The organism is Xanthobacter sp. YC-JY1, from assembly GCF_021730305.1.
Classification (GTDB): Bacteria; Pseudomonadota; Alphaproteobacteria; order Rhizobiales; family Xanthobacteraceae; genus Xanthobacter; species Xanthobacter flavus.
On record NZ_CP032674.1, the window covers coordinates 2,641,176 to 2,697,510 of the forward strand.

Consider the following 56,335-nt stretch of genomic DNA (forward strand, 5'->3'; position numbering starts at 1 on the left):
TCCCACCGGAAAAGACGGCGAAAGCCACGCGAAGAGCGGAAGCAGATCGGGCAGAGCAGGCGTGGCGCCCTCGCCCTGCGATGTGCCGGGCTGGTCAGCCATGCTTGTGGTCATGTCCGCAGCCCGGGCCGTGGACATGATCTTCGGCGGCATGGTCGTGGTCGTGCTTATGGCCGTGCTCATGGTCGTGATGGGCGTGGCCATGATGGGAATGATCGTGCGCATGGTCGTGGCCGCATCCGCAGACGTCACCGTGGGCATGGCCATGGTCGTGATGTTCGTGACCATGATGTTCATGGCCATGGTGCTCGTGCTCATGAGGCTCGTGCCCATGGTGTTCATGCGCGTGGCCGTGCCCGCCATGGGCCTCCGCCGCCTCGTAGGCGCCCTTCTCCGGACGGAAGGGGCGGCTCACCTTCGCCACGCCGGCGCCGAGGCCGCGCACCATCTCGGTGAGCACGTGGTCGTCCACGAAGTAGACGGCGGTCTCGGTGATCTCCGCCGGCACGTGCCGGTTCCCGAGGTGCCAAGCCACTTTCATCAGCCGCAGCGGATTGGCGGTGGTGACCTCCACCAGTTCCTCGGCGGCCGCCTTGATGCGGACGAGGCGCCCGTCCTCCAGCTTCACCGCGTCGCCGTCGTCCAGAACCGTCGCCTTGTCGAGGTCGAGCAGAAACGAAAGGCCGCCGTCCGCCGTGAAGGCGAAGCGGCGGCGGTGGCGGGCATGGTGATCGAGGGTTATCTCGTCCGCCACCTTTTCCGGGCGGACGGCGGGACGGCGGACGACGGTGGTGGCGCGGATCATCGGGTTACTCCGTACAGCCACCCGAGCACCCTGCCCCACCGCCTTCGCGGGTTCCGGCTGCGCTCAGGTGGCGCTGTCCTGCCGATTCTGGTTGGTCTCGAACAGGAACCACAGGCGCTTCTCGGCCTCGTCCACATATTCTTCCAGCAGGCTGGCGGTGGCAATGTCCTCCGCCTCGTCGCAGATCTCGTGGGCCTCGCGCATGGTCTTGATGGCCGCCTTGTTGTCGGCGATCAGCTCCGCGAACATGGCCTCGGGCGAAACGTAGGGCTCGTCATTCTCCTTGAGCCCGGTGAGCTTCAGGATCTCGCCGAAGGAATGCACCGTCCGGCAGCCGATCTTGCGCACGCGCTCGGCCAGCGGGTCGATGGTGGCCTGGATGGTATCGGCCTGCTCGTCCAGCAGCAGGTGGTAGTCGCGGAAATGCTTGCCGCTGACGTGCCAGTGGAAGTTCTTGGTCTTGAGGTACAGCACGAAGCTGTCGGCCAGCACGCGGTTGATGGCGTCCGCCACCTTCTGTGCCTTGGCGCTGTCGAGATCGGTGGGCGTGGCGAGGGCGGAGGTCTTCGCCGGCTTCTTGGACAATGAACGAACGACGGCCATGGGTGTGGCTCCTCAAACGAAGCGGGTTGCAACACCCGCTGCAACGAGGAGCCACGGCGAAGGTTCCGCCGTGCACGCCGATATTCGCTCAGAACAGGAAGTAACGCTGCGCCATGGGCAGAACGTCCGCTGGCTCGCACACCAGCAGCTCGCCGTCCGCGCGCACGTCATAAGTCTCGGGATCGACCTCGATGTGGGGCGTGGCATCGTTGTTGATCATGCTCTTCTTGGAGATACCGGAGCGGGTGTTCTCCACCGCCACCAGCTCCTTGGCGATGCCGAGCCGCCCGGCGAGCCCATCCTCGATGGCCACCTTCGAGACGAAGGTGAGCGAGGTATGGGTGCGCGCCCGGCCAAAGGCGCCGAACATGGGGCGGTAGTGCACCGGCTGGGGCGTCGGGATGGAGGCATTGGGATCGCCCATCTGCGCCATGGCGATGGCGCCGCCCTTGATGACGAGATCGGGCTTCACGCCGAAGAAGGCCGGCGTCCACAGCACGAGGTCGGCGAGCTTGCCCGCTTCCACCGATCCGATGTGCCGGGACATGCCGTGGGCGATGGCCGGGTTGATCGTATATTTCGCGATGTAGCGGCGGGCGCGGATGTTGTCGCTGTCAGTCTCGCCCGGCAGCGATCCGCGCTGGCGCTTCATCTTGTCCGCCGTCTGCCAGGTGCGGATGATGACCTCGCCCACCCGGCCCATGGCCTGCGAATCCGAGCTCATCATGGAGAGCGCGCCGATGTCGTGGAGGATGTCCTCCGCGGCGATGGTCTCCTTGCGGATGCGGCTTTCCGCGAAGGCGAGATCCTCGGCGATGTCGGGATCGAGGTGGTGGCACACCATGAGCATGTCGAGATGCTCGTCGATGGTGTTGCGGGTGAAGGGGCGTGTCGGGTTGGTGGAGGAGGGCAGCACGTTCGGCAGGCCCGCCACCTTGATGATATCCGGCGCGTGTCCCCCGCCCGCGCCTTCCGTGTGGAAGGCATGGATGGTGCGGCCCTTGAAGGCGGCGATGGTGTCTTCCACGAAGCCCGACTCGTTCAGCGTGTCGGTGTGGATCATCACCTGAACGTCGAGCGCATCCGCGACCGACAGGCAGCAATCGATGGCGGAGGGCGTCGTGCCCCAGTCCTCGTGCAGCTTGAGGGCGCAAGCGCCGGCCAGCACCATCTCCTCCAGCGCTCCGGGCAGGGAGGCGTTGCCCTTGCCGGCGAAGGCGAGGTTCATGGGGAAGGCATCCGCCGCCTCGATCATCCGGGCGATGTGCCACGGGCCGGGCGTGCAGGTGGTGGCGAAGGTGCCCGTGGCCGGCCCCGTGCCGCCGCCCAGCATGGTGGTAACGCCGGAGGCCAGCGCCTCCTCGATCTGCTGCGGGCAGATGAAATGGATGTGGCTGTCGAACCCGCCGGCGGTGAGGATCTTCCCCTCCCCGGCGATGATCTCCGTGCCGGGGCCGATGATGATGTCCACGCCCGCCTGCACATCCGGATTGCCGGCCTTGCCGATCCGGGCGATGCGGCCGTTCTTCAGGCCCACGTCGGCCTTCACCACCCCCCAGTGGTCGAGGATGACGGCATTGGTGATAACCGTATCCATCGCCCCGTCGGCATTCGTGACCTGCGACTGGCCCATGCCGTCGCGGATCACCTTGCCGCCGCCGAACTTCACCTCCTCGCCATAGACGGTGAAATCCTTCTCGATCTCGATCACCAGCGAGGTGTCGGCGAGCCGCACCCGGTCGCCCGTGGTGGGGCCGAACATGTGGGCATAGGCGGCGCGGGGCATGCGGGACGAGGACATGAGGCGGGCCTTCCGGCAGAAACGTTCAAGCTGAAACAAAAAATGGGTCGGGACGCTGCGCTTACAGCTTCCCCGCCACCGCCGCGCGGAAGCCGTAGACCTCGCGCTTGCCGCCGAACGGCACCAGCGTCACGTCCCGCGTCGCGCCCGGCTCGAAGCGCACGGCCGTGCCGGGGGCGATGTCGAGGCGCATGCCGCGCGCCTTGTCCCGGTCGAAGTCGAGCGCCGGGTTGGTCTCGAAGAAGTGGTAGTGGCTGCCCACCTGGATCGGCCGGTCGCCCGTATTGGCGACGGTGAGGTGAACCCGTTCGGCCCCCTCGTTGAAATGGATGTCGCCTTCCTGCGGCAGCAATTCGCCGGGCACCGTCTCGGAAGGCGTGCCGCGGATGGGGTGGTGGACGGTGACGAGCTTGGTGCCGTCCGGAAAGGTCGCCTCCACCTGGATGTCGTGGATCATCTCGGCGATGCCCTCCATCACCTGATCTGAGGTGAGCACCTTGGCGCCGGCCTCCATCAGCTCGGCAACGGTGCGCCCATCGCGGGCGCCCTCCACCACGAAGTCGGTGATGAGCGCGACCGCCTCAGGGTGATTCAGCTTCACACCGCGGGCGAGGCGCTTGCGCGCCACCTCGGCGGCCATGGCGACCAGGAGCTTGTCCTTCTCGCGCGGCGTCAGCAGCACGGCATCTCTCCTCGAACGAGCATCAGGTGGCCCACACGCGCGGTAGCGGGGCCTTTCGGAAAGCCATCAGAAACGAGGTTGCGGCGCGGCGCAACGTCCCTATGTCCGGGGCGAGCCAGCGCACGGCGAGAATGCCGTTCCAGGCGCTGGCGCCGGCCTCGCAGGGCACGCTCTCCGTGAGGGCGCGCGCCTCCTCGAGCCGCGCCTCTGCGTCGGGGGCGATGTAGAGAAGTGTCGCTAGCGCACGGGCACCGGCCGCGACCGCCGGACGCTCCAGCAGCGCGCCGATGGGGCCTTCAAGCCGGAAGGCATCGGCATAGACCAGCGCGCCGCCGCGCCGGATGCGCCAGTGGTCCTCAAGATGCCCCTCCCCCATCGCGTCGCCATGCGCGAGGCGGCCGAGCATGAGGCCCTCGAACGAGAGAAAGGTGGCATCGGGCGCGATGTCCACCTCGTAGCGGCGCTTCAGCCGGGCGCGGTCGAACAGGATAGTTTCCTGTGGCAACCATTCCAGCCGCGCGCCCTCCTGCGCCGCGAGCGACACGGAGATCTCCGCCAAGGGCCCATCGGAGCGATAGACCTTCTCGGCGGCCGGCGTCGCGACGGTGAGGTGTGCGCCCGGACCGGCCGTCGCCTCGATCGTGAAGCGGTCGCCGCAGCAGACCCCGCCGGCGGTATTGACGATGACGGCTTCCAGCCCCGGCCCGCCGCGCGGCATCCGCACGCGCATGGCCCCGCCTTCCGCGAGGTCGGCCACGCGGGTCACCGCGCCGAACTGCGCGGCGGCGATGCGGACGCGGCCTTCGCTGCGCTGGCGCTGGGGTGGGAGGGGGGCCGACGTTTCGTCAGATCGCCATGAGGCGGCGAACATCGTCGCCATCCAGCCCACTCCTGTCACCGCTTGCCACCACCTCGCCCCGGTCCATCAGGATGAAGCTGTCGGCGAGATCGCGGGCGAACTCGAAATACTGCTCCACCAGCACGATGGCCATGTCGCCCTTGTCCCGCAGGTAGGAAATCGCGCGGCCGATGTCCTTGATGATGGAGGGCTGGATGCCCTCGGTCGGCTCGTCCAGCACCAGCAGGCGCGGGCGGGTGACGAGGGCGCGGCCGATGGCAAGCTGCTGCTGCTGCCCGCCGGAGAGATCGCCGCCGCGGCGCCGGAGCATGGATTTCAGCACCGGAAAGAGGTCGAACACCTCCTGCGGCACATACTTCTCCTTGCCGGACAGCCGGGCATAACCCGTCTCCAGATTTTCCTTCACCGAGAGCAGCGGGAACACCTCCCGCCCCTGCGGCACGAAGCCGATGCCCATCGCCGCGCGGTCGGGCGTCGAGAGCTTCGAAATCTCCTTGCCGTCCAGCGTGATCGAGCCGCCGGCGATGGGCCGCTGGCCGACGATGGCGCGCAGGAGCGAGGTCTTGCCCACGCCATTGCGGCCGAGCACGCACGTCACCTTGCCCGCCTCGGCCGAGACCGACACCTTCTTCAGGGTGTGGGCGGCGCCGTAATAGAGGTCGAGGTTCTCCACCTTCAGCATGGCCTCACCTCCCCAGATACACTTCGATGACGCGATCGTCGGCACTCACCTGATCGAGCGGACCTTCGGCCAGCACCGAGCCCTCGTGCAGCACCGTGACCTTCACGTCGAGGTCGCGCACGAACTGCATGTCGTGCTCCACCACCACCACAGAGCGGGTCTTGGCGATTTCCCTGAGGAGCACGGCGGTGTCCGCCGTCTCCTGGTCGGTCATGCCGGCGGCGGGTTCGTCAACGAGCAGCAGGCGCGGCTCCTGCGCCAGCAGCATGCCGATTTCCAGCCATTGCTTCTGTCCGTGGGAGAGGTCGCCGGCGCGGCGATGGCGGCTGTCCTTGAGGCGCACGCGCTCCAGAAGCTCCTCCACCCGCTCGCGCTCGTGGCGGCTCGGATTCCACTCGATGTTGGCGAAGGGGCGACGGTCGGCCTTCACCGCGAGGAGGACGTTGTCCTCCACCGAATGCATGTCGAAAACGGTCGGCGTCTGGAACTTGCGGCCGATGCCGAGCTGGGCGATGGCCGCCTCATCCATGCTGGTGAGGTCGTTGGTGCCGGCGAAGAGGGCCACGCCCTGGTTGGGGCGGGTCTTGCCGGTGATGACGTCCATCATCGTCGTCTTGCCGGCGCCGTTGGGGCCGATGATGGCCCGCATCTCCGCCTCGCCGATGACGAGGGAGAGCGCGTTCAGCGCCCGGAAGCCGTCGAAGGAGACCGTGATGTTGTCGAGATAGAGCAGCGCCGGGGTCAGGGCCATCGGGTCCGGGCCGGGCTGCTCCGCCTTCAGGAAGCCGAGCTCGGCTTCCAGCGAGAGTGCGCCATGCGACTTGACGGCATAGGGATCGGCAGAGGGAGAAAGCATGCTCATGGGGCTCACTCCGCCGGGGTCGCGCTGGGGGTGGGTGCCGAGGACGGCCGGCGGGCCTTCCACTTCTCGGAGAGGCTGGCCGCGAGGCCGAGCACGCCCTTGGGCAGGAACAGCGTGACCAGCACGAACAGTGCGCCGAGGGCGAACAGCCAGGCCTCCGGCAGCACGCCGGTGAACCAGGTCTTGCCAGCATTGACGATGAGCGCGCCCAGCGCCGCGCCGACCAGTGTGCCGCGCCCGCCCACCGCCACCCAGATCACCATCTCGATGGACTGGGCGGGGGCGAACTCCGACGGGTTGATGATGCCCACTTGCGGCACGTAGAGCGCCCCGGCGACACCTGCCAGCATGGCCGAGAGCACCCAGGCGACCAGCTTGTAGTTCTCCACCCGGTAGCCGAGGAACCGGGTGCGGCTCTCCGCGTCGCGCACCGCCACCAGCACCTTGCCGTATTTGGAGGTGACGAGCGCCCGGCACAGCACATAGCCCGCCGCCAGCGCCACCGCCGAGAGCACGAACAGCACGAGGCGGGTCGAGGGCGCGGAGATGGGGAAGCCGAGGATGTCCTTGAAATCGGTGAGGCCGTTGTTGCCGCCGAAGCCCATGTCGTTCCGGAAGAAGGCGAGCATGAGCGCGAAGGTCATCGCCTGCGTGATGATGGAGAGATAGACGCCGGTGACGCGCGAGCGGAAGGCGAACCAGCCGAACACGAAGGCGAGCGCCCCCGGCACCAGCACCACCATGAGCATGGCGAAGGGGAAGATGTTGAAGCCTTCCCAGAACCAGGGCAGTTCCTTGTAGTTCAGGAACACCATGAAATCGGGCAGCACCGGATTGCCGTAGACGCCGCGCGCGCCGATCTGGCGCATGAGGTACATGCCCATGGCGTAGCCGCCGAGGGCGAAGAAGGCGCCGTGTCCGAGCGACAGCACCCCGCAATAGCCCCACACCAGATCCACCGCCACGGCGAGCAGCGCGTAGCACAGATACTTGCCGAGCAGCGGGATCATGTAGTCCGGCACATGGAGCGGATTGCCGGGGGGCAGCAGCAGGTTCGAGGCGGGGATGAGCACGCCCGCCGCCAGCACCGCGAGGAGGAAGATGCCGCCGGTGCGGTCGATGATGCGGGTGCGGTTCATGATTCCACCGCCCGGCCCTTGAGCGCGAACAGACCGCGCGGGCGCTTCTGGATGAACAGGATGATGAAGACGAGCAGCAGGATCTTGCCCAGCACCGCGCCGGCAAAGGGCTCAAGAAGCTTGTTGGCCACGCCCAGCGTGAAGGCACCCACCAGCGTGCCCCAGAGGTTCCCCACGCCGCCGAACACCACCACCATGAAGCTGTCGATGATGTAGCCCTGCCCGAGGTTGGGGCTCACATTGTCGATCTGCGAGAGCGCCACGCCGGCAATGCCGGCGATGCCCGAGCCGAGGCCGAAGGTGAGCGCATCGATGCGCCCGGTGCGGATGCCCATGGCCGCCGCCATGCGCCGGTTCTGCGTCACCGCCCGCACATAGAGGCCGAGCGGCGTTCGCCGGAGCACCAGCAGCAGGGTGAAGAACACGATCAGCGCGAAGCAGATGATCCAGAGCCGGTTGTAGGTGATGGACAATTGCCCGATCTGGAACGCGCCGGACATCCACGAGGGCGCACCGACCTCCTGGTTGGTGGGGCCGAACACGCTGCGCACCGCCTGCTGGAGGATCAGCGAAACACCCCAGGTGGCGAGCAGGGTTTCGAGCGGCCGGCCATAGAGGAAGCGGATCACCGTCCGCTCGATGAGGATGCCCACGAGCGCCGTGAACAGGAAGGCCAGCGGCAAAGCGATGGTCAGCGACCAGTCGAACAGATAAGGCGCCTTCTGGCGGATCAGCTCCTGCACCACGAAGGTGGTGTAGGCGCCCAGCATCACCATCTCGCCATGGGCCATGTTGATGACGCCCATGACACCGAAGGTGATGGCGAGGCCGATGGCCGCCAGCAGCAGAACGGAGCCGAGCGAGAGGCCGTACCAGACATTCTGCACCACGGCCCAGAACTTGAGGCTCTCCTCGGCCTTCGTGATGCCCGCCTCGGCCGCGGCCTTGAGGGCCGGCGGCGAATTCGCCGGCAGGCTGCGCAGCAGGCTGATGGATTCCTGATCGCCGCGCGCGGCGATGAGCTGGATGGCGGCGCGGCGATCCGGCTCGGGCGCGTCGGCCTTGCCGATGAGGATGGCGGCGCGGGCCTGCGCCAGCGCGGCCTTCACGGCCGGCACGGTTTCCTTGGCGATGGCCGCCTCGACCGTGGGCAGCGCCGCAGCATCGCGAGACTTGAACACGGCGGCGGCGGCATCGAGCCGCTTCGCCGGATCAGCATTGAGCAGCGTCAGCGCCCCGGCCGCGGCATCGAGCGCGCGGCGGACTCGGTTGTTGGCCCGCACCGGCGAGAGATTGGCCGGCGCGCTGCCGACGATGGCGCCCGTGGCCGGATCGACCATGCCGCTGGGGGTGCGGATGAAGACGGCCTTGGTCGCCGGATCATAAAGCAGGTTGCCGGCGGCCAGCGCCTCGACCACGGCGGCGGCCTGCGGGCTGCCCGAAGTGGCGAGCGCCGCGACCGCATCGGTCGTGTCGGAATAGCTGTCGTTGCCGAACTTGGCGATGATGCCGGAAATGTCCGGCTGGCTCTGCGCGCGGGCGGGGACCGAAGCCACGAGCCCGGCCATCAGCACGGCAAGAAAGGAAAGAAAGAGGGTCCGCAGCGTGCTGGGCGAGACGTTCGCCTGCGGTACGGGAAGGGGCAGCCGCATCATTCGGGTCATCCGCTCCGGCGCGGCCGGGCAAGCCGGCGGCCCTTATCGGGAGTGCAGCAGGGCTCCCCCTCCCCTTACGGGGAGAGGGAGGGGCGCCCCGAAGGACGGTACGAGAGGTCGAGATAAAACCTTGAAGAGCCTTCGGCAGGCCGCGGGGACCGATGATCCCCGCGCTATGGCAGCCGCTTAGTTTGCAGGCGCCTACTTGGCGGCCGCACCCAGGCATTTGTTGGTCGTGGTGTCGTAGTTGCCGCAATTGTACTTGACCCAGTCGGCAACGAGGTTCTTCGAACCTTCGAGGTACTTGGACCAGGCTTCGCCGGGGATCAGGTCCTTGGTCTTCCACACCACGTCGAACTGGCCGTTGTCCTTGATCTCACCGATGAAGACCGGCTTGGTGATGTGGTGGTTCGGCAGCATCTGCGAGACGCCGCCCGTGAGGTTGGCCTGCTGGATGCCCGGCAGGGTGGCGATGACCTTGTCCGGATCGGTCGTGCCGGCCTTCTCCACCGCCTTCACCCACATGTTGAAGCCGATGTAATGGGCTTCCATCGGGTCGTTGGTGACGCGCTTCGGATTCTTGGTGAAGGCGTGCCACTTGTCGATGAACGCCTTGTTCTCGGGCGTGTCGATGGACATGAAGTAGTTCCAGGCCGCGAGGTGGCCGAGGAGCGGCTTGGTGTCGATGCCGGCGAGCTCTTCCTCGCCCACCGAGAAGGCCACGACCGGGATATCGGTCGCCTTGATGCCCTGGTTGGCCAGCTCCTTGTAGAAGGGCACGTTGGCGTCACCGTTGATGGTGGAGACCACGGCGGTCTTCTTGCCAGCAGAGCCGAACTTCTTGATGTCGGAGACGATCGTCTGCCAGTCGGAATGACCGAACGGCGTGTAGTTGATCATGATGTCCTCGGCCTTCACGCCGCGGGACTTCAGATAGGCTTCAAGGATCTTATTGGTGGTGCGGGGATAGACATAGTCGGTGCCCGCGAGCACCCAGCGCTCCACCTTCTCCTCGTTCGCGAGGTAGTCCACCGCCGGGATGGCCTGCTGGTTCGGCGCGGCGCCGGTGTAGAACACGTTGCGCTCGCTCTCCTCACCCTCGTACTGCACGGGGTAGAAGAGGATGTTGTTCAGCTCCTTGAACACCGGGAGCACGGACTTGCGGGACACCGAGGTCCAGCAGCCGAACACGGCCGCGACCTTGTCCTTGGTGATCAGCTCACGGGCCTTCTCGGCGAACAGCGGCCAGTTGGAGGCCGGGTCCACCACCACGGCCTCAAGCTTCTTGCCGAGCAGGCCGCCCTTCTTGTTCTGCTCTTCGATGAGCATGAGCATCACGTCCTTCAGCGTGGTCTCGCTGATGGCCATGGTGCCCGACAGTGAATGCAGGATGCCGACCTTGATGGTGTCTTCGGCCCGTGCCGCGCCCACTCCCATCGTGCCCGCGACGACGGCGGCAGCGGCGAGCGCCCCGAATCCCCTCCTGGTCGTCCGTCCCAGCAAACCGAGCATGCGCTCTCTCCCCTATTCCGACGGCCCAAGCGGGGCCGACCAATGGAGAGTGAGCAAGGCGCGTGCCAAGGCCGGTTGCACCGCACAGTCGGGCGCCACACAATACCTCGCTCCAATCCCGCTTGAGGCCATGGGAGGGAGGCGGAGGCGAATGCCCACGTATTGGGCAGGGCGGCGAATTGCAAATGGCTAAAATTGCATCATCGGCGCCAATCCATGCATGCAACGGCCGAAAAGGGTAATTCTATACAGCCTCAAACGCGACTGCGCCCTGCTGAAACAAGACTCTCTTCGGAAGGCGACTGCGCAGCGATTAAGCAGCAGCCCCGGCGCAGCGCGCCGCCTCGTTCCCCTCGCGCAGCGTAACGAGAGGCCGTGCGCAGCGATCGCCGCGCACGGCTCCAGCCTCAGAGGAAGTTGAAGAGGTACAGGAGGACGATAACCGAGATCGGAACGCCCATGATCCAAAGTAGAATTCCGCGCATGTCCTTGGCTCCACAGGTTTTCAAGCTTTCGCGATGAGAACGTGGCAAGGCGAAGTCCGGTTCCGCGCGGCATGCTCTTGACTTGTCCGCGAAGCTCAGACTTCCGTGGCCGCGTAACTGAAGGGAGCGATCGCGTGGACGAACTGATCTCCGGCTACCAACGGTTTCGCGAAACGGCATGGCCCGAGCGCAAGCTGCTGTTCGAGCGGCTGGCGGCGCGCGGCCAGAAGCCGGAAACGCTTGTGATCGCCTGCTCGGACAGCCGCGTCGATCCGCAGATGATCTTCGACGCCGGCCCGGGCGAGATGTTCGTGGTGCGCAACGTCGCCAATCTCGTCCCGCCGTTCATGCCCGACGCCAACTATCACGGTACGTCGGCAGCCATTGAGTTCGCGGTGCGGGTGCTGAAGGTGAAGCAGGTCGTGGTGCTCGGCCACGCCCAGTGCGGCGGCATCCATGCGCTGCTCGACGGGGCGCCTCCCGGCGCGGAGGATTTCGTCGCCGGCTGGATGAAGATCGCCGAGCCCGCCCGTCTGATGGCCGAGGATGCCAACCTGCCGGCCGACGAGCGCCAGCGCTTCTGCGAGCAGTGCTGCGTCAAGCTCTCCCTCGCCAACCTCGCCGGCTTCCCCTGGGTCGCCGAGCGGGTCGCCGAAGGAGACCTCAAGCTGCACGGCGCCTATTTCGGCGTGGCCACCGGCCGCCTGGAGATGCTGGCAGACGACGGCACCTTCAAGCCCGCCTGAACCGGTCCGCGCACGGGCGGTGAGTTGACCTAAAGGCGTGCCGAAAGGGCAGCGCGGCCGGTTGTTCCGGCCGCGTTTCATCCCCTTGTATTAAATGGTGATTATCCGATATGGGTCGGCTCGACCGGCACCTTGCATTGGACAGGGCCGTTCTTGCTTGAACATCCCCTCGAACCGGGACACACCCATATGACCGACGCGGCTATCGCATCGCGGCTCGGGCACGAGCACGTCGCTGACATCGTCGAATTCCTGAATGGCAAGACCGCCGAGGAAGCGACCGGCGTGGTTGCGCATATGCCGCTGAAATGGGCGGTCGAGGTGCTGGACCAGCCGCAGTTTCACGATGCCTGCGAGGTGATCGAGGCGCTGCCGCAGGAGCGGGCGGTCGGCATTCTCGAAGGCATGTCCGCCGACCGCGCCGCCGACGTGCTGCGCTGGATCGAGGAACCGGCGAAGGGGCGGCTTCGGGATGCGCTCAGCCCCGAGGCGCAGGCGGCGATCGACCACCTGCTCACCTATCCCGAGGGCACGGCCGGCGCGCTGATGACCACCGAGTTCGTCTCGGTGCCCTCCAACTGGACCGTGCAGCAGACCCTCGACCACATCCGCGAGGTGGAGCGCAGCCGCGAGACCGTCTACGCCATCTACGTGCTGTCGCCCGGCACGCGGCGGCTGGTGAACACGGTGTCGCTGCGCCGGCTGATCTCGGGCAATCCCGGCGATTCGATCCTGTCGGTGGCGAACCCCTACACGCCGATCACCGTCCCGCCGAACCTACCGCAGGAGGAGGTGGCGCGGACCATCTCCAAATACGATTTCCTCGCCGTGCCCGTCGTGGACACGACCGGCCACGTCCTCGGCATCGTCACCGTCGACGACGTCATCGACGCCATGATCGAGGAGCAGACCGAAGACGTCCAGCGCATGGGCGGCATGGAGGCCATCGACGAGCCCTATCTGGAAATCTCCTTTAAGGAGATGATCCGCAAGCGCGCGGGCTGGCTGTGCATCCTGTTCATCTCCGAGATGTTCACGGCGAGCGCGATGCAGTTCTTCTCCGACGAACTGGAGAAGGCGATCGTGCTGGCCCTGTTCATCCCGCTGGTGATGAGCTCGGGTGGCAATTCGGGCTCGCAGGCAACCTCCCTCATCATCCGCGCCCTGGCGCTGCATCAGGTGCGGCTGCGCGACTGGTGGCGTGTCGCCCTGCGCGAACTGCCCACGGGAATCACGCTCGGCACCATCCTCGGTGTCATCGGCATCATCCGCATCATCGTCTGGCAGCAGGTCGGGCTGTTCGACTATGGCGAGTACTGGAAGCTTCTGGCCGTCACCATCGGCGCCGCGCTGATCGGCATCGTCACCTTCGGCTCGCTGGCGGGATCGCTGATGCCCTTCCTGCTGAAGCGCCTCGGCTTCGACCCCGCCTCCGCTTCAGCGCCCTTCATCGCGACGCTGGTCGATGTGACCGGCATCGTGATCTACTTCTCGGTGGCTTGGCTGTTCCTTCACGGAACCATCCTGTGAGGGCTCAGGACTGCCGGACGAAGCGCATTAGCGCGCCGTAGCCGTCTTCCTCCGCATCCTCGGATTCCTCCGCTTCCGCCGGCGCCTCGGTTTCGCTGGCTGCGGCGGCAAGGTCCGATGCCGTCACCTCGAACCCACGGGAGGCGAGGAAGCGCACCGCATCCTCGGTGGAGGAAAACCCCTCCACCGCCTCGGCGAGGACGGCACTGAGACCGGTGTTGCCCGACGCATCGGTCTTCAGTCGATCCATGTCGGCGTTTGTCATTGAAATACCTCTCGTTGGTTTTGCGTCCTTAAGCCGAACACGAGACCCACCGCGAAGTTCCGAAAGCCCGCGCACGGCGAGCGCGCACGACTTGCGTTCTTGATCCCTTTACCGTCATCCTGCGGCAGTTTCCGCTGAGTGATCCCCGCCCCGCCATGGTTAAGCTTGCCTTCCTCCTTGTGGGAGCCCGTGCATTGCGCGACCGCTGGTGGGTGCTCACCTTGCTCGCGGCCGCGCTCTTCCTCGTCGCCTCCCTGATCCTGATCGACGCCATGGACGGCACCATGTCGGTGGCGACTCAGGTGTTCGGCGGCGTCTTCGTGTTCGAGGGCCTGCTGGGCCTCCTCACCGCGTTCGCCTTCTCGGGCGCGCGCAGCCGGGTGCTGGCGCTCGGCCGTGCGGCCGCCCTCATCTTCCTGGGCACCTTCATTCTCGATTACCCCTCGCGGAACGGGATGGCGCTGTCCCTTCTCTTCGGCGCCGCCTTTCTCGTGGACGGCACGGCCCGCATCGTCACGGCGGCGGTCGTGCGCTTCCGCCTCTGGCGCGCAACCGTGGCGGTCGGGGTGGTCGAGCTGTTCCTGGCCTTGTTCATCGGTAGCCGGTGGCCGCTGGCGCACGAGCTCAAGGTGCCGCTGGCGGTGGCCGTGCTCCTGCTGATGTCCGGCTGGATCATGCTCCGGGCGAGCCTGATGCTGCGCGCGCTGCTCGCCGAGGTCGCGATCCTGAGCCTGCCCATCTATGGCGGCCGTGACTGGTACGACAATGCGCCGGTGATCGCGGACGACACCGCGCCGCTGCCGCCCTGGGAAGGGCCGATGATCGTCCACGTCTGGACGCCCACAGGCTCGGCGGACGTGAGGAACCACCATCCGGTGATCGATCGCTACATCGCGGCGGTCGATCGCAGCGGTGCCATATCGACCGGCCACGCCTCCCTCGAGCTCAAGCCGGATCTCTACATCAGCCACTATCCGGCGGAAGAGATCGAACACCCGCCGGCGGAGTTTGCCCGCCTCCTGCGGGCCACCTCGGAGAATGACGTGAAGGGCCGCTTCCAGCCGTCCTACGCCTACGAGTGCGCCAATTGGTGCGAGGCCGACCAGAAGGTGGAGTTCACCCGCTTCGATGCGCGGCGCCTCATGGCCTTCTGGGCCGGCTACCGGCAGGTGGACACCTACAACCTCACCGACCGCAATTGTTCGGTGGTGGTGGCCGCGGCGCTCGATTCGGCGCTGGAGGGAAGCCTCGCGACACGGATGCCCTGGGTGCGGGTGGCGACCCTCATGTTCAATCCCGACGTCTGGGCCGCCGCCTACATCCGCTCGCGGGCTGAGGCCATGAGCTGGACGCCCGGCCTGGTGCTCGACTACGCCCTCACCATGAAGCGCATCGTCGAGCCTGCGCCGCCGCCCTTCGCCGACCGGTTGAAGGACTTCCTGCGTCGCGTCACTGGGGGGCGCACCGGTGCCGCCCCTCCCGCTCGCCAAAGCACCAAGGACGCCTCCAAGCCGGCGGAGCCCGTGCATCCGTGAGCCACGACAGCGTCGAGCCGGCGACCGCCGCCCTCCCCGAGGCATCGACCCTCGTGGCCCGCGGAGCGGTGATCGCGACGGCCATGGTCTTCGGCCTCACCTATTCCCTGACCGCGCCGCTTATCGCCTTCGATCTGGCCGCACGCGGGCTCGGTGAAACCGTGATCGGCGCCAATGCCGCCATGCACGCCGTCGGTGTGCTGGTGACGGCGCTCATCCTGCCACGGATGGTCGCCCTGCTCGGGCCCCGCCGGCTGATTCTCCTGTCCATCGCGGTCTCGGCCGTGGCGCTCGCCGCCTTCCCGATCATGCCGGCCATCTGGCTGTGGTTCGTGCTGCGGCTTTTCCTCGGCATGGCGGCCGAGGCCCTGTTCGTGACCTCTGAGACGTGGATCAACGCGCTTTCCACCGAGAACACCCGCGCCCGCTCCATGGCGGCCTATACCGCGGCCATGTCGGTCGGCCTTGCCCTGGGTCCGCTGATTCTCTCGCTGGTCGGCACGGAGGGTGCCCTGCCCTATCTGCTGGGTGCAGGCGCGGCGCTGGTCGCGGCCTTGTTCGTCGCGTCGCCACGGGTGATCGCCCCGCACTTCGACGAGCCGACCATCAGCAATCCCGTCCGCTTCGTCCGACTCGCGCCGCTGGCCCTCTCGGCGACCATGCTGAATGCCGCCATCGAGACCGCGGGCCTCTCCTTCCTCGCGCTCTATGCGGTGGGGCTCGGCTGGGCGGAGGAGCATGCGACGCGGCTGATGTCGGTGATGATGGTGGGTGCCATCCTGCTGCAACTGCCCATCGGCTGGCTCGGCGACACCATGGACCGCCGCAGGCTGGTGATCCTGCTCGCGGTCATCTCGGCGGTCGGCGCGGCGATCTGGCCGCTGGCGCTCGGCAATGCCGTCGCGACCTATGCCCTGCTGTTCATCTGGGGCGGCGCATTCGTCGGCATCTACACCATCATGATCACGCTGGTGGGCAGCCGCTTCAAGGGCGGCGACCTCGTGGGCATCTATGCGGTCTCCGGCCTGTTCTGGGGGCTCGGGGCGCTCGTCGGCCCTCTGGGCGCGGGATTTGCCATGCAGGTCCACCCGCACGGCCTCGCCCTGTTCGCGACCCTTGCCTGCTCCCTCTTCGCCGTCGCCGCCTGGCGACTGCGCGGAAGCGCGTGAAGAGGCGCGCGAATCACTGGCGCGCTTCGAACGTCTCGATCAGATCGTCGAATCGGAACTTTTTGCCCGATCGACAGGCAATCCCCAGCGCCCGGAAGGTTCGATTCCATCCGCGCTCGGAGCCGAGATCATTGTGGTCGCGCAAGCGGGGCACGGAGGCCGTCATCAGCCACGGGCGTGGCCGAACCGGCGCATAGTCCAAAAGCAGCAGTCGCGGGTCTGCGGCAAACGTGGCGAGCGCGGCATGGAGGTGGTCAATGGTCTCCTCCAGCCTGTCGTCCCTTGGATCGTGCTCTGGCAGGCACTTCCGCACGAAGAGGGTCGTGCCTTCGGCGCAGTCGTCCACCAGCCTGGCCTGCAGGGCCTCGTATTTAGGAATCAGACGCCGCGCTAACTCCGCCTCGTCGAGGGCGAGATAGTCCTCGCCCGCCGGAAACTCATGGCGGTGAACGGTGCCGAACAGGCGCGAATAGAGCGCGCGGTCCCCTCCATAATCGGGAACCTTCATGAGCTGCGCAGCCTCGAACACCGCGGGCGCACCGGCTTCCAACACCTTGAGAACGCTGTCGAGCGGCGTCACCCACCAGTCGAAGGGATAGGCCCGCTCGGACCGGGAGAGTCGGCGCACCTGATAGGCCACCTCGCACACCGAACCAAGACTCACGATTCGGTCCGGAACGAGCGCGGGAGTGCGGCGGAGAAGGCGGGACAACATGGCACCCATTTACCATGAGATGGTAAAGGATGCGCCGCACAACCTGACGCAGCGGAAAATAATCCGCGGGGTGTGGCACGCGCTTCGGCGCGCCCGAGGGCGGCGAAAATCATCGAGATGATGGGGGGACGGGGTTTCCGGCGAGGCCGGATTAACAGCTGGTCGGAGTGGCAGGATTTGAACCTGCGACCCCCACGTCCCGAACGTGGTGCGCTACCAGACTGCGCTACACTCCGATCCAGAGGCGCCGCATCTAGCATCCGCTCCGGGGGGATGCAAGGGGGTCTGTGCGCCAGCTTCGCTTGAACGGTGGATGGCCCCATGCCATAGGAAGCGCGCTCATGGTGCGTCCACCGGTCGGCATCATGGGTTTCAATGGCTTGAGCATGTGGAGTTGGGTCTATGGCGACGGACGGTTTCGCGAGCGGTCTTCTGAAGGGCAAGCGCGGGCTGATTCTCGGTGTCGCCAACAATCGATCCATCGCCTATGGAATCGCCAAGTCGGCCCGGGCCCATGGTGCCGAGCTCGCCCTCACCTATCAGGGCGAGGCGCTGAAGAAGCGGGTCGAGCCGCTGGCGGCTGAACTGGGCGGCCACCTCGTCGGCCATTGCGACGTGACCGAGCCGGAGACGCTGGACGCCGTCTTCGCCGAGACCGAGCGCCTGTTCGGCACGCTGGACTTCGTCGTCCACTGCATCGCCTTCTCCAACAAGGACGAGCTGGACGGCCGCTACGTGGAAACCACGGCGGACAATTTCACCAAGACCATGTTCATTTCCTGCTACTCGTTCACCGCTGTCGCGCAGCGGGCCGAGAAGCTGATGACCAATGGCGGCTCCCTCATCACGCTGACCTATTACGGCGCGGAAAAGTGGATGCCCCACTACAACGTCATGGGCGTGGCCAAGGCCGCGCTTGAGGCGAGCGTGCGCTATCTCGCCGCCGACCTCGGCCCGAAGGCGATCCGCGTGAACGCCATCTCCGCCGGCCCCATCAAGACGCTGGCCGCCTCCGGCATCGGCGATTTCCGCTACATCCTGAAGTGGAACGAGCTGAACTCGCCGCTGCGCCGGACGGTCACCACCGACGAGGTGGGCGACACGGGCGTCTACCTCGTCTCCGATTTGTCGCGTGGTGTGACCGGCGAGGTGCATCATGTGGATGCCGGGTACCATATTGTGGGCATGAAGCATCCCGACGCGCCGGACCTCGCCCTCGTCCGCGATTGAGCCCGGCGCCCGCCCACAGAGGAGACTCACCATGACGGCGCTTGATTTCCGGGCCGCCCGTTTCGCCCTCGCCGTTGCCGTCTCTGCGGGAATGCTCGTGACTGCCGGCGCGGCGCTGGCGCAGAGCCCGCCGACCTTCGATCAGTATCCGCTCCGCGACCGCGTGTTCGGCCCCGGCGGCGCGGTCTTCCCGGATTATGTGACGCCCTCCGAATACGGCGTCAGCTTCATGATCGGGGGCGGCGGGAGCCGCAACGCGCTGTTCGCCGCCGGCACCTCCGACTACAACTGCCAGCAGACGCAGATCCCGGCCATCCAGGTCCTCTCCGCCCCGCCCGGCGGCAAGGTCGGCATCCAGTTTGGCCGCTTCGTCGCCACCGGAATCGATGGCGGGCACACCACCAAGTGCATCGGCCAGCCGGCCAAGGGGCTCATCGTGAGCTACAAGGGCAAGGCCGCGCCGGGCTCGACCATCACGCTGCGCGTCACCTACCCGCCGCGCGGCGCCTGGTATGACCACGTAATCACGATTCCGCCGCGGTGAGTGACGCCGCGCCCGACGGGGCGGGCCGGAGAGAGATGACGACGCGACGCTTCTTCCTCGTCCGCCATGGCGAGACCGACTGGAATGTGGTGGGCCGGCTCCAGGGGCGCCGCGACGTGCCGCTGAACACGCTCGGCCGCATCCAGGCGGGACAGGTGGGGCGCGTGCTCGCCCAGCTGGCGGGCGACACCCGCGCGCTGTCCTATGTCTCCAGCCCCCTGTCGCGGGCGGTGGAGACCATGCGCATCCTGCGCACCGGCCTCGATCTGCCGGTTGCCGACTTCAAGACCGACATCCGCTTCGCCGAAATCTCCTTCGGCCTGTGGGAGGGCCAGACTTGGCCCGAGCTGCGCCGCCGCGACTATGAAGCCGTGCGCCGGCGCGACCTCGACCCATGGAATTTCGCGCCCCCCTGCGGCGAGAGCTACCGCACCCTGTGCGAGCGCGTCGGCGCGGCCTGCGCCGAGATCGAGGACGACGCGGTGATCGTCACCCACGGCGGCGTTATCCGCGCGCTGCTGCACGTGAAGGCCGGCATGCCCGAGGGCGAGGCCTCCATCCTGCCGGTGCGTCAGGGGGCGGTCTATGTGGTCGCGCGCGGCGGGTTCGAGGTCGCGGACTGAGCTTCCGCCCCGCCGTTCTCCTTCTTCCCCTTGGCATTTTTCTTGCTGCGTCAAACCGGTAGGCCCGGCGGCCGTGTCGTGAACGCGACGGGCCGGGTCGTTTGTTGACGCCTTTCACCCGAGCCCCGGGGGGACTTTTCATGACCGACATGGCCGAACTGCAGAAGCGGAAGATGCCGCTCAACCTCGCCATCGTCCATGTGGATCCGGACGCCTTCATCGCCCACTACATGGGCTGGCTGGAAATCACCAAGTTCATCACCGCCCTGCGCGCTGGCGATGCGACGGTTCCGGCGGATGGCGTGACCCCCACCCTCAGCCCGGCCGATCTCGCCAATGGCGGGGTGCACAATGTCGCCAACGACGCCATGTTCGCCTTCTGCATGACGGCCGCGCTGAAAGGCGACAAGGCGGCGGTGGACAAGGTGGAGGCCGCCTTCATCGAGGCCTGGGGCAAGGAGTATCCGGGCAACTTCGCCCTCTGGCACTTCCGCACCAATATCGAGACGCCCATCACGCTCGAGGATTTCGTGGGACAGGCCGGCAAGAAGATGCTGCTCGGCGACATTCCGCCCCCGCCGCTGCGCTCCAAGGAGAACTGGAGCGCGGGCCTGCGCTTCTTCGAGAAGGCCCGCAAGTCCAACTTCGTCCACGAGATCATGTACCCGCTGGCCCTGTGGCACCGCGCCAAATGGACCGAGACGCTGGAGAAGGGCATCGCCTTTCTCAAGCACATCGAGGACACGGTCCCGGTGCTGCGCGAGACTCTGGAAGAGAAGCGCAACGACCAGCCCTTCATCGCCAACATCCTGCTGAAGAATGCCTTTGGCGTGGATATGGAGCTGACCGAGGAATATGAGGGCTTCCTGCGTTCCCTCGCCCGGCGGGACTGAAATCCGCGAGCCTGCGAAGGAAAGAGGGGCCGGGCCTCAGCCCTGCCCCGCCACCTCCTGCCGGTGCAGGACGTGGGGCCGCGACACCAGCAGCTTGTCGATGCGGCGGCCGTCCATGTCGACGATCTCGAACCGCCAGCCCAGCGCCGTGAAGACCTCGCCCTCCTCGGGCAGTTCCTTGAGGTGCGAGAGGGCGAATCCCGCCACCGTATGGAAGCCCTCGTCGGTGGGCAGGGCCACGTCCAGCAGGTCGCGCAGCTCATCTACTGGCGTATCGCCAGCCACCAGATAGCTGCCGTCGTGGCGCTCGACCACGTTGCGCTCGACGTGGGCGTCGCCCGGCTGATGGCCGGCTTCCACCGATCCGGTGATGGCAAGGAGCAAATCGTAGCCCGTCACCACGCCGGCCATGTCGCCGTATTCGTCCACGACGATGGCCATGGGCACCTCGGCGCCGCGCAGCACGCGCATGGCCTCCAGCGCCCCCACGTTTTCCACGATGAAGGGCACCGTCTGCACATATTGGCGCGGGTCGGGACGCTCGCCCTTGAGATAGGCGTCGAGCACGCGCTTGGCCTGGATGACGCCGATGGTCTCCTCGGGCGAGCCGTCGCAGGCCGGCAGGCGCGAATGGGGCGTGGTGAGGAGAACGTGGCGCACCTCCTCGGCATCCTTGGAGATATCCACCCACTCCACGTCCGGCCGGGGCGTCATGATGGCCGTCACCGGCCGGTCGGCAAGGCGCATCACGCCGGAGATCATGCGCCGCTCGGCGGGGTCGATGACTCCCGCCGTCTCGGCTTCGGTGATGATGGCACGGATTTCTTCGTCGGTGACCGAACTGGCGCGGCTCCCGCCCCGGCCGAGCAGGGTCAGCACCGCGCGGGTCGAGGCATCGAGCAGCCACACCATGGGCGCCGAGACCTTGGAGAGCCCGATCATGAGGGGCGCGACCATGCAGGCCAGCGGCTCGGCATTCTGCAGAGCGAGCCGCTTGGGGATGAGCTCGCCGATGACCAGCGACACATAGGTGATGGCCACCACAACCATCGTGTAGCCCAGCGGGTGGGCGACACCGGTGGGCAACCCGGCCTCCCGCAGCGTCTCGCCCAGGAGATCACCAAGGCTGGCGCCGGAGAACGCACCGGCGAGAATACCGATGAGGGTGATACCGATCTGGACTGTGGAGAGGAAGCGGCCGGGGTCTTCCGCCAGCCGGATGGCCGCCTTTGCCCCCTTGTTCCCGCGATCAGCCAGCGTCTTCAGCCTGGCGGGGCGAGACGAGACGATCGACAATTCCGCTGCTGCGAGAACGGCGTTGATGAGAACGAGGACGAGGACGATCAGGATTTCGAGTAGAGGCATGGCGGGGGTGTGGTGCTCCGTCGGCGCACGTCATAGCACAGGATGCCCCTCCTGTGTGACGCCAGAGCCACAAATGAGCGGTGGGCGGCTGGACGTTCCCTTGCCGGCCATCCTCGTTTATTGAGCCCGGAGCAGTTCGAGGACAAAGGCGCCATGTCGTTCAACACCTTCGGCCACATGTTCCGCGTGACCACCTTCGGCGAAAGCCACGGGGTCGCCATTGGCTGCGTGGTGGATGGCTGCCCGCCCAATGTGCGCTTCACCATCGAGGACGTGCAGGCGGCGCTCGACCGGCGGCGGCCCGGCCAGTCGCGCTTCACCACCCAGCGCCGGGAGCCGGACGAGGTGAAGGTGCTGTCCGGCACCCTGCCCCATCCCGAGGGCGGCCTCGTCACCACCGGCACGCCCATCGCGCTGCTGATCGAGAACGTGGACCAGCGGTCCAAGGACTATGCCGACATTGCCGGCGCCTACCGCCCCGGCCATGCGGATTTCACCTACGACATCAAATACGGCATCCGTGACCATCGCGGCGGCGGGCGTTCCTCGGCGCGCGAGACGGCGACGCGGGTCGCCGCCGGCGCCATCGCGGCGAAGGTGCTGCCCGGCGTCACCGTGCGCGGCGCCGTGGTGCGCATCGGCGAGATCGAGATCGACCGCTCCCGCTGGGACTGGGACGAAGTGGGCAACAACCCCTTCTTCTGCCCGGACCCCGGCACCGTGCCGCTGTTCGAGGACTATCTCGACGGCATCCGCAAGGCCGGCTCCTCGGTGGGCGCGGTGGTGGAGCTGGTGGCGGAGGGCGTCCCGCCCGGCCTCGGCGCGCCGCTCTATGCCAAGCTCGACGGCGACCTCGCCGCCGCCCTCATGGGCATCAATGCCACGAAGGGCGTGGAGATCGGCGAGGGCTTCAACGCCGCGCGCCTCACCGGCGAGCAAAATGCGGACGAGATGCGCCTCGGCAATGAGGGGCGGCCGCACTTCCTCGCCAACCATGCGGGCGGCATCCTCGGCGGCATCTCCACCGGCGCGCCCATCGTCGCGCGATTCGCAGTGAAGCCGACCTCCTCCATCCTGACGCCGCGCCAGACCGTGGACCGGACCGGCCAGGAGACCGATATCTTCACCAAGGGCCGCCACGATCCGTGCGTCGGCATCCGTGCCGTGCCGGTGGGCGAGGCCATGGTGTGGTGCGTGCTGGCCGACCACCTGATCCGCCATCGCGGGCAGGTGGGCCAGAGCCCGGCCTGGCCGTTCACGCAAGGCTGACGCGGGAGGCGGGAATGAAGCAGCCAGCCCGCGCAAGGCGCCTTCTTCTGGCGGCGGCCGCCCTCCTCCTGTGCGCGCCCGGCCCTGCCCTCGCCTGTGGGCCGGAGGCGCTGGGAACGGCGCGGGTGCTGGAGGTCGATCCCAAGGGCCTGCGCGTCGGCAAGAAGTCCTTTCCCGACACCCTGCCGCTGGCGCCGAAGGAAGTGGTGCTCACCTTCGACGACGGCCCGTGGCCGACCACCACCGCCGCCGTGCTCGATGCGCTGAAGGCGGAATGCGTGCGCGCCACCTTCTTCCTCATCGGCGAGAATGCCCGTGCCCGGCCACAGCTGGTGCGGCGGGAGCTGGCGGAGGGCCACACGGTCGCCCACCACACCATGACCCATCCCGCCGCGACGCTGGCGAAGATCCCCTTCGACGCGGCGGTGAAGGAGATCGAGCGCGGCATGGCCGCCGACGACACGGCGGCCTATGGCGCGGCCGGGACGGCGCCCCGCGTGCCCTTCTTCCGATTCCCGGGATTCGCCTCGACGCCGCAGCTTCTGGAATATCTGGACGGCAAGGGCATAGCCGTGTTCGGCGCGGACCTGTGGGCCAGCGACTGGAACGTGATGACGCCGGAGGCCGAGCTGGATCTGGTGATGAAGCGGCTCGATGCGGCGGGCGGCGGGATCGTGCTCTTCCACGACACCAAGCCCTATACCGCGGCGATGATTCCCGCCTTCCTCAAGGCATTGAAGCAGAACGGCTACACCATCGTCCACATGGTGCCGAAGGCGCACGGGTAAGGCGCAGTCCGCCTATCCCAGCGGCATCCAGCGTTTGAGGGAAGCGCTTGTGGCACCGGGGTGTGCATATGCCTCCGCACGAACCGCGGAGACGACGGCATGCCCGACGAAATTCCCTCTGCCCTGCTGGTCTTCGCAGGCACCTACGCGGCCATGGTTCTGGTCCCGGGTGCGAACTTCCTGGTGGTCAGCCGTGCCAGCCTCGCCGGCCGGCCCATCGGACTCGCCGCCGCGCTCGGTGTCTCCGCTGGTGCAACGGTCAACGTCACCTCCGTCGTCATCTGTCTCGGCCTGTTGAGCGGGATTGACCCTTCGGGCGATCTCGGACGGTTGCAGCTGGTATTCTGCCTGCTCTACGCCGTCCTTCTGCTGCGCGCCGGAATCAGCTGCCTGCTGGAGGTGTGGACACTGCGCGGCCGTTCGGGGCCGACACCTCAGGCCACCATCCACCGGACCGGACGCGAGGCGTTTCGCCTCGGCTTCCTCACCGCGGTCACCAACCCCGTATCTTTGTCGTTCTTCCTGGCGTCAGGCGGGCTGCTCGCTGCCGCGGCCGGCCGGGGCGCGATGTTTGCCAGTCCGGTGCTGGTGTTTTCGGTAGCGGCGGGATGGTTCGGCCTGCTCGCCGTCCTCTTTTCCGCCCCGCCCGCCCGCCGGCTTTATCTGAAGATGCGATCTGCCGCCGACACGTGCATCGGCGCGCTCCTTATCGTCGCGAGCGGCCTCGTGCTGCTGCGGGTGGTCTCCCGGCTCTGACCAAGGAGGGCCCGAAAACGAAAAAGGCCCTCGCCGAAGTCCGGCAAGGGCCTTTTTCAAAAGCCAGATCAACCTGGTGCGGACGAGAGGACTCGAACCTCCACGGGTCTCCCCACTAGCACCTCAAGCTAGCGCGTCTACCAATTCCGCCACGACCGCAGTCAGGGATGGCACCGACCTCAGGTTCCTCGGGAGAGGACCGCTTCCGGCCGGGGGCCATCGTCTAACAGATCGAATGTGCCGCCACAAGTGCCCTGCAAAGGTAAGGCGCGCCGCAGTGCCCGGCCTGTGGATGACGGTTCCGCGAACCCTGCAACGGCAGGGCTGGACCGGGCGCGCGGATGGATTAAAGCAGTTCTCATGACAGCCTTCGTCACCCCCGCCGCCATCACCCGCGGCAGCCTGGAAGCCGCCTTTCGCCCGCTCGATTCCTCCGCGCCGCCGGTGGAATGGGTTGTGAGCGACGGCCTCGTCGCCTATCCGGAGGCGCTTGCCGCCATGGAGGCGCGCGCGGCGGCCATCGCCGAGGGCACGGCGCGGGAATGCGTCTGGCTGCTGGAGCATCCCCCGCTCTATACCGCCGGCACCAGCGCCAAGCCGGAGGATCTCGTGGACGCGCGATTCCCGGTCTACGAGACCGGCCGCGGCGGCCAGTTCACTTATCACGGGCCCGGCCAGCGCGTGGCCTATGCCATGCTCGACCTCAAGCGCCGCTCGCCCGACGTGCGCCGCTATGTGAGCGCGCTGGAAGCCTGGATCATCGGCACCCTCTCCGCCTTCAACGTCACCGGCGAGCGGCGTGAGGACCGAGTGGGCGTGTGGGTGCGCCGCAAGGGCGGCGGAGAAGACAAGATCGCCGCCATCGGCATCCGCGTGCGCCGCTGGGTGACGTTCCACGGCATCTCGCTGAACGTGGAGCCGGACCTTTCCCACTTCGGCGGCATCGTTCCCTGCGGCGTGCGCGAGCACGGCGTCACCAGCCTCGCCGACCTCGGCCTGCCGGTGAGCATGGCGGAAGTGGATGCGGTGATGCGGGTGGCGTTTGAGGAAGTGTTCGGGAAGACGGTGCCGGGCGAGCCGCTCGCCTGAGGGGCGGCAGGCGAGCGGTCCTTCCTCCCCTCTCCCCTTGCGGGAGAGGGGCTGGGGGCAAGTTTCTGTTCGCGCAAGCAACGCCGGCTCGTGGGGCACAATACCCCTCACCCCTACCCTCTCCCGCAAGGGGAGAGGGAGTTAGGGTCGCGTGGCGACAGCGCGCCTCTCCCCTCTCAGAGAGAAGGGAACCCCTCAGATCCCCAGCTTCGCCTTCAGGATGTCGTTCAGCGCCTGCGGATTCGCCTTGCCGCCGGAGGCCTTCATGGCCTGGCCGACGAACCAGCCGAGCATGGTGGGCTTGGCCTGTACCTGCGCCACCTTGTCCGGATTGGCGGCGATGATCTCGTCCACCACCTTCTCGATGGCTCCGGTATCGGTCACCTGCTTCATGCCGCGGGCCTCGACCACCACGCGCGGGTCGCCGCCCTCGGTGAAGACGATCTCGAACAGGTCCTTGGCGATCTTGGAAGAGATGGTCCCCTCGCCAATGAGGTCCAGGATGGTGCCGATCTGCTGGGGCGAGACGGGCGAGGAGGTGATGTCTTTGCCCTCCTTGTTCAGTCGGCCGAACAGCTCGTTGATGACGAAGTTCGCCGCCGCCTTGCCGTCGCGCTTGGCGCCGCCGCCTTCCACCACCTGCTCGAAATAGTCGGCCGTATCGCGCTCGGCCACCAGCACGCCGGCGTCGTAGGGCGAGAGGCCGTATTCGGCGATGAAGCGCGCCTTCTTCTCGTCCGGCAGCTCGGGCAGGTTCGCCTTCAGCGCCTCCACCCACTCGGCCTTGATGTCGAGAGGCAGCAGGTCCGGATCGGGGAAGTAGCGATAATCATGCGCCTCTTCCTTGGAGCGCATGGACCGCGTCTCGCCCTTGGTGGGGTCGAACAGGCGCGTCTCCTGGGCGATGGTGCCGCCATCCTCCAGAATCTCGATCTGCCGGCGGGCTTCCGCCTCCACCGCCTGACCGATGAAGCGGATGGAGTTGACGTTCTTGATCTCGCAGCGTGTGCCCAGCTCATCGCCCGGCCGGCGCACGGAGACGTTCACGTCGGCGCGCAGGTTGCCCTTCTCCATGTCGCCGTCGCAGGTGCCGAGATAGCGCAGGATGGTGCGCAGCTTGGTCACGTACGCCTTCGCCTCCTCCGCCGAACGCAGATCGGGGCGGGAGACGATCTCCATCAGCGCCACGCCGGAGCGGTTGAGGTCCACGAAGGAGAGGGTGGGCGACAGGTCGTGGATGGACTTGCCGGCGTCCTGCTCCAGATGCAGGCGCTCGATGCCCACCGTGAAGCTCTCGCCGTCCGGCAGGTCGACGATGACCTCGCCCTCGCCGACGACGGGCTGCTTGTACTGGCTGATCTGGTAGCCCTGCGGCAGGTCCGGATAGAAATAGTTCTTCCGGTCGAACACCGAATGCAGGTTGATCTCGGCCTTCAGCCCAAGGCCGGTGCGCACCGCCTGCGCGACGCACTCCTTGTTGATGACGGGCAGCATGCCGGGCATGGCCGCATCCACCAGCGACACGTGATCGTTAGGCTCGCCGCCGAAGGCGGTGGAGGCGCCGGAGAACAGCTTGGCATTGGAAGCGACCTGGGCGTGCACCTCCATGCCGATCACCACCTCCCAATCACCGGTGGCGCCGGAAATCAGCTTTTTGGCCTCCGCAGGCCGGGTGTGAAGGGTCATGGTCGTCCTATCGTCGTGCGCGGATGGCCCGCGCTGTCAGGTCCATTGCGGCGACGCCGCATTCTGGTCGGTGTCGTACCCCTAGGCGACATTGCAGGCAACGGCCATAAGCTGCCGATACGTCAGGACATACTTTGTTACACCAAGTTATCTGTGCCTCATTTCGCCCGCAAAACGGCCACGCCCTCGCTACTACCCTACCCAAATTCCGCTCGCCCTGCCCGTAGATTGAGCAGCGGGGCTTTGTAGGAGTTGAGCAGATGAGACTGGCGGGGGTCTCCATTGTTCGCGATGAGGCGGATATAATCGAAGCGTGGGTTCGCCATAACCTGCACTTCTTAGATCATCTTTACATTGTGGATGACGGCAGCACAGATCAAACAACGCGCATCCTTGAGATGCTATTTAAAGAAGGTCTTCCGATTTCGCTGACGCTGGAGAAATCACCGGCGGCCTATCATCAAGGGCAGCGCACCACGGCGTTGGTCGAACAGGCGATGGAAACAGCGCCTTGGGACTTTGTCTTCCCGTTGGATGGTGACGAATTCATTGTTGCCGAGGATCGGGCGGCGCTGGAGGCAGATCTTGAAGCCATCGGCGGCTATCGCCTCGGCGGGCTGAACCCGCGCCATTACCTCATGACCGACGAGGACGACCTCAACGAGCCCTGTCCCCTCACCCGGCTCCGCCATGTCGCAGTGCATGATCCCTATATCTTCAAGGTCGTCGTGCCGGGCCGGCTGGCCTGCGAGCGCGGCTTTGCCGTCGTCGACGGCAACCATCGCGCCACCAAGTGGGATGTCCCACTGCCGATCACCCTTCTGCCAAACGTGCAGCTCGCCCATTTCCCGGCGCGTTCCGAGGCCCAATTGGTGAGCAAGGGCCTCGCCGGCTATCTGCGCTGGACCGCGCGAACCGACTTTTCCAACGGCGCGCCGGATCGGCTCCTCGAAGGCGTGGGCATCCTCAAGGAGGAGCACGATATCAAGGTGCATGCCCTCGGCCGGCTGGCCGAGGCGCTGGGCCCGGACCGGGGCGGCCGCACAGCGAGGCTCCAGCCCTTCGTCGAGCGCAGGGGCGAGGTGCGCCATCCCGAACTGGCCCGCATCTTCCCCTATCGCCGCGTGCTCTCGGCGACTGACGATCTCGTGCACGCCTTCAAGGCGGCGCTCGTCGAGAACAAGGAGCTGAGGGAAGGCGGCGCCACCTTCCAGTCACGCCTCCTCGCAGCGTTTTCCCGGAACCTGAAGTCGCTGCGCAGGCGCCTCACCGCCCTCCGTCATGCCCAAGACTTACCGAAGGAGCCGCTCGGGTACTCGTGACCAGACCGGCTCAGCCTCGGGCGAGGACTCGTCCGCAAGGAAAGTCGGGGCTGAGCCCGACCTTCCTTGCGGGCTCAATTCAAGCCTTCCACCACAGGTCCTCGACCGGGAAGCGGCCGGCCGCTTCCTCGATCACCTCGGCGAGGGAGAACAGCGTCTCTTCCTCGAATGGGCGGCCGATGAGCTGGAGGCCCAGCGGCAGACCGTCGGCCGAGAGGCCGGCGGGGACGGAGATGCCCGGCAGGCCGGCCATGTTCACCGTCACAGTGAAGACGTCGTTGAGATACATCTCCACCGGATCGGCCTTCAGCTTCTCGCCGATGCCGAAGGCCGGCGACGGGGTCGCCGGAGTCAGCACCGCATCGACGCCGAGCGCGAACGCCCGGTCGAAATCCCGCTTGATGAGGCTGCGCACCTTCTGCGCGCGCAGGTAATAGGCGTCGTAATAGCCGGCGGAGAGCACGTAGGTGCCGATCATGATGCGGCGGCGCACTTCCGGGCCGAAGCCGGCGGCGCGGGTGTTCTCATACATCTCCACCACGTCCTTGCCCGGCACGCGGGCGCCGTAGCGCACGCCGTCATAGCGGGCGAGGTTGGACGAGGCTTCCGCCGGGGCGACGATGTAATAGGCCGGCAGGGCGTACTGGGTGTGGGGCAGCGAGATGTCCACAATCTCGGCGCCGGCCTCTTCCAGCCACTTGGCGCCCTCGCGCCAGAGGGTATCGATCTCGTCGGCCATGCCGTCCATGCGGTATTCGCGCGGAATGCCGATCTTCTTGCCCTTGATGGAGGCGCCGACCGCCTCCTCATAGTCCGGCACCGGGCGATTGACGCAGGTGGAGTCCTTCGGGTCGTAGCCGGCCATGGAACGCAGCAGAACTGCCGCATCGTTCACCGTGCGGGCGAAGGGACCGGCCTGGTCGAGGGACGAGGCGAAGGCGACGATGCCCCAGCGCGAGCAGCGGCCATAAGTGGGCTTGATGCCGACCGTGCCGGTGAACGCCGCCGGCTGGCGGATGGAGCCGCCGGTATCGGTGCCCGTGGCGCCGGCGCACAGGAAGGCCGCCACCGCCGCCGCCGAGCCGCCGGAAGAGCCGCCGGGCACGATGGGGGTGTCATCGCCGTCGCGATGCCAGGGCGACACCACCGGGCCGAAGGCGGAGGTTTCGTTGGACGAGCCCATGGCGAACTCGTCATTGTTCAGCTTGCCGAGCATCACCGCGCCGTCCCGCCACAGATGGGAGGTGACGGTGGATTCGTACTGCGGCACGAAGTTCTCGAGGATCTTCGAGCAGGCCGTGGTGCGCACCCCCTCGGTCGCAAACATGTCCTTGATGCCGAGGGGGATGCCCTCCAGCGGCCCGGTATCGCCGGAAGCGATGCGCTTGTCGCTCTCCCGCGCCATCTCCAGCGCGATGTCCGGCGTCTCGAGCACGTAGGCGTTGAGCGGACGCGCCTCCTCCATGGCCTTCAGATAGGCCTCGGTGAGCTCGACCGAAGTGAACTCGCCCTGGGCAAGCCCCTCGCGCGCCTGGGTGAGGGTGAGCTTGGTGAGCTTGTTCATTCCACCACCTTCGGCACGGTAAAGAAGCCGCCCTCGGCATCGGGGGCGTTGGCGAGCACCTTCTCGGGGCAGTTTCCGTCGGTAACGGCGTCTTCCCGCATGGGCAGCTCCACGGGGACAACGCTGGTCAGCGGCTCGACCCCGGAGACATCGAGATCCGCCAGTTGCTCGACGAAATCGAGGATGGCGTTGAGCTCGTTCTGAAGATGGCCGAGTTCCTCCTCCCGCACAGCGATGCGTGCGAGATGGGCCACCCGGCGGACTGTCGCCTGATCGACGGACATGAGTAGGCTCCCAAAAGCTGCCTGCCGCTATAGCAAGGGGTATGCCGCGGTGGAAGGGTTTGGGCGCCGATGGGTGGGGTGGGAGCCCACGCCGCAGAGTGCGGGCTCGCGGCATCAATTGATGCTACTATCCGTGCCCAGGCCACCGCGCCGAAGGAATGCGTCCCGATGCGAACCACCCTCGCCATAGACGACGAGCTTCTCGCAAGAGCACAGGCATTGACCGGCATGACAGAGAAGTCGGCTCTCGTGCGCGAGGCACTCAAAGCGCTGATCGCCCGCGAGAGCGCATTGCGTCTCGCCCGTCTCGGCGGGAGCGAGCCCCAGCTTGAACCGATCCGTAGACGCCGGCCCGACGAATGATTCTGGTCGATACGTCCATCTGGATCGATCATTTTCGCCAATGCGATCCGAGGCTGCAGCAGGTGCTGGCGGACGGCTCCGTGATGTCGCATCCCTTCGTGATCGGCGAACTCGCACTGGGGAACCTGCGTCAGCGGGAGGTCATCCTGGATGCCATCGCCGCCTTGCCGCAGGCGATCATTGCCGAACCGGCCGAAGTGCTCGGCCTCATAACGACCGAGTCGCTCCATGGCCGAGGGATTGGATATGTCGACGCGCACTTGATTGCGTCGGTTCGATTGACGCCGGAAGCGGTTTTGTGGACGCGCGACAGGCGGTTGGCAGCTGTTGCGGAAAAACTGGGAATTGCGCTTGAGGCGTGATCCCCCCTTGCCCCAGCCCGCAATTGCTCTAACCCTCGCTCATGGCAGACGCGCCCCTCCCCGCCCCCGTTGGTCCACTCGTGGACATTGCCGCCCTCCTGCCGCCGCGCGGGGCGCTGATTGGGCTTGATCTCGGCACCAAGACCATCGGCGTCGCGGGCTCGGACCCCGACCGCCGCATCGCGACGGTGATCGAGACGGTGAAGCGCACCAAATTTACCGCCGAGGCGCAGCGCCTCGTGGCGTTGGCGGACGAACGGCGGGCGGTGGCCTTCGTGCTGGGGCTGCCCCTGAACATGGACGGCTCCGAAGGCCCGCGCGCCCAGGCGAGCCGCGCTTTCGCCCGCAACTTCGCCCGGCTGGCGGGACGGCCCATCGCTTTTTGGGACGAACGCCTCTCCACCGCCGCGGTCGAGCGGGCGCTGATCTCGGCCGACATGAGCCGCGCGCGCCGGGCCGAGGTGGTGGACCAGCATGCGGCGGCCTTCATTCTCGAAGGCGCGCTCGGCTTCCTCGACCGCCTCGTGGAGAACCAAGAGGAAACCGACCGGGAGGACTGATTCGGTCCGCTCCCGTTCCCGGCGGGTTCTCGCCCCACCGTCGCTCCGTCCCGTTTCGGGACAATGGCGCTTTTCTTATCCCGGCTCCGGGCCTAAAGCGGGCGCGCGGAAAATTCACACCGCCGCAGAGGAATAATTGCCTGCCGCCGCACGGCCGGCACGGTAAGCGTCTGCCCCATGAGCCTCATCATCACGGCCCTCGTGCCGGTCTTCCTCATCATCGCCCTCGGCGCCGTCCTGCGGCGCATCCTCCTGAAGGATGCGGCCCATTGGGCGGCGCTGGAGAAGCTGACCTATTTCGTGCTGTTCCCGGCCCTTCTGGTGGTGTCCGCGGTGAAAGCGGACCTGAGCACGGTGAATGTCGTGGCGGTCGCCGGCGCGCTCATCGGCACGGTCATCATTCTCTCGGGCCTCATCCTGCTCATGCACAAGCCGCTGATCGCGGCGCTGGCGGCGGACGGTCCCGGCTTCACCTCCCTGTTCCAGGGGGCGGTGCGCTGGAACACCTATATCGTGCTGGCCGTGGCGGGCGGCCTCTACGGCGCAGCGGGAATCACCATCGCCGCGCTGGCGCTGGTGGCGATGATCCCGGTGGTGAACATCATCGCGGTACTGGTGCTGGCCTCCTTCTCCGGCCGCCACCCGCCGACATTCGCCTATGTGGCCGAGCAGCTGGCGCGCAATCCCTACATCTGGGCGTGCTCGGCGGGTGCCCTGCTCAATGTGACGGGATTCCCCGTGCCGAAGGTGCTGGTGGAGTTCGGCGATATCCTCGGCAAGGCCTCGCTGGCGCTGGGACTGCTGGTGGTCGGCGGCGGATTGATCCTCGACCGGCTGAAGCGGCCGCGTGCCATCGTGTTCGCCAGCCTCGCGCTGAAGCTGCTGCTGAAGCCGGCCATCGCCCTCGCTCTGGCGCTGGCCTTCGGGCTGCGTGGCACGGAGCTGGTGGTGGTGGCGATCACCGCCGCGGTTCCTTCGGCCCCCAACGGCTACGTGTTGGCGCGGCAGATGGGCGGGGACGCGCCGCTCCTCGCCGAAATCCTGACCATCCAGATCATCGGCGCGGCCATCACGCTGCCGCTGGTGGTGACCATCGCCAAGATGCTGGCCTGACGATGCTGGCCTGACCCAAACGAAAGGGCGGCCGAAGCCGCCCTCACGTCATCCCGTATCCCCGCGACTCAGCAGGGCGAGAAATAGCCCTGCCCGCCCGGGCCGGTGGCGACCCAGCAGCTGCGCGGGCGCGGCGGGGGAACCGGCTCCAGATAGACGCGCGGCGCGGGCTGGTAATAAACGACCGGCGGCTGCTCGTAATAGACGACCGGCGGCGGCGGAGGGGCGGCCGCAGCGCCGGCAATGGCCGCCGCACCCAGCACGCCGATGGCGACACCCGCACCCAAGGCGGCGCCGTTGCCGCAATTCCAGCAGCCGCCGCGATAATAGCGGCCGCGATACCAGTAGCCGACATCGGTGACGCTCGCGGCTTTCGCCGGCGCCATGGCCAGCGCGCCGGTGCCGATGGCGGCCGCGTTGCCCGTGCCGGCACCGCCGGTGAGCACCACGGCGACGCCGAGCGCCATGAGGTTCGTCCGCATCAGAATGGACATAACGAGTAACTCCCAACCTCCGGGGCGACGGTCTGGCGGCTCGCCTCAGTCCGTCCGGTCCGGCTGCGCAAAGGCTCGGTGAGAGTTCGTTCCAAAGTGTGGCGACCCTGGGGAATCACCGGGACCAGCCTTCACGGTTGGTGAACGAGCCGTAAATCACGGTGCACCCCATCTTGCCCCGCCCGGCTCCATTCACAGGCATCCCTTGCCGGGGCCGCGCTTGGGGGCTATGCCTCCCGCCTGCCATGCAAGATGCTTCCGCCTTCACGCTCTCCGGCCGAGACCTCATCGGCATCGAAGGGCTTTCCGCCGGCGAGATCACGGGTCTGCTCGACCTCGCCGAGGAGTTCGTCGAACTCAACCGGCAGATCGAGAAGAAGCGCACGACGCTGCGCGGACGCACCCAGATCAACCTGTTCTTCGAGGCCTCCACCCGCACGCAGTCCTCGTTCGAGATCGCGGGCAAGCGGCTCGGCGCCGACGTGATGAACATGTCGGTCGCCTCCTCCTCGGTGAAGAAGGGCGAGACGCTGATCGACACCGCGATCACCCTGAACGCCATGCACCCGGACATCCTCGTCGTCCGGCATCACGCGTCCGGCGCGGTGGCGCTGCTGGCGCGCAAGGTGGACTGCTGCGTGGTGAATGCCGGCGACGGCGCCCACGAGCATCCCACCCAGGCGCTGCTCGACGCCCTCACCATCCGCCGCAACAAGGGCCGCATCCAGGGACTGACGGTCGCCATCTGCGGGGATGTGCTCCATTCGCGCGTGGCGCGCTCCAACATCGCCTTGCTCAACACCATGGGTGCCAAGGTGCGCGTGGTGGCGCCGTCCACCCTGCTGCCCTCGGGCGTGGAGACCCTCGGCGTCGAGGTGTTCCGCACCATGGAGGCGGGACTGGAAGGGGCGGACATCGTGATGATGCTGCGCCTCCAGCGCGAGCGCATGGCCGGCTCCTTCATCCCGTCGGTGAAGGAGTATTTCCACTATTTCGGCCTCGACGAGGCCAAGCTGCGCTACGCCGCGCCCGACGCGCTGGTGATGCATCCCGGCCCCATGAACCGCGGCGTGGAGATCGACTCCGCCATCGCGGACGGGGCGCAGTCCCTCATTCGAGAGCAGGTGGAGATGGGCGTCGCCGTGCGCATGGCGGTGCTCGATTCCCTCGCGCGGAAGCTTCCCAATGCGTAATGGCCGCACGACTGCTCAAGTTTCCCGCGCTCAAGTTTCCCGCGCTCACGATCCCCGGCCGCTGCTGCTCGCCAATGCGCGGGTGATCGACCCCTCGCGCGGCGCGGACTTCCATGGCGACGTCTTCCTCGCCGACGGCGTGGTGAAGGACGCCGGCTTCGGCATCGCCGCCGCCGGCATTCCGGATGGCGCCGAGGTGGTGGAGTGCGCCGGGGCGGTGGTCGCGCCCGGCCTCGTGGACATGCGCGCCTTCGTGGGCGAGCCCGGTGCCGAGCATCGCGAGACGTTGGCCTCGGCCAGCCACGCGGCGGCGGCCGGCGGCGTCACCACCATCATCTGCCAGCCGGATACCGACCCGGCGGTGGACGATCCGGCCATCGTGGACTTCATCCTGCGCCGGGCGCGGGACACGGCGGTGGTGCGGGTGCATCCCATGGCCGCCATCACCAAGGGCCTCGAAGGCCACGAGATGACCGAGATCGGCCTGCTGCAGGCCGCCGGTGCCGTCGCCTTCACCGATGGCCACAAGTCCATCATGAACGCTCAGGTGCTGCGCCGCGCGCTCACCTATGCCCGCGACTTCGATGCCCTCCTCGTGCACCACACCGAGGATGCGTCCATGTCGCAGGGGGCGATGAACGAGGGCGCCTTCGCCTCCCGCCTCGGCCTCTCCGGCAATCCGAAGGCGGCCGAGACCATCATCCTCGAACGCGACGTGCGGCTCGTGGGCGCGGCGCGCTCGCGCTACCACGCGGCGGCGCTCACCTGTGCCGAATCGCTGGAGGTGCTGGAGCGGGCCAAGACCGCCGGGCTGCCGGTGACCGCCTCGGTCAGCATCAACCATCTCTCGTTCAACGAACTCGATATCGGCGCCTACCGCACCTATTTCCGCCTTGCCCCGCCCCTGCGCGGGGAGGAGGACCGGCAGGCGCTGATCCGGGCGCTGGCCTCCGGCCTGCTGGATGTGGTGGTCTCCGACCATCTGCCGCAGGATGTGGAGGGCAAGCGCCTGCCCTTCTCGGAAGCCGAGCCCGGCGCCATCGGGCTGGAGACCCTGCTCTCCGCCGCCCTGCGCCTTGTCCATTCCGATCAGGTGGACCTCGTGAACCTGCTCGCCGCCTTGTCCACCCGGCCGGCGCAGATCCTGGGTCTGGATGCCGGAACGCTCCGGCCCGGCGCGGCGGCGGACGTGATCGTGTTCGATCCCGGCATGCCCTACGTGCTCGATCCCCGCTCGCTGAAGTCGCGCTGCCGGAACACGCCGTTCGACGAGGCCCGCCTCGACGGACGGGTGCTGCGTACCATCGTTGCCGGGCAGACCGTCTACGAATACGTTTGACCCACCGTGACCTGTGCCGTCCCGCCGCGGCGGCGCGGCGAGACCGTTCGAGGTGCGCATGCCTGATACCCCGCCCGCGCTCGTTCTGCTGATCGCCCTTGCGTTCGGCTACCTGCTCGGCTCGGTCCCGTTCGGGCTCATCCTCACCCGCTTCGCCGGCACCAAGGACCTGCGCTCCATCGGCTCCGGCAATATCGGCGCCACCAACGTGCTGCGCACCGGGCGCAAGGATCTCGCCGCCGCCACCCTGCTGCTGGATGCGCTGAAGGGCACCGCCGCCGTCCTCGTCGCCCGCCATTTCGCTGGCGAGACCGCCGCCATGGCGGCAGCTGTCGGCGCCTTTCTCGGCCACATCGCGCCGGTGTGGCTGCGCTTCAAGGGCGGCAAGGGCGTCGCGACCTTCCTCGGCGTCACCATCGGCCTGTTCTGGCCGGCCGCCATCGCCTTCGCGGTGGTGTGGCTGGGGGCGGCCTATTTCACGCGATATTCGTCGCTGTCCGCGCTCATGGCGTCGGTGGCCACCGTGGTTGCAGCCATGGCCCTCGGGAACAACAATCTGGCCGTGCTGCTCGCCGTGCTCGCCATCCTCCTGTGGCTGAAGCACCACGAGAACATCCGCCGGCTGCTGGAAGGCACCGAGGGCAAGATCGGCGCGAAGGGCTGAGGCGACATGGCGCGCGGCAGGGCAAGCGGTCCCGCCAGCGGGCCGGCGAAGGGCGAGTTGCTGGGGCCGGAGCAGCGCCGCGACTGGCTGCGGCTGATCCGCACCGAGAATGTCGGCCCGCGCACCTTCCGCGCCCTCATCAACCAGTTCGGCGGCGCCGGCGCGGCGCTGGAGGCCCTCCCCTCCCTCGCCCGGCGCGGCGGACGGCTGATGCCGCCCCACACCCCCACCCTCGCCGAAGTCGACGCTGAGCTGGAGGCGCACGCCCGCATGGGCGCCCGGCTGGTCGCTCTGGGCGAGCGCGATTATCCCCCCGCCCTTGCCGCTCTCGATGACGCGCCGCCCCTGATCTCCGTTCGCGGGGAGGCAGAGGTGCTGCGCCGGCCCATGGTCGGCATCGTCGGCGCCCGTAACGCCTCGGCCGCCGGGCGCACCTTCGCGGCGCGCCTCGCCCGTGACCTTGCGGCCGGGGGCTGGGTGGTGGTGTCCGGCCTTGCCCGCGGCATCGATGCGGCGGCTCACGAGGCCAGCCTCGACGGCGGCACCGTTGGCGTGTTCGCCGGCGGGCTGGCCAAGCCCTACCCGCCCGAAAACCTCGGCCTGATGGAAAAAGTGGCCGCGACAGGCGCCCTCGTCTCCGAGATGCCCATCGGCTGGGAGCCACGCGCCCGCGACTTCCCCCGCCGCAACCGTCTGGTTTCGGGCATGAGCCTCGGTGTCGTGGTGGTGGAGGCGGCGGAGCGGTCGGGCTCGCTCATCACTGCGCGGCTTGCCGCCGAGCAGGGACGCGAAGTGTTCGCCGTGCCCGGCTCACCGCTCGACCCCCGCGCGGGCGGCACCAACCGCCTGCTGAAGCGCGGCGCCACCCTCGTTACCGAGGCCGCCGATGTCATCGAGGTGCTCACCCCCATCGCCGGGCGGCGCGACGATCCGGTGGTGGAGGCGGAGGCGCCGTTCGTGCCGGCAGGGCCGGTGACGCCGGGGGACGATGCGCGCGCCCGGGTCATCTCGCTGCTCGGCCCGGTGCCGACGCCCATCGACGATCTGGTGCGCCTGTCCGGTTGCACCGTCGCGGAAGTCCAGATCGTGCTGCTGGAACTGGAACTCGCCGGCCGGCTGGACCGACCGGGGACAGGAAGGGTGGCGCTCAAATAGGCCGGGGGGCGCTAGCGCGGCTCGGCACCCGCGCTTCCCGGCCCCGCAGAGGAGACGCTGTCGGCCAGCGCGCGGGCCTCCTGACGCGCCATGTCGAGCACATAAGCGAGGGTACTGAACCCATGGCTGCGGGCGAGACGTGACAATTCGGCGGCGATGGCGGCGACATAGGCGGCCGTCGCAGCGGCATCGCCGGCAATATCGACGGAAGACCGTTCGGTCATGTCGGTTCCAAAGCCCCCGTTTGGTATCAGAGCATGGTCTTAAAGATTGAGTTGGATTATGAAACATACTCTGGGTTGTACTTTACTCAAACCTGCCAGCGCGCCCTGATCCGGCGCACCATTTGACAGGCGCCCCTCGGCTCCCCATGTTGCGGCGCTCTCGGCGTCGCGGTCCGCTCTTGCTGGGGTGAGCGATCGCGATCGGACGCCGGGCATCGGAGCCGGAGCTTCACGCTTCGCCCCCGGGGTGCCGAACGGCATCGCGGGATGCTCCCTCCCCTTTCCAAGGCCGCGCAATGGGGCGGCGGCCCTTGATTGAGACACGGTTCGTCATGCAGGTCGTCATCGTCGAATCGCCGGCCAAGGCGAAGACGATCAACAAATATCTCGGTCCCGGCTATGAGGTGATCGCCTCCTACGGCCACGTTCGCGACCTGCCGTCGAAGGACGGGTCGGTGGATCCGGATGCCGATTTCCGCATGCTGTGGGACGTGGACCCCAAGGCGCAGAAGCGGCTCAACGAGATCGCCGCCGCCGTAAAGGGGGCCGATGGCCTGATCCTCGCCACCGACCCGGATCGCGAAGGCGAGGCCATCTCCTGGCACGTGCTGGAGGTGCTCCGGCAGAAGAAGGCGCTCAAGAGCCAGAAGGTTGAGCGCGTCGTCTTCAACGCCATCACCAAGCAGGCGGTGCTGGAGGCGATGAAGTCGCCCCGCGCCATCGACAGCGCGCTGGTGGACGCCTATCTGGCCCGCCGCGCCCTCGACTATCTCGTGGGCTTCACCCTCTCCCCCGTGCTGTGGCGCAAGCTGCCCGGCGCCCGCTCGGCTGGCCGTGTGCAGTCGGTGGCGCTGCGCCTCGTCTGCGACCGCGAGCGAGAGATCGAGACCTTCGTCCGGAAGGAATACTGGTCCATCCTCGCCAAGCTGGCGACGCCGCGGAACGAGGAGTTCGAGGCGCGGCTTTCCGGTGCCGACGGCAAGAAGATCACCCGCCTCTCGGTGGGCACGGCGGAGGAGGCCAAGGCCTTCCGCGAAGCGCTGGACAGCGCGGCCTTCCGGGTGCGCTCCGTCGAAGCCAAGCCCATGAAGCGGCATCCCCAGCCGCCCTTCACCACCTCGACCCTGCAGCAGGAAGCGAGCCGCAAGCTCGGCCTCGCGCCGGCCCGCACCATGCAGATCGCGCAGCGCCTGTATGAGGGCGTGGACGTGGGCGGCGAGACGGTGGGCCTCATCACCTACATGCGAACTGACGGCGTGGACATGGCCCCCGAGGCCGTCGCCGCCACCCGCGATGCCATCGGCAAGCAGTTCGGCCAGAAGTACCTGCCGGGGGTGCCGCGCAAGTACACCACCAAGGCCAAGAACGCGCAGGAGGCCCACGAGGCCATCCGCCCGACCGACCCCTCGCGTCATCCGCGCGACGTGGCCCGCTATCTCGATGGCGAGCAGGCCAAGCTCTATGAGCTGATCTGGATCCGCACGGTCGCGAGCCAGATGGAATCGGCCGAGCTGGAGCGCACCACGGCGGATATCGAGGCGAAAGCCGGTGCCCGCACGCTTGACCTCACCGCCACCGGCACCGTGGTCAAGTTCGACGGCTTCCTCACCCTCTACCGCGAGGGCAAGGACGACGAGGACGACGACGAGGAGGGCCGTCGCCTTCCGGCCATGAGCGCCAACGAGGCGCTGGCCAAGCGCGACATCTCCACCACCCAGCACTTCACCGAGCCGCAGCCGCGCTATTCGGAAGCCTCGCTGGTGAAGCGCATGGAAGAGCTGGGCATCGGCCGGCCGTCCACCTATGCCGCCGTGCTCGCGGTGCTGCGCGACCGCGAATATGTGAAGCTCGACAAGAAGAAGCTGGTGCCGGAGGACAAGGGCCGGCTCGTCACCGCCTTCCTCGAAAGCTTCTTCAAGCGCTACGTGGAATACGACTTCACCGCCGATCTCGAGGAGAAGCTCGACGAGGTCTCGGCCGCGGAACTCGACTGGAAGGAGGTGCTGCGCGCCTTCTGGCAGGATTTCCACGCGGCCATCGAGGCCACCAAGGATCTGCGCGTGTCGCAGGTGCTCGACGCCCTCGACGAGATGCTGACCGCCCACATCTTCCCCCCGCGGGAGGATGGCACCGACCCGCGCCTGTGCCCCACCTGCGGCACCGGCCGGCTCTCGCTGAAGATGGGCAAGTTCGGCGCCTTCATCGGCTGCTCCAACTATCCCGAGTGCCGCCACACCCGTCCGCTCACCGGCGACAATCCGCAGGAGGGCGACGGCACCCGCGTGCTCGGCCTCGATCCGGACTCGGGCGAGGAAGTCACCATCCGCTCCGGCCGCTTCGGCACCTATCTCCAGCTCGGTGAGGGCAAGGAGGGGGAGAAGCCCAAGCGCTCGTCCCTGCCCAAGGGCCTCGCCCCGGCGGACGTGGACCTTGAAACCGCGCTGAAGCTGCTCTCCCTGCCGCGGGAGATCGGCCTCCATCCGGAGGATCGCGAGCCGATCCTTGCCGGCATCGGGCGCTATGGACCCTATGTCCAGCACGGGCGCACCTACGCCAATATCGAGGACGGCGACGACATCCTCGCCATCGGCCTCAACCGGGCGGTGGCGCTGATTGCAGAGAAGCAATCGAAGGGTCGTGGCGGGCGCGGCGGCACGCCGGCCGGGCGGGTCGTCGGCGATCATCCTACGCTGGGCGGGCCGATCACCGTGCGTCCGGGCCGCTTCGGGCCTTACGTGAACCACGGCAAGGTCAACGCGACCCTGCCCAAGTCCACCGATCCCGAAGCGCTGACGCTGGAACAGGCGGTGCAGCTCATCGACGCCAAGGCGGCCTCGTCTCCGGCCAAGCCCGCGCGTGGCGCCCGCAAGGCGGCGGCCGGCGATAACGGCGAGAAGGCCGCGCCGAAAAAGGCGGCGGCGAAGAAGCCTGCCGCCAAGAAGACGGCGACCAAGGCTGCGGCCCCCAAGAAGCCTGCCGCCAAGAAGGCGGCGGCCAGCAAGCCCGACGCGGCGGAGTAGCCACCGCGTCCATCCGGCCGGGGCAGCGTCAGACGATGCTGCCCTCGCCTTCGCTGGCATGGACAGAGCTGCGCAGCGGCCGCTCCGGCAGGAAGACCAGCGCCACGGCCGCCAGCGCCGCCAGCACCGAAACGGTGGCGAACACCCGGCTGAACGCGCCCGAGAGGCGCGCCGGATCCGCGCTGCGCGCCAGGCTCTCGATATCCCCTGCCCCAACTCCGGCGAGCGCCGCGAGCAGCACGGCGCCCAGCACCGCCACCGCCAGCGCGCCGCCGAGCTGGCGGAAGAAGGTCATGACGCCCGTGGTGGTGCCCATGAGATGCGGCTGCACGGCATTCTGGATGGACACCGTGCACACCGGCAGCGCCGTGCCCATGCCCACGCCGATGACGGCGAACAGCGCCAGGACGAGCACGAGCGGCATCGCCGGCGCCAGGGCGATGGCGAGCAGCCCGCCGGCGGAGAGCGCCAGCCCGCCGATGGCCGGCCGCTTGTAGTGGACAAGCCGCGCCATGGCGCGGCCGGAGAGCATGGCGCCTATCACCACGCCGCCCATCACCGGAATGAGGCCGAGGCCCGACTGGGTGGCGGAGAGCCCGCGCGCCGTCTCGAAATAGAGCGGCACAAAGATGGACAGGCCGACCATGCCCCCGAATGCGAGGAAGGAGGCGATCATGCCTCGCCCCACCACCTTGTCGGCGAGAAGCCCGAGGGGCAGGAACGGCTCCTCCGCCCGCCGCATCCGCCAGATGAACAGGCCTACAAAGACGGCGGTGCCGGCGAACAATGCGAGGATGAGCGGTGAGCCCCAGGGCACGCGCACGCCGCCCCAGCCGAGGGCAAGCAGCAGCATCAGGCTCGCCACCGCCATCAGCGCCGCGCCCAGATAGTCCATGGCGTGGCGGCGCTCGTGGCGCGGCAGGTCGCGCAGCCGCCGCTCGGTGATGAGCAGTGCCGCAAGGCCGATGGGCAGATTGACCCAGAAGATGAGGGTCCAGTTGAGATATTGGGCGAAAAGGCCGCCCAGCACCGGGCCGGCGATGCTGGAGGCGGCGAACACCCCGGCGATCTGGGCCTGATAGCGCCCCCGCTCCCGTGGCGAGACCAGATCGGCGATGATGGTTTGCGATAGGGAGATGAGTCCCCCGCCGCCCAGTCCCTGAACCGCCCTCGCGATGATGAGGGCAAGCAGGTTGGGCGCCAGCGCGCAGGCCACGGACGCGGCCGAGAACACCGCCACGGCGGTGAGCAGCATCATCCGCCGCCCATGAATGTCGCTCAGCTTGCCGTAGAGCGGCGTCGCCACCGTCGCCGCGAGCAGATAGGCGGTGACCACCCAGGAGAGGTTGGCGAAGTCGCCGAACGCATCGCCGATGGTGGGCAGGGCCGTCGCCACGATGGTCTGGTCCAGCGCGCCGAGCAGCATCGCCAGCATCAGCCCGAAGATGATGCGGCGGATCTCGGCGTGGCTGGGTGGGGTCTTCGCCCCGGACGAAGCGTGGGGCGACTGCGGATCGATCTGGTGCATCAGGGGAATCGAACGACGGCGGAGGGACGCCCATGGGTCGCCCGTTGCCGACCGATTGCAAGGCCGACGCGACGGAAGGGGCACCCCCATCCGCTCCGGCCCAGCTTCACGAGTACGTGAAGGCGCACCCCAGGCTCGCCCTACGCGACCGCGGCGATGGGGCTGCCCTCGGGCGCGTCGGCGGCATTCTCACCACGGCCCGGCGGCACCTCCTCGGTGACGGTCTCCGGCACCGGATCGGCTTCCACCTGCCGGTGGACCAGACTGTGGATGAAGCCGACCTTCTCGATCACGCCCGGGCCGAGGATGAACGGATAGGCATCCGACATGCCGAGGCAGCGATTGAGATTGTTCAGCGCGAACGAGATGGGTAGCCAGGAATCCACCATCTGCTGGATGGCGCAGGCGCGGTAGGGGTTGAAGTCCACCTCCGCCCCGAGTTCGCCCGTACGGTCCAGCCGCGGCTGCACCCGGATGCCGAACGCGCCGGCCATCTCCAGCGTATCCACGATGTGGATGTAGTGCTTGAAGGTCTCGGCGAAGTCCTCCCACGGATGCGCCGTGGCATAGGCGGAGACGTGGTTCATCTGCCAGTCGGGCTTGGGGCCATTGGCGTAATAGGCCTGCAGGGCCTCGCCATAATCCTCCGTCTCGTCGCCGAAGAGGGCGCGGAAGGCCTGCAGGCGGCCCGCGTCGCGCACCAGCCTGTTCCAGTAATAATGCCCCGTCTCATGCCGGAAATGGCCGAGCAGGGTGCGGTAGAGCTCGCCCAGTTCGCCCTTGCGGTGCTCGCGCTCGGCGTCATCCGCCTCGGCGAGGGCGATGGTGATGAGGCCCTCATCGTGGCCGGTCATGACTTTGGGAGCCGAGCCGTCCGGCGCGTCGGCAAGAAATTCGAAGCAGAGGCCGCCCTCACGATCCTCATTGCTTTCCAGCGGCAGGTTGAGGCGCAGCAGGGAATAGACCAGCCGGTGCTTCGCCACCTCCACCTTGCGCCACTTGCGCAGGTTTTCGGGCACCGTGAGATCGGGCACCGTGCGGTTGTGGCGGCAGGCGAGGCAGAATTCGCCCTCCTCCTCCGCCGGCATCAGCCAGTTGCAGGCATCGAGCGCAGCATTGGCGCAGAAGCGGTAGCGCTGCTCGCCACCGCGGCCGATGGCGCGCCACACGCTGCTCTCGGCATCCCCCTCCCGCTCCAGCGGCACCAAAGCGTTGGCTTGCGGGATGTAGCCGAGATCGTGGCCGCACTTCTCGCAGCGGCGGTTTTCGAAATACAGGAGCTGATCGCAGGCGGCACAGCGAAACAGGCGCATGATGGGTCTCCCCCCAAGCCAGCGGCCGTCCTTGTACGACGCCCGCCCGGGTGGCTCATGAACCCGGGGAACGCCGCGCGGTTCCCCGTTCACCGCTGGCTTAAGCGAGAAAGTGGGCCTTTCGCCTGCCCAAGTCCATTTCGCGCCTGCGAAACGCGCTTCGGGCGGGGATGACGGGTCGTCCGCCGCGCGGCATGATCCCTTCCATGAGCAGCCGCAAAGACCTCACCGCCCTCTTCACCATCGGCTACGAGCAATCCACCCCCTCGGCCTTCCAGGCCGCGCTGGATGAGGCGAAGGTGGGCCTGCTGGTGGATGTGCGCGCCGTCGCGGCGTCACGCCGGCCGGGCTTCTCCAAGACCGCGCTGGCGGCGGGCATCGCCGAGCACGGCGTCGCCTATGTCCACCTGCGGGCGCTGGGCACGCCCAAGGAGGGCCGGCTCGCGGCGCGCAGCGGCGACCATGACGGCCTGATGCGCATCTACGACGCCCACCTCGCCTCCGATCCCGCCAAGGCGGCGCTGGAGGAATTGGCGGAGCTGGCGCAGGGCCGGCGCATCTGCCTCATGTGTTTCGAGCGCCATGTGGAGGGGTGCCACCGGCTGCGGCTGGCGCAATTCCTGTGCGAGCGGCTGGACCTCGACGTCACGCACCTTCAGCCGGCGCCGTTCTGAGCTGCCGCTCCCCCTTGGCGGCGGCCTCGCGCGCCTCGGCGAGGAGGCGCGGCGTGTCCACATCGAGGAAGGCGCCCTCCTCCGCCTTGACAGGCACTTCCGCCACCAGCTCGGCATTGGCGGCGAGAATGGCGCGGGCGCCCACATCCCCTTCCAGCGCGGCCAGCTCGGCGAAGAAGCGGCGCGACCACAGCACCGGATGTCCACGCTGCCCGCCTTCCACCGGCGCCGCGATGAGCCGGCCGGAGGCGGGTGCATAAGCAGACATCAGGCGATCAAGCAGGCCAGGTGCGAGCAGCGGCATGTCACCCAGCACCACCAGTGCCCCCGCAGCCGTCTCCGGGACTGCGGCGATACCGGTGCGCAGCGACGAGGCCATGCCCGTCGCGTGATCGGGATTGTGGACGAAGAGCACGTCCAGCCCCGCCAGCGCCGCCTCGACGCGCGCGTGTTCATGCCCGGTGACCACGATCACCGGCCGCGCGCGGGACGCCAGCGCCGCTTCCGCCACGCGGCGGATCACCGGCCGTCCGCCCACTTCCGCGAGCAGCTTGTTGATGCCCTCCCCCATGCGCGAGGAGCGGCCGGCGGCGAGGATGACGGCGGCGAACCCGTCTTCCGCCTCGTCGCTCTCGGCGCGAGGATGGGGGCGGGCGGCGATGTCCTGAAGCAGCCCGCCGGCACCGAGGCGGGCAATGTCGCGGGCGCTCACCTCAAGGCCGGCGAGGAGCCGGTGCAGGATGAAATCGAAGCCGTTCTCCTTCGGGCTGCGCGCACAGCCCGGCGCACCCAGCACCGGGACGGATCCGAGCCGCCCGAGCATCAGGAGATTGCCCGGGTCCACCGGCATGCCCAGCCGCTGGACCTCGCCGCCCGCAGCAACGAGCCCAGCGGGGATCACATCGTTTCGGTCGGCGATGGCCGAGGCGCCGAAGACGATGACCAGCTCCGCTCCCGCCGCAACGGCGTCCGTGAGCGCGGCGGCGAGCTTCGTCGTGTCATGCGGCAGGGTGCGGTGGGCGATCACCTCCGCCCCGGCTGTCGCGAGGCGGGCGCGGGTAACGGTCAGCGTCTTCGCCACCACCTTGTCGGCGAGGCCCGGCAGCAAAGTGGAGAGCACCGCCACGCGCTTCAGCCGGAACGGCGCGATGGACAGGATGCCCGGCCCAACCGCAGCGGCCGCGTCCACCATCTCGCCCGGTACGGCATAGGGGATGATCTTCACCGTCCCCACCATGTCGCCGGCCGCCACCGCGCTGAAATCGCGCAAGGTGGCGAGGGTGATGGCCTCGTCCACCGCGTTGAAGGCGTCCAGTGCGGCATCCGAGACGCGCAGCACGCCGCCGGCGGCGGCATAGAGATTGGCGCGGCCGGTGAAGGCCGTGTCGGGCCGCACATGGGCGCCCGCCACCGCATCGGCGAGACGGCGCGCGGCGGCATCCTCGGCCACATCCCCCGGCTCCATGCGCGCGGCGACGACCTCGGTGAGTCCGGCAGCCGCGAGGCGGGCGATATCGGCCTCCGTCAGGCGCGTGCCCTTCTTGATGGTGCCGCCGGGGAGCCGCACGGAATGGGCGGCGATGGCGCCTTCGGCCTCGGCGAGCGGCAGGGGGCCAAATCTCACGCCGCCGCTCCCGCCGTGGCGGCAGTGCCGGTGCGCAAGGCGCGGATCACCTCGGCCAGCACCGCCACGGCGATCTCCGCCGGGCTGGAGGCGCCGAGGTCCATGCCGATGGGCGCGTGGATTCGGCTGATGGCCTGCTGGGACAGCCCCGCCGCCGCGAGCCGCTCCACCCTCTTGGCGTGGGTGCGGCGCGAGCCCAGCGCCCCCACATAGAAGCACTCGGCCCGCAGGGCGGCGGCGATGGCCGGCTCGTCGATCTTCGGATCGTGGGTCAACGCCACCAAAGCGGTGAAGGGATCAAGCCCGTAGGCCGGCAGTGCCTCCTCCGGCCATTCGGCGATCACCGGCACTTCGGGGAAGCGCTCGGGCGTCGCGAAGGCGGTGCGCGGATCGAGAATGGTCAGGTCGAATCCCGCGAGCCGCGCCATGGGCGCGAGCGCCTGCGAGATGTGGACGGCGCCGATCACCAGCATCCGGGGCGGCGGCACATCCACCGCGAGGAAGACGCTGCCCTCCCCGGCCTTCCCGCTGCGACGCGCGGCGAGCGCGGCCGCGATTTCCGGCCCGAGCGGGTCGGAGGCGAGGGTCGCGGCGGTGGCGAGCCTTTGGGCGCCGGTGGCAAGCTCGGTCACGACAACCGCCGCGCGGCGGGCGGCGCGCTCCGCATTCAGGGCCGCGAGCAGGTCGAGACGCATGGTGGTCCTCCCTCAGGGAGCATCCGGATCATCTTCCCCACTGAATATAACGCTTGGCGGCCTGCGTCACCGCCCGGCGTGCTCAGTCCACCGGCTCCACATAGACGGCGATCTTGCCGCCGCAGGAGAGGCCGACCTTCCAGGCGGTCTCGTCGGCAACGCCGAACTCCAGCGTGCGCGGCGCTCCGGCCGCGATCACCTCCGCCGCCTCGCTCACCACCGCGCCTTCCACGCAGCCGCCGGAGACCGAGCCGAGGAAATTGCCGTCCGCATCGATGACGAGACGGCTGCCCACCGGGCGCGGCGCCGAGCCCCACGTTTCGAGCACGGTGGCGATGGCCACCCCCCGCCCCTCGCGCCGCCAGCGCTCGGCGGCGGCAAGAACGTCGCTGTCGGTCACGTCCATGGGCAGCTCCCGTGTCGATGTGGCAAGGCCGATGTCGCCAGGCGGATCTCGCAAGCAGATTTGGCATCATGGCAGGCTTCCCATATAGCTGTCCGCCAGCCGATGCCGAACCCTCTCAACAAACTTGTGTCCTTGGCCGCCCGCGATCAAGGGACGCTGCGCACCGCCGCCGACCTCATCGGCGCTGGCCTTGCCACGCCGGAAGACCGCGCGGCGCTGGAGGCCGTGGCCGCGCAGTATGCGGTGGCGGTGACGCCCACGCTGGCCGCCGCCATCGACACGACGGCCGCCGCCGACCCCATCGCGCGCCAGTTCGTGCCCGATCCGGCCGAGCTGAAGGTGCGCCCCGAGGAACTGGCCGACCCCATCGGGGATGACGCCCACAGCCCCGTGCCGGGCGTGGTGCATCGCTATCCCGACCGGGCGCTCCTGAAGATCGTCGGCGTCTGTGCCGTCTATTGCCGCTTCTGCTTCCGCCGGGAGATGGTGGGGCCCGGCGCGGCCTCTCTCCTGTCGGATGATGCGCTGGAGCAGGCGTTCGCCTATTTCGCTCAACATCCGGAAATCTGGGAAGTCATCCTCACGGGCGGCGATCCCTTCATGCTCTCCGCCCGGCGCATGGGCGAGGTGGTGGGGCGGCTCGCGGCCATCCCCCATGTGAAGATCGTGCGCCATCACACCCGCGTGCCCATCGCCGCGCCGGAACGGGTGACGCCGGCCTTCGTCGCCGCGCTCAAGACGCCGGGCATCACGCCCTATGTCGCGGTGCATGTGAATCATGCGCGCGAACTCACCCCCGACGCCCGCGTCGCGCTGGCCCGGCTCGCCGATGCGGGCATTCCCCTCCTGTCGCAAACCGTGCTGCTGCGCGGCGTGAACGACAGCGCGGAGACCCTCGCCGAGCTGTTCCGTGCCCTCGTGGAATGCCGGGTGAAGCCCTATTACCTGCACCATCCCGACCTTGCCCCCGGCACCGGCCATTTCCGCCTGCCGATCGCCGAAGGGCAGGCGATCGTGCGCGCGCTGCGCGGGCGCCTCTCCGGCATCGCGCAGCCCACCTACGTGCTCGACATTCCCGGCGGGGCCGGGAAAGTGCCGCTCACGCCGGGCCATCTGGCCGTGGCCGAGGGCGGCTATCAGGTGAGCGACAATTGCGGCGGCCTGCACGCCTATGCCGATGAGGGAACGAATGGCTGAGCTGCGCCGCATCACCCAGCCCGGGCCGGTCGCGGCCGAGCGCATCGAGAGCGCGGTGGGAGCGCTGAAGGTGCTGGACTTCACCCTCCAGCCCGGCCTCACCATCAACGCCGCCATCTGCGGCCCGCTGCTGGAAGCCGGCATGGGCGCGGCGCAGGTGGAGATTTCCGGCGGCGCGTTCGGCCCCTTCACCTATGTGATGCCCGCCGCCTCGCCGGATGCCACCCACGCCGCCTGGTACAGCCGCGCCTTTTCGCCGGAGGGTGTGACGAAGCTGGAGCGCGGCAATGTGACCTTCGGCCGGAAGGACGGCGCGCCCTTCATCCATTGCCACGCCTTCTGGATCGAGCCGGACGGCACCCGCCACGGCGGCCATGTGATGCCCCACGAAGCCGTGGTGGCCGAACCCATCCGTGCCCGCGCCTATGGCGCCGCCGAGGTGGAGACCACCGCCGATTTCGACCCCGAGACCAATTTCCCCCTCTTCACCCCCCATGCGGTGAATGCCCCGGCCGATGGCCCGCGCATCGCCTTCGCGCGGGTGCGGCCGAACACGGAGCTGTTCGGCGCGGTGGAGGAGATCTGCCGCCGCCACGGCTTCAAGGGCGGGCGGCTGCGCGGCGGGGTGGGCAGCATCATCGGCGCACGCTTTTCCGATGCGCCGGGGGTGGAGGACTACGCCACCGAGGTGTTCGTCACCTCCGGCGTGGTGTCGCCGGATGCTGCGGGCACGCTCGTCTCCGACATCACCCTCTCCCTCGTCGGCCTCTCCGGCGTGCTCGCCGAAGGGCGGCTGGTGCGGGGGGAAAACCCAGTGCTCATCACCTTCGAGCTGGCGGTGGAAGAGACCGCCGGCTGACCGGGCCGGACAAGGCGGACACCAGGCTTTCAAGGCTCTTCAGGTCATGGACGGGGCGCATCTCGTCCACCTGCGGCAGCATGGCGGCGACGCCCTGCGCCTTCGGCTCGAACCCCTCGTAGCGCAAAAGCGGATTGAGCCAGACGAGCCGGCGGCAGGAGCGCTTGAGGCGCGCCATCTCGCCGGGCAGCGTGTCGTCCACCTCCCGCTCCAGCCCGTCGGTGAAGAGCAGGACGACCGGGTTCTGCGCCGTCACCCGTCGCGACCACTCCACGTTGAAGCCGCGCAGCGAGGCGGCGATGCGCGTGCCACCCGCCCAGTCCCGCGCCGAGGCGGAGACGGCCGCCAGCGCCGCGTCAGGATCGCGCCGGGCCAGCGCGCGCGTGACGTTGGTGAGGCGCGTGCCGAACAGGAAGACCGATACCTTCCGCCGCGCCGCCAGCGCGTGCAGGAAGGACAAGATGGGCCGGGAATAGTCGGCCATGGAACCGGAGATATCCACCAGCGCCACCACCGGCGGCGGCTTCTCCTTCGTGCCGCGCCGCTTCAGCAGCACGAGGTCGCCGCCCGTCGCCACGGCCGCGCGCAGGGAGGCGCGCAGGTCGAGCCGGCGCCCCTTTGGATCAGGGACGAGCCGGCGGGTACGGGCGCGGTCGTCCGGCATTCGCAGGAGCGCGATGCGACGGCGCGCCTCGGCGAGTTCGGCCGCGGACATCTGCGCGAAATCCTTGGTGCGCAGCACGTCCTCGACGGAGGCCGAGAGGCGCGCCTCCACCTCCACGCGGGGCTTGTCCACTTGCCGCTCGGTGCCCACCCCGGCGAACAGCGCCTCTTCCACCCGCTGGAGCACGCTTTCGCGCTTCTGCTCGCGCTGCGGCACGGCCACCGGCGAGAGCATGGCGATGAGCCGCTCCTGATGCGCCCGGCGCCGCCAGAACAGGCGGAAGGCCTGGTCGAACACCACGCTGTCCTCATGACGCGAGACGAAAAGGGCGTGGAGGGTCCAGTAGAAATCCTCGCGCGCGCCGACGCCGGCCATCTCCACCGCCGCCACCGCATCGAGGATGCGGCCCGGCCCCACCTTGAGGCCGGCGACCCGCAGGGCGCGGCCGAACCAGGCGATGTTTTCGGCAAGACGCCCGTCTTCGGCGGCGATCGCGGTGGTCACTCCGCCGCGCGCGAGGCCTGCCGCGCCTCCTCGATGAGGCGCTCGATGCGGGGCGCGTCGGTACGGGCGATGTCGTCCTGATACTTGAGCAGCACGCCCAGCGTGTCGCCGACGAGGCCGGGATCAAGCGAGACCGCGTTCAGCTCCACCAGCGCGGAGGCCCAATCCAGCGTCTCGGCGACGCCGGGCACCTTGAACAGGTCTTCCTTCCTGAGCGCCTGCACGAAGGCCACCACCTCGGCCGAGAGCCGTGCGGGTGCATCCGGCAGGCGGGCGCGCAATATCTCCATCTCGCGGGCGGCGTCGGGATAATCCACCCAGTGATAGAGGCAGCGCCGCTTGAGGGCGTCGTGGATTTCGCGCGTGCGGTTGGAGGTGAGGATCACGATGGGCGGGGCGGCCGCCTTGATGGTGCCCAGCTCCGGGATCGTCACCTGATGGTCGGAGAGCACTTCCAGCAGGAAGGCCTCGAACGCCTCGTCCGTGCGGTCCAGCTCGTCCACCAGCAGAACGGGCGGGCCTTCGGCGTGGGGCTCCAGCGCTTCCAGAAGAGGGCGGCGCAGCAGATAGCGGTCGGAAAAGATATCGGCGGCGATGGCGCCCTTGTCGCTCTCGCCGGCGGCTTCCGCGAGGCGGATGGCGATCATCTGGGCGGCGTGGTTCCACTCGTAGACGGCGGCCGAAAGGTCCAGCCCCTCATAGCATTGCAGGCGGATGAGCCGGCGCCCCAGCGCCGCCGCCAGCGTCTTCGCCACCTCGGTCTTGCCGACGCCGGCCTCGCCCTCCAGGAGCAGCGGGCGGCCCATGCGCAATGCGAGGAAGACGACGGTGGACAGCGCGCGATCGGCCACATAGCCCTGCCCGGCCAGCAGCCGGCCGGTGTCATCGATGGTGCCGGGCAAGGCGCCCCGTATCGCATCCGCGGTCATGGGCGGAGTAGAGCACGCGGGATGAAGCCGGCCAAGCGCGGGAAAGCCTCGCCGCCGGTCAGGCCGGATGGGCTGGCGCAGGCAGCGCCGGCAACCCGTCGAGCAGCGCCTCAAGCTCGATCGGGCGGGAGAACAGGAAGCCCTGCGCGAAGCGGATGCCGCAATTGCGGATGCGCTCAAGCTGCCGCTCGGTCTCGATGCCTTCCGCGATGATGAGCACCCCGAGGTCGCGCAGCAGCGGCACCATGGCCTCCAGCATGTGCGGCTCGGTCCACGCCTCCTCGCGCAGGAAGGAGCGGTCGATCTTGACGAAATCAACCTCGATCATGCCGAGCAAAGCGAGATTGGAGAAGCCGACGCCGAAATCATCGACGGCGATCTGCGCGCCGCGACGGCGCAGGTCGCGCAGCACCTCGCCGAGGGCCGGCGCGTCATAGTCGAGCGCCTGGCGCTCGGTCAGCTCGAACACCACCTGGCAGAGCGCCAGAGGCCGCGTGCCGAAGGCTTCGTCCGCCATCTGCACGAGGCGCGTGTCGCTGAACTGGACGGGCGGAACGTTCACGGCGAGCGAGAAATCGGGCACCTTCTGCGACATATGGGAGAGATCGCGCGCCGCCTGCAGCAGCACCCACCGCGTGGTGTCGTGGATGAGGGGGCTGGTCTCGATCCAGGGAATGAAGGCGTTCGGCATCAGCACGCCATGGCGGGCATGCCGCCAGCGCAATAGCGCTTCAGCCCCCACCCAGTTTCGCGATGCCACATCCACCAAAGGCAGGTAGGCGAGGAAGAAGTCCCCACGCCGCAGCGCATTGCGCACCTGTCCTTCCACCGAAAGGCGCCGCCGCACCAGAGACATGGGGCCAAACCACAAAGCGAGCCCCAATCCGGAGATCAGGCTGAGCTGCACCGGCACCGTGGCCAGCCACTGGTGGACGAGGCTGGATTCCGGCACGCTGATGACAACCACCACCGGCCACTTGTGCGATGCCGCGGTGAGTTGCACCGGCGCGGTGAACATGGACCAGACGCCAGCGTCGGCCCCATCGCCCGTGTCCTCCTGCGACATCGGCCCGGTCCGCCCCAGCTGGACGGGCATCAAGCGATGGCGGACGCCCTCTTCCGCGCCCGGCGGCACGACGGCTTCGAGGAGGCAGGCGCCGTTGAGATCGAGCAGCACCCTTCGGCCGTCCCCCAGATCCAGCGGTATCTGCACCGGATCGCGATCGGCTATTCCCGCGCACAAGTCATCCAGGGAAACCGACGGCCGCAACGTACAGGCGTCCTGCCGTCCCTGGAATTCGACATTCAAGAGGGGAGCGGTGCCCAGTTGCTGCCTCAGGCCCCGCTCACCTTCGGGGCTGCACAGGTCGTTGGAGCGGCCGGCGACATCACGCACCAGTCCGGAAAGGCGGTCGAGATTGCGGTCGGTCCATTGGGCGAGGTTTAGAGCCTGCGTGTGGTAGCGCTGGACGACACCCGATCTCATCCTCTGGAAATCGAGCATGAGATAGACGGCGGCGACGAGGATGACGGTCCCGACGAAGACGATGGGCACCATCATCTCGAGATGTTTCGGCCAGAGGCGCCGACGCCACGACAGCACTTCGCCCATCCCCGCTTCCCGCCCCCGGTCGAGGCCGGTTCGTGCCCGAGGCCACGTTACAACTTATCCGGGATGTACCAGAACACCTAAATTTACGCCATTCCTTTCCGGGCGGAAAGGTCGGCCAGCTTCTTCAGCACGGTGAGCGTGCCCTTCAGGCGATGCTCGGCGTTCGGCCAGTCGCGCAGGAAGACGACCTTGAAGTCCGGCCGTACCTTGGCCTGCGAGCCCTCATTGGCGATCAGCTTCACGAGGCCCGAGGGGTCGGAGAACTCGTTGTTGCGGAAGGTGAGCACCACGCCCTTGGGGCCGGCATCCACCTTCTCCACATTGGCCTTGCGCGCGAGGGCCTTGATCTGTGTGAGCTTCAGGAGCTGGCCCACCTCTTCGGGCGTCGGGCCGAAGCGGTCCACCAGCTCGGCGCCGAAGGCGTCGATCTCGGCGTCGTCCTGGATGTCGGCGAGGCGGCGATAGAGGGCGAGGCGGACGTGCAGGTCGGCCACATAGTCCTCGGGGATCAGCACCGGCATGCCGATGGTGATGTTGGGCGACCACTTGTCGTCCACATAGTCGGTGATGCCGGCCTTGATGTGGGCGATCGCCTCCTGGAGCATCTCCTGGTACAGCTCGTAGCCCACTTCCTTGATGTGGCCAGACTGCTCGTCGCCCAGCAGGTTGCCTGCGCCGCGGATGTCGAGGTCGTGGCTCGCCAGCTGGAAGCCGGCGCCCAGAGTCTCCAGCGATTGCAGCACTTTCAGCCGGCGCTCCGCCTGCACCGTCACGGGCTTCGTGGCCGGCACGGTGAAGATGGCATAGGCGCGCGCCTTGGCCCGGCCCACGCGGCCGCGCAACTGGTAGAGCTGGGCGAGGCCGAACATGTCCGCCCGGTGCACGATCAGCGTGTTGGCGTTGGGCACGTCGAGGCCCGATTCCACGATGGTGGTGGAGAGCAGCACGTCGTACTGCCCATCGTAGAAGGCGGTCATGATGTCTTCGAGCGCGCCGGCGGCGAGCTGGCCGTGGGCCACCGCCACCTTCACCTCGGGCACGGAAGCGGCGAGGAATTCGCGCACCTCGCCAAGGTCCTCGATGCGCGGCACCACATAGAAGCTCTGGCCGCCGCGATAGCGCTCGCGCAACAGCGCCTCGCGCACCACCAGCGGATCGAACGGCGTGATGAAGGTGCGCACCGCGAGGCGGTCCACCGGGGGCGTCGCGATGATGGAGAGTTCCCGCACGCCGGTCATGGCCAGTTGCAGGGTGCGCGGGATGGGGGTGGCGGTGAGGGTCAGCACATGCACCTCGGCACGCAGCTGCTTCAGCCGCTCCTTGTGGGAGACGCCGAAGTGCTGCTCCTCGTCCACGATGACGAGGCCGAGGTCCTTGAAGCTGATGGCCTTGCCCAGCAGCGCGTGGGTGCCGACGACGATGTCCACCGTGCCGTCGGAAATCCCCTTCTTCACGGCGGTCAGGTCCTTGCCCGTCACCATGCGCGAGGCCTGCGCCACGTTCACGGGCAGGCCGTGGAAGCGGTCGGAGAAGGTCTTGAAATGCTGGCGGGCGAGGAGCGTGGTGGGCACCACCACCGCCACCTGCTTGCCGGAGAGCGCCACCGCGAAGGCGGCGCGCAGGGCCACCTCGGTCTTGCCGAAGCCCACGTCGCCGCAGATCAGGCGGTCCATGGGGTGGCCGGAGGCGAGGTCATCCAGCACCGAGTCGATGGCGGCTTCCTGGTCGTCCGTCTCCTCATAGGGGAAGCGGGCGCGGAACTCGTCATAGAGGCCCATGGCCGGCACCAGCTTGGGCGCCTCGCCGAGCTGGCGCTGGGCGGCGATCTTGATGAGTTCGGACGCCATCTCGCGGATGCGCTTCTTCATCCGCGCCTTGCGCTGCTGCCAGGCGCCGCCGCCCAGCTTGTCGAGCTGCGCTTCCGTATCCTCCGAGCCATAGCGGCTCAGGAGTTCGAGATTCTCCACCGGCAGGAACAGCTTGTCGCCGCCCGCATAGTGCAGCTCCAGGCAGTCGTGGGGGGCACCCATGGCCTCCACGGTCTTCAGGCCAATAAAGCGGCCGATGCCGTGGTCCACATGCACCACGAGGTCGCCGGCTGTGAGCGCGGTCAGCTCCGTGAGCACGTCCTGCGGGCGGCGCGCCTTGCGCTTGGGGCGCACGAGGCGGTCGCCGAGGATGTCCTGCTCGCCGATGACGGCGAAATCCGGCGTCTCAAAGCCCGCTTCCACGCCGAACACGGCGAGCGCCGCCTGGTTCCTCGGCAAGGCCGCGAGGCTGTCGAAGCGGGAAATCGCAGCGCAGCCCTTCAGGCCATGGTCGGCGAGCACGGTGCCGAGCCGCTCGCGCGAGCCTTCCGACCAGCCGGCGAGGATGACCTTCTTGGAATTCTGTAGGTCCCGGACATGGGCGATGGCGGCATCGAAGACGTTGGCGTCCTGGTCCGCGCGCTCGGCCGCGAAGGAGCGGCCCTGCACGCCGCCGAGATCGATGGCCTTCCCTGCCCCGCTTTCCGGCACGGCGAAGGGCGACAGCCGTGCGAGGCGCATGCCGGCGAGGCACTTCGACCATTCCGGGCCCTGAAGATAGAGCCGGTCCGGCGGCAGCGGATTGTAGATCGGTCCGCCGTGCTGCTCCTGCGCCTGCCGGCGGGCGTCGTAATAATCGGCGATCTGGGCGATGCGCTCGCCGCCCGCTTCCTCGGCCAGCGGATCGAGCAGCAGGGTGCCGCCTTCGAGATAGTCGAACAGCGTGCCCATGCGCTCGTGGAAGAGCGGCAACCAATGCTCCATGCCCGCGTGGCGGCGGCCCTCGCTCACGGCCTCATAGAGCGTGTCGCCCTTCTGGGCGGCGCCGAACTGGGCGATGTAGGCCATGCGGAAGCGGCGCATGGTGTCGGTGGTCAGCTGGAACTCGGCCATGGGCACCAGTTCCAGCGCGCGCAGCTGCGAGGTGGTGCGCTGGGTCTCGGGATCGAAGGCGCGGATGCTCTCCAGCGTGTCGCCGAAGAAATCGAGGCGGATGGGTGCATCGAGGCCGGGCGGGAACAGGTCGATGAGGCCGCCGCGCACGGCATATTCGCCGGTGTCGCGCACGGTGGGGGTGCGCAGGAAGCCGTTCTGCTCGGCCCATTCGGTCACGCCATCCAGAGCAATGGCATTGCCCGGCGCCGCCACCAGGGACTGCGACGCCACCAGCCCCTTGGCCGGCACGCGTTGCACCGTGGCGTTGACGGTGGTGATGAGCACGCTCGCCGCCCCGCCCTTGATGCGGGCGAGCTTCGCCAGCGCCGCCATGCGCCGCGCCACGATGGAGGCGTTCGGCGAGGCCCGGTCGTAGGGCAGGCAGTCCCACGAGGGGAAGGAGATGACCTCCAACTCGGGGG

General features: G+C 68.0%; 53 protein-coding genes and 2 tRNA genes (2 of these 55 only partly in view). 25 read left to right on the plus strand and 30 right to left on the minus strand.

The window, feature by feature from the left end; translation table 11 throughout:
- The 11 genes from D7006_RS12300 to urtA form a co-directional block, all read right to left on the minus strand.
- On the minus strand, positions 1–102 hold the beginning of the coding sequence (locus tag D7006_RS12300; protein ID WP_237356797.1) for an urease accessory protein UreF. Its footprint begins 621 nt before the window's first position; only the first 102 of its 723 coding nucleotides appear in the window; its start codon is at positions 100–102; its stop codon lies off the left edge, out of view.
- Positions 95–805 carry an urease accessory protein UreE gene (locus D7006_RS12305; RefSeq protein ID WP_237356798.1) on the minus strand — a complete coding sequence of 237 codons (711 nt, stop codon included), beginning with the start codon at positions 803–805 and terminating at the stop codon, positions 95–97. Before D7006_RS12305 ends, D7006_RS12300 begins: the two co-directional genes overlap by 8 nt.
- Before the next feature lie 63 nt (positions 806–868).
- Positions 869–1,408: a Dps family protein gene (locus D7006_RS12310; protein ID WP_229644428.1), complete on the minus strand. Its 540-nt coding sequence runs from the start codon at positions 1,406–1,408 to the stop codon at positions 869–871.
- Between the two features lie 88 nt (positions 1,409–1,496).
- Positions 1,497–3,209 (minus strand): urease subunit alpha, encoded by a 1,713-nt coding sequence (ureC, locus tag D7006_RS12315; protein ID WP_169120305.1) that lies wholly within the window; start codon positions 3,207–3,209, stop codon positions 1,497–1,499.
- Between the two features lie 61 nt (positions 3,210–3,270).
- Entirely contained in the window at positions 3,271–3,891 is a 621-nt protein-coding gene (locus tag D7006_RS12320) for an urease subunit gamma (protein ID WP_169120303.1), read from the minus strand.
- A 22-nt stretch (positions 3,892–3,913) separates the two neighbouring features.
- Positions 3,914–4,771, minus strand: a complete 858-nt coding sequence (locus D7006_RS12325; RefSeq protein WP_371745096.1) for an urease accessory protein UreD — start codon at positions 4,769–4,771, stop codon at positions 3,914–3,916.
- Positions 4,737–5,432: an urea ABC transporter ATP-binding subunit UrtE gene (gene urtE / locus D7006_RS12330; protein WP_168457876.1), complete on the minus strand. Its 696-nt coding sequence runs from the start codon at positions 5,430–5,432 to the stop codon at positions 4,737–4,739. Before urtE ends, D7006_RS12325 begins: the two co-directional genes overlap by 35 nt.
- 4 nt (positions 5,433–5,436) lie before the next feature.
- Positions 5,437–6,183: an urea ABC transporter ATP-binding protein UrtD gene (gene urtD, locus D7006_RS12335; RefSeq protein ID WP_237356902.1), complete on the minus strand. Its 747-nt coding sequence runs from the start codon at positions 6,181–6,183 to the stop codon at positions 5,437–5,439.
- 116 nt (positions 6,184–6,299) lie between these two features.
- Positions 6,300–7,433, minus strand: a complete 1,134-nt coding sequence (urtC, locus tag D7006_RS12340; protein ID WP_237356799.1) for an urea ABC transporter permease subunit UrtC — start codon at positions 7,431–7,433, stop codon at positions 6,300–6,302.
- Positions 7,430–9,088 (minus strand): urea ABC transporter permease subunit UrtB, encoded by a 1,659-nt coding sequence (gene urtB, locus D7006_RS12345; RefSeq protein WP_237356800.1) that lies wholly within the window; start codon positions 9,086–9,088, stop codon positions 7,430–7,432. Before urtB ends, urtC begins: the two co-directional genes overlap by 4 nt.
- Before the next feature lie 201 nt (positions 9,089–9,289).
- The gene (urtA, locus tag D7006_RS12350; protein ID WP_371745116.1) at positions 9,290–10,525 is read right to left on the minus strand and encodes an urea ABC transporter substrate-binding protein; all 1,236 of its coding nucleotides are present in this window, start codon (positions 10,523–10,525) and stop codon (positions 9,290–9,292) included.
- 694 nt (positions 10,526–11,219) lie between these two features.
- Between urtA and D7006_RS12355 the strand changes: the two genes are divergently transcribed.
- Positions 11,220–11,831 carry a carbonic anhydrase gene (locus D7006_RS12355; protein WP_229644423.1) on the plus strand — a complete coding sequence of 204 codons (612 nt, stop codon included), beginning with the start codon at positions 11,220–11,222 and terminating at the stop codon, positions 11,829–11,831.
- A gap of 189 nt (positions 11,832–12,020) precedes the next feature.
- Positions 12,021–13,361, plus strand: coding sequence for a magnesium transporter (gene mgtE / locus D7006_RS12360; protein WP_169120293.1), 1,341 nt, complete (start codon positions 12,021–12,023; stop codon positions 13,359–13,361).
- A gap of 4 nt (positions 13,362–13,365) precedes the next feature.
- Here mgtE and D7006_RS12365 read toward each other — a convergent pair whose 3' ends face one another.
- On the minus strand, positions 13,366–13,626 hold the full coding sequence (locus tag D7006_RS12365; RefSeq protein WP_229644421.1) for a hypothetical protein: 261 nt from the start codon (positions 13,624–13,626) through the stop codon (positions 13,366–13,368).
- 155 nt (positions 13,627–13,781) lie between these two features.
- Here D7006_RS12365 and D7006_RS12370 point away from each other — a divergent pair, with 155 nt between their 5' ends.
- Positions 13,782–15,161 carry an HdeD family acid-resistance protein gene (locus tag D7006_RS12370; RefSeq protein ID WP_210257522.1) on the plus strand — a complete coding sequence of 460 codons (1,380 nt, stop codon included), beginning with the start codon at positions 13,782–13,784 and terminating at the stop codon, positions 15,159–15,161.
- Positions 15,158–16,330: an MFS transporter gene (locus D7006_RS12375; protein ID WP_371745098.1), complete on the plus strand. Its 1,173-nt coding sequence runs from the start codon at positions 15,158–15,160 to the stop codon at positions 16,328–16,330. The genes D7006_RS12370 and D7006_RS12375 overlap by 4 nt, the downstream gene beginning before the upstream one ends.
- Before the next feature lie 13 nt (positions 16,331–16,343).
- Here D7006_RS12375 and D7006_RS12380 read toward each other — a convergent pair whose 3' ends face one another.
- Entirely contained in the window at positions 16,344–16,970 is a 627-nt protein-coding gene (locus D7006_RS12380) for a papain-like cysteine peptidase (RefSeq protein WP_237356801.1), read from the minus strand.
- 234 nt (positions 16,971–17,204) lie between these two features.
- A tRNA-Pro gene (locus D7006_RS12385) sits at positions 17,205–17,281 on the minus strand.
- Positions 17,282–17,447: 166 nt separating this feature from the next.
- Here D7006_RS12385 and fabI point away from each other — a divergent pair.
- The 4 genes from fabI (at position 17,448) to D7006_RS12405 (ending at position 20,335) form a co-directional block, all read left to right on the plus strand.
- Positions 17,448–18,275 carry an enoyl-ACP reductase FabI gene (gene fabI / locus D7006_RS12390; RefSeq protein WP_169120287.1) on the plus strand — a complete coding sequence of 276 codons (828 nt, stop codon included), beginning with the start codon at positions 17,448–17,450 and terminating at the stop codon, positions 18,273–18,275.
- Positions 18,276–18,306: 31 nt separating this feature from the next.
- On the plus strand, positions 18,307–18,819 hold the full coding sequence (locus D7006_RS12395; RefSeq protein WP_237356802.1) for a hypothetical protein: 513 nt from the start codon (positions 18,307–18,309) through the stop codon (positions 18,817–18,819).
- Between the two features lie 35 nt (positions 18,820–18,854).
- Positions 18,855–19,442: a histidine phosphatase family protein gene (locus tag D7006_RS12400; protein ID WP_237356803.1), complete on the plus strand. Its 588-nt coding sequence runs from the start codon at positions 18,855–18,857 to the stop codon at positions 19,440–19,442.
- 140 nt (positions 19,443–19,582) lie between these two features.
- A complete protein-coding gene (locus D7006_RS12405; RefSeq protein WP_237356804.1) occupies positions 19,583–20,335 on the plus strand; it encodes a hypothetical protein in 753 nt (250 codons plus the stop codon).
- 36 nt (positions 20,336–20,371) lie between these two features.
- Here the strand turns inward: D7006_RS12405 and D7006_RS12410 are convergent, their stop codons facing one another.
- The gene (locus tag D7006_RS12410) at positions 20,372–21,700 is read right to left on the minus strand and encodes a hemolysin family protein (RefSeq protein ID WP_169120279.1); all 1,329 of its coding nucleotides are present in this window, start codon (positions 21,698–21,700) and stop codon (positions 20,372–20,374) included.
- Between the two features lie 153 nt (positions 21,701–21,853).
- On the opposite strand from D7006_RS12410, the gene aroC reads away from it, so the two are divergent.
- The 3 genes from aroC (at position 21,854) to D7006_RS12425 (ending at position 24,513) form a co-directional block, all read left to right on the plus strand.
- Positions 21,854–22,969 carry a chorismate synthase gene (gene aroC / locus D7006_RS12415; RefSeq protein ID WP_237356805.1) on the plus strand — a complete coding sequence of 372 codons (1,116 nt, stop codon included), beginning with the start codon at positions 21,854–21,856 and terminating at the stop codon, positions 22,967–22,969.
- Positions 22,970–22,983: 14 nt separating this feature from the next.
- A complete protein-coding gene (locus D7006_RS12420) occupies positions 22,984–23,757 on the plus strand; it encodes a polysaccharide deacetylase family protein (protein ID WP_237356806.1) in 774 nt (257 codons plus the stop codon).
- 99 nt (positions 23,758–23,856) lie between these two features.
- Positions 23,857–24,513, plus strand: a complete 657-nt coding sequence (locus tag D7006_RS12425; RefSeq protein ID WP_237356807.1) for a LysE family transporter — start codon at positions 23,857–23,859, stop codon at positions 24,511–24,513.
- 74 nt (positions 24,514–24,587) lie between these two features.
- Here D7006_RS12425 and D7006_RS12430 read toward each other — a convergent pair.
- A tRNA-Leu gene (locus D7006_RS12430) sits at positions 24,588–24,672 on the minus strand.
- Positions 24,673–24,873: 201 nt separating this feature from the next.
- On the opposite strand from D7006_RS12430, the gene lipB reads away from it, so the two are divergent.
- A complete protein-coding gene (gene lipB / locus D7006_RS12435) occupies positions 24,874–25,602 on the plus strand; it encodes a lipoyl(octanoyl) transferase LipB (RefSeq protein WP_237356808.1) in 729 nt (242 codons plus the stop codon).
- A 195-nt stretch (positions 25,603–25,797) separates the two neighbouring features.
- Here the strand turns inward: lipB and gatB are convergent, their stop codons facing one another.
- Positions 25,798–27,288: an Asp-tRNA(Asn)/Glu-tRNA(Gln) amidotransferase subunit GatB gene (gene gatB / locus D7006_RS12440; protein ID WP_169120262.1), complete on the minus strand. Its 1,491-nt coding sequence runs from the start codon at positions 27,286–27,288 to the stop codon at positions 25,798–25,800.
- Positions 27,289–27,548: 260 nt separating this feature from the next.
- Here gatB and D7006_RS12445 point away from each other — a divergent pair, with 260 nt between their 5' ends.
- Positions 27,549–28,610, plus strand: coding sequence for a glycosyltransferase family 2 protein (locus tag D7006_RS12445; protein WP_169120260.1), 1,062 nt, complete (start codon positions 27,549–27,551; stop codon positions 28,608–28,610).
- Between the two features lie 79 nt (positions 28,611–28,689).
- Here D7006_RS12445 and gatA read toward each other — a convergent pair whose 3' ends face one another.
- Positions 28,690–30,174 carry an Asp-tRNA(Asn)/Glu-tRNA(Gln) amidotransferase subunit GatA gene (gene gatA / locus D7006_RS12450; protein WP_237356809.1) on the minus strand — a complete coding sequence of 495 codons (1,485 nt, stop codon included), beginning with the start codon at positions 30,172–30,174 and terminating at the stop codon, positions 28,690–28,692.
- Complete coding sequence (gene gatC / locus D7006_RS12455; RefSeq protein WP_024278942.1) at positions 30,171–30,458, minus strand: Asp-tRNA(Asn)/Glu-tRNA(Gln) amidotransferase subunit GatC; 288 nt, start codon at positions 30,456–30,458, stop codon at positions 30,171–30,173. Before gatC ends, gatA begins: the two co-directional genes overlap by 4 nt.
- A gap of 168 nt (positions 30,459–30,626) precedes the next feature.
- On the opposite strand from gatC, the gene D7006_RS12460 reads away from it, so the two are divergent.
- The 4 genes from D7006_RS12460 to D7006_RS12475 all read left to right on the plus strand — a co-directional run bounded on the left by D7006_RS12460 (position 30,627) and on the right by D7006_RS12475 (position 32,856).
- The gene (locus tag D7006_RS12460) at positions 30,627–30,821 is read left to right on the plus strand and encodes a type II toxin-antitoxin system VapB family antitoxin (RefSeq protein ID WP_169120256.1); all 195 of its coding nucleotides are present in this window, start codon (positions 30,627–30,629) and stop codon (positions 30,819–30,821) included.
- Positions 30,818–31,183, plus strand: coding sequence for a type II toxin-antitoxin system VapC family toxin (locus D7006_RS12465; RefSeq protein WP_237356810.1), 366 nt, complete (start codon positions 30,818–30,820; stop codon positions 31,181–31,183). Before D7006_RS12460 ends, D7006_RS12465 begins: the two co-directional genes overlap by 4 nt.
- Before the next feature lie 41 nt (positions 31,184–31,224).
- Positions 31,225–31,743, plus strand: a complete 519-nt coding sequence (gene ruvX / locus D7006_RS12470; RefSeq protein WP_237356811.1) for a Holliday junction resolvase RuvX — start codon at positions 31,225–31,227, stop codon at positions 31,741–31,743.
- Between the two features lie 177 nt (positions 31,744–31,920).
- On the plus strand, positions 31,921–32,856 hold the full coding sequence (locus D7006_RS12475; RefSeq protein WP_169120239.1) for an AEC family transporter: 936 nt from the start codon (positions 31,921–31,923) through the stop codon (positions 32,854–32,856).
- 68 nt (positions 32,857–32,924) lie between these two features.
- Here the strand turns inward: D7006_RS12475 and D7006_RS12480 are convergent, their stop codons facing one another.
- Positions 32,925–33,350, minus strand: a complete 426-nt coding sequence (locus D7006_RS12480) for a hypothetical protein (protein ID WP_237356812.1) — start codon at positions 33,348–33,350, stop codon at positions 32,925–32,927.
- A gap of 245 nt (positions 33,351–33,595) precedes the next feature.
- On the opposite strand from D7006_RS12480, the gene D7006_RS12485 reads away from it, so the two are divergent.
- Genes D7006_RS12485 through dprA form a run of 4 tightly spaced genes read left to right on the plus strand, consistent with a single transcriptional unit; the run spans position 33,596 to position 37,701 of the window.
- Positions 33,596–34,543 carry an aspartate carbamoyltransferase catalytic subunit gene (locus D7006_RS12485; protein ID WP_169120235.1) on the plus strand — a complete coding sequence of 316 codons (948 nt, stop codon included), beginning with the start codon at positions 33,596–33,598 and terminating at the stop codon, positions 34,541–34,543.
- Positions 34,536–35,882 carry a dihydroorotase gene (locus D7006_RS12490; protein ID WP_237356813.1) on the plus strand — a complete coding sequence of 449 codons (1,347 nt, stop codon included), beginning with the start codon at positions 34,536–34,538 and terminating at the stop codon, positions 35,880–35,882. Before D7006_RS12485 ends, D7006_RS12490 begins: the two co-directional genes overlap by 8 nt.
- Positions 35,883–35,940: 58 nt before the next feature.
- Positions 35,941–36,546, plus strand: a complete 606-nt coding sequence (gene plsY / locus D7006_RS12495; RefSeq protein WP_237356814.1) for a glycerol-3-phosphate 1-O-acyltransferase PlsY — start codon at positions 35,941–35,943, stop codon at positions 36,544–36,546.
- A gap of 6 nt (positions 36,547–36,552) precedes the next feature.
- A complete protein-coding gene (gene dprA / locus D7006_RS12500; RefSeq protein WP_237356815.1) occupies positions 36,553–37,701 on the plus strand; it encodes a DNA-processing protein DprA in 1,149 nt (382 codons plus the stop codon).
- Between the two features lie 11 nt (positions 37,702–37,712).
- Here the strand turns inward: dprA and D7006_RS12505 are convergent, their stop codons facing one another.
- On the minus strand, positions 37,713–37,925 hold the full coding sequence (locus D7006_RS12505) for a hypothetical protein (RefSeq protein ID WP_237356816.1): 213 nt from the start codon (positions 37,923–37,925) through the stop codon (positions 37,713–37,715).
- A gap of 332 nt (positions 37,926–38,257) precedes the next feature.
- Between D7006_RS12505 and topA the strand changes: the two genes are divergently transcribed.
- Entirely contained in the window at positions 38,258–40,945 is a 2,688-nt protein-coding gene (gene topA, locus D7006_RS12510; RefSeq protein WP_237356904.1) for a type I DNA topoisomerase, read from the plus strand.
- A 28-nt stretch (positions 40,946–40,973) separates the two neighbouring features.
- Here the strand turns inward: topA and D7006_RS12515 are convergent, their stop codons facing one another.
- Together D7006_RS12515 and D7006_RS12520 are read right to left on the minus strand one after the other, a co-directional pair.
- Entirely contained in the window at positions 40,974–42,473 is a 1,500-nt protein-coding gene (locus D7006_RS12515; RefSeq protein WP_237356817.1) for an MDR family MFS transporter, read from the minus strand.
- Positions 42,474–42,613: 140 nt separating this feature from the next.
- Positions 42,614–43,786: a putative zinc-binding metallopeptidase gene (locus D7006_RS12520; protein ID WP_169120216.1), complete on the minus strand. Its 1,173-nt coding sequence runs from the start codon at positions 43,784–43,786 to the stop codon at positions 42,614–42,616.
- 206 nt (positions 43,787–43,992) lie between these two features.
- Here D7006_RS12520 and D7006_RS12525 point away from each other — a divergent pair, with 206 nt between their 5' ends.
- Positions 43,993–44,460: a DUF488 family protein gene (locus D7006_RS12525; RefSeq protein WP_237356818.1), complete on the plus strand. Its 468-nt coding sequence runs from the start codon at positions 43,993–43,995 to the stop codon at positions 44,458–44,460.
- Here the strand turns inward: D7006_RS12525 and D7006_RS12530 are convergent.
- The 3 genes from D7006_RS12530 to D7006_RS12540 form a co-directional block, all read right to left on the minus strand.
- Positions 44,432–46,084: an NTP transferase domain-containing protein gene (locus D7006_RS12530; protein WP_237356819.1), complete on the minus strand. Its 1,653-nt coding sequence runs from the start codon at positions 46,082–46,084 to the stop codon at positions 44,432–44,434. The genes D7006_RS12525 and D7006_RS12530 overlap by 29 nt on opposite strands.
- The gene (locus D7006_RS12535) at positions 46,081–46,779 is read right to left on the minus strand and encodes an XdhC family protein (RefSeq protein WP_237356820.1); all 699 of its coding nucleotides are present in this window, start codon (positions 46,777–46,779) and stop codon (positions 46,081–46,083) included. Before D7006_RS12535 ends, D7006_RS12530 begins: the two co-directional genes overlap by 4 nt.
- A gap of 82 nt (positions 46,780–46,861) precedes the next feature.
- Positions 46,862–47,185: an XdhC family protein gene (locus tag D7006_RS12540; RefSeq protein ID WP_169120208.1), complete on the minus strand. Its 324-nt coding sequence runs from the start codon at positions 47,183–47,185 to the stop codon at positions 46,862–46,864.
- A gap of 102 nt (positions 47,186–47,287) precedes the next feature.
- Here D7006_RS12540 and D7006_RS12545 point away from each other — a divergent pair, with 102 nt between their 5' ends.
- Complete coding sequence (locus D7006_RS12545) at positions 47,288–48,382, plus strand: lysine-2,3-aminomutase-like protein (protein WP_237356821.1); 1,095 nt, start codon at positions 47,288–47,290, stop codon at positions 48,380–48,382.
- A complete protein-coding gene (locus tag D7006_RS12550; protein WP_237356822.1) occupies positions 48,375–49,241 on the plus strand; it encodes a DUF296 domain-containing protein in 867 nt (288 codons plus the stop codon). The genes D7006_RS12545 and D7006_RS12550 overlap by 8 nt, the downstream gene beginning before the upstream one ends.
- Here D7006_RS12550 and D7006_RS12555 read toward each other — a convergent pair.
- From D7006_RS12555 to mfd, 4 genes are all read right to left on the minus strand, one after another.
- Complete coding sequence (locus tag D7006_RS12555) at positions 49,204–50,409, minus strand: VWA domain-containing protein (RefSeq protein ID WP_237356823.1); 1,206 nt, start codon at positions 50,407–50,409, stop codon at positions 49,204–49,206. The genes D7006_RS12550 and D7006_RS12555 overlap by 38 nt on opposite strands.
- Positions 50,406–51,338, minus strand: a complete 933-nt coding sequence (locus D7006_RS12560; protein ID WP_237356824.1) for a MoxR family ATPase — start codon at positions 51,336–51,338, stop codon at positions 50,406–50,408. Before D7006_RS12560 ends, D7006_RS12555 begins: the two co-directional genes overlap by 4 nt.
- 58 nt (positions 51,339–51,396) lie before the next feature.
- A complete protein-coding gene (locus D7006_RS12565) occupies positions 51,397–52,950 on the minus strand; it encodes an EAL domain-containing protein (protein WP_237356825.1) in 1,554 nt (517 codons plus the stop codon).
- An 83-nt stretch (positions 52,951–53,033) separates the two neighbouring features.
- A protein-coding gene (gene mfd, locus D7006_RS12570; RefSeq protein WP_237356826.1) for a transcription-repair coupling factor crosses the window boundary here: on the minus strand, positions 53,034–56,335 show its 3' portion. It continues 208 nt past the right edge of the window; 3,302 of the gene's 3,510 nt are visible here — the last part of the coding sequence; its start codon lies beyond the right edge, outside the window; the stop codon is at positions 53,034–53,036.

Coding starts and splice junctions, on each gene's coding strand:
- D7006_RS12545 (WP_237356821.1), top strand. CDS start 47,288: ATGCCGAACCCTCTCAACAAACTTGTGTCCTTGGCCGCCCGCGATCAA.
- D7006_RS12445 (WP_169120260.1), top strand. CDS start 27,549: ATGAGACTGGCGGGGGTCTCCATTGTTCGCGATGAGGCGGATATAATC.
- D7006_RS12395 (WP_237356802.1), top strand. CDS start 18,307: ATGACGGCGCTTGATTTCCGGGCCGCCCGTTTCGCCCTCGCCGTTGCC.
- D7006_RS12550 (WP_237356822.1), top strand. CDS start 48,375: ATGGCTGAGCTGCGCCGCATCACCCAGCCCGGGCCGGTCGCGGCCGAG.
- D7006_RS12520 (WP_169120216.1), bottom strand. CDS start 43,786: ATGCGCCTGTTTCGCTGTGCCGCCTGCGATCAGCTCCTGTATTTCGAA.
- gatC (WP_024278942.1), bottom strand. CDS start 30,458: ATGTCCGTCGATCAGGCGACAGTCCGCCGGGTGGCCCATCTCGCACGC.
- D7006_RS12425 (WP_237356807.1), top strand. CDS start 23,857: ATGCCCGACGAAATTCCCTCTGCCCTGCTGGTCTTCGCAGGCACCTAC.
- D7006_RS12515 (WP_237356817.1), bottom strand. CDS start 42,473: ATGCACCAGATCGATCCGCAGTCGCCCCACGCTTCGTCCGGGGCGAAG.
- urtA (WP_371745116.1), bottom strand. CDS start 10,525: ATGGGAGTGGGCGCGGCACGGGCCGAAGACACCATCAAGGTCGGCATC.
- lipB (WP_237356808.1), top strand. CDS start 24,874: ATGACAGCCTTCGTCACCCCCGCCGCCATCACCCGCGGCAGCCTGGAA.
- aroC (WP_237356805.1), top strand. CDS start 21,854: ATGTCGTTCAACACCTTCGGCCACATGTTCCGCGTGACCACCTTCGGC.
- D7006_RS12365 (WP_229644421.1), bottom strand. CDS start 13,626: ATGACAAACGCCGACATGGATCGACTGAAGACCGATGCGTCGGGCAAC.
- D7006_RS12525 (WP_237356818.1), top strand. CDS start 43,993: ATGAGCAGCCGCAAAGACCTCACCGCCCTCTTCACCATCGGCTACGAG.
- D7006_RS12370 (WP_210257522.1), top strand. CDS start 13,782: ATGGTTAAGCTTGCCTTCCTCCTTGTGGGAGCCCGTGCATTGCGCGAC.
- urtC (WP_237356799.1), bottom strand. CDS start 7,433: ATGAACCGCACCCGCATCATCGACCGCACCGGCGGCATCTTCCTCCTC.
- D7006_RS12305 (WP_237356798.1), bottom strand. CDS start 805: ATGATCCGCGCCACCACCGTCGTCCGCCGTCCCGCCGTCCGCCCGGAA.
- D7006_RS12560 (WP_237356824.1), bottom strand. CDS start 51,338: ATGACCGCGGATGCGATACGGGGCGCCTTGCCCGGCACCATCGATGAC.
- D7006_RS12420 (WP_237356806.1), top strand. CDS start 22,984: ATGAAGCAGCCAGCCCGCGCAAGGCGCCTTCTTCTGGCGGCGGCCGCC.
- mgtE (WP_169120293.1), top strand. CDS start 12,021: ATGACCGACGCGGCTATCGCATCGCGGCTCGGGCACGAGCACGTCGCT.
- D7006_RS12475 (WP_169120239.1), top strand. CDS start 31,921: ATGAGCCTCATCATCACGGCCCTCGTGCCGGTCTTCCTCATCATCGCC.
- urtD (WP_237356902.1), bottom strand. CDS start 6,183: ATGGCCCTGACCCCGGCGCTGCTCTATCTCGACAACATCACGGTCTCC.
- topA (WP_237356904.1), top strand. CDS start 38,258: ATGCAGGTCGTCATCGTCGAATCGCCGGCCAAGGCGAAGACGATCAAC.
- dprA (WP_237356815.1), top strand. CDS start 36,553: ATGGCGCGCGGCAGGGCAAGCGGTCCCGCCAGCGGGCCGGCGAAGGGC.
- D7006_RS12565 (WP_237356825.1), bottom strand. CDS start 52,950: ATGGGCGAAGTGCTGTCGTGGCGTCGGCGCCTCTGGCCGAAACATCTC.
- urtB (WP_237356800.1), bottom strand. CDS start 9,088: ATGATGCGGCTGCCCCTTCCCGTACCGCAGGCGAACGTCTCGCCCAGC.
- D7006_RS12405 (WP_237356804.1), top strand. CDS start 19,583: ATGACCGACATGGCCGAACTGCAGAAGCGGAAGATGCCGCTCAACCTC.
- D7006_RS12410 (WP_169120279.1), bottom strand. CDS start 21,700: ATGCCTCTACTCGAAATCCTGATCGTCCTCGTCCTCGTTCTCATCAAC.
- D7006_RS12400 (WP_237356803.1), top strand. CDS start 18,855: ATGACGACGCGACGCTTCTTCCTCGTCCGCCATGGCGAGACCGACTGG.
- ureC (WP_169120305.1), bottom strand. CDS start 3,209: ATGTCCTCGTCCCGCATGCCCCGCGCCGCCTATGCCCACATGTTCGGC.
- D7006_RS12310 (WP_229644428.1), bottom strand. CDS start 1,408: ATGGCCGTCGTTCGTTCATTGTCCAAGAAGCCGGCGAAGACCTCCGCC.
- D7006_RS12490 (WP_237356813.1), top strand. CDS start 34,536: ATGCGTAATGGCCGCACGACTGCTCAAGTTTCCCGCGCTCAAGTTTCC.
- urtE (WP_168457876.1), bottom strand. CDS start 5,432: ATGCTGAAGGTGGAGAACCTCGACCTCTATTACGGCGCCGCCCACACC.
- D7006_RS12505 (WP_237356816.1), bottom strand. CDS start 37,925: ATGACCGAACGGTCTTCCGTCGATATTGCCGGCGATGCCGCTGCGACG.
- D7006_RS12460 (WP_169120256.1), top strand. CDS start 30,627: ATGCGAACCACCCTCGCCATAGACGACGAGCTTCTCGCAAGAGCACAG.
- D7006_RS12535 (WP_237356820.1), bottom strand. CDS start 46,779: ATGCGTCTCGACCTGCTCGCGGCCCTGAATGCGGAGCGCGCCGCCCGC.
- D7006_RS12465 (WP_237356810.1), top strand. CDS start 30,818: ATGATTCTGGTCGATACGTCCATCTGGATCGATCATTTTCGCCAATGC.
- plsY (WP_237356814.1), top strand. CDS start 35,941: ATGCCTGATACCCCGCCCGCGCTCGTTCTGCTGATCGCCCTTGCGTTC.
- D7006_RS12485 (WP_169120235.1), top strand. CDS start 33,596: ATGCAAGATGCTTCCGCCTTCACGCTCTCCGGCCGAGACCTCATCGGC.
- fabI (WP_169120287.1), top strand. CDS start 17,448: ATGGCGACGGACGGTTTCGCGAGCGGTCTTCTGAAGGGCAAGCGCGGG.
- D7006_RS12480 (WP_237356812.1), bottom strand. CDS start 33,350: ATGTCCATTCTGATGCGGACGAACCTCATGGCGCTCGGCGTCGCCGTG.
- D7006_RS12540 (WP_169120208.1), bottom strand. CDS start 47,185: ATGGACGTGACCGACAGCGACGTTCTTGCCGCCGCCGAGCGCTGGCGG.
- gatB (WP_169120262.1), bottom strand. CDS start 27,288: ATGACCCTTCACACCCGGCCTGCGGAGGCCAAAAAGCTGATTTCCGGC.
- ruvX (WP_237356811.1), top strand. CDS start 31,225: ATGGCAGACGCGCCCCTCCCCGCCCCCGTTGGTCCACTCGTGGACATT.
- D7006_RS12325 (WP_371745096.1), bottom strand. CDS start 4,771: ATGGCGACGATGTTCGCCGCCTCATGGCGATCTGACGAAACGTCGGCC.
- gatA (WP_237356809.1), bottom strand. CDS start 30,174: ATGAACAAGCTCACCAAGCTCACCCTCACCCAGGCGCGCGAGGGGCTT.